The following is a 55,339-nucleotide window of genomic DNA, read 5'->3' as shown; positions in this document are numbered from 1 at the left end:
GATGGCCAAGGGAAGTCCGGTCACGTCCGTGACGATATGCCGCTTTCGACCTTTGATCTTCTTGCCTGCATCGTATCCAGTGAGGCCCCCTTTTCCGTCGTCTTGACCGTCTGACTGTCGATCCTCCCAGCGCTCGGACTCGCGGAACGACCTGTCACTTGCCTCCACATCGTAAACAGTTCTTCGTATAAACGTTCCAGGATTCCCGAGTCGCGTAATCGTCTGAACACGCTCCAGACGGCGGTCCACACGGGAAAGTCCTTGGGGAGTTGTCGCCACTGACACCCCGTGCGGGCAACATAAAAAATGGCATTTAGGATATCTCGTGGCGCATGTACTGGCTTGCGGCCCCGCGGGTCTTTCACCTTCGCCAGGAGTGGCTCCAAGACTTCCCATTCTCGGTCGGTAAGACTTGAGGGATAGCTTGAGCTCGTTGGTTCGCGCCGATGTATATCCCGGTAGCGAGGAGGTGTCTGCGGCGCAGACACAGAAGGGGCCTTCTGTCGTTTCTTTCGGACAAACCCCATCTCCTTGAGAGCCTTACTGATCGTCGTTCCACTGACCCTCTTGTCTTGCGCCTCCAGCAGGCGCACCAATTCGACCATCGGCGTTCCTGGTTGGCGCAGAACCTGGTCACGCAGCAAAGCGTAGTCCTTCTCATCAAGCAAAGGCTTACGCCCTCGCCGCTTCACTTCTTTCTGCTGATTCCCCTGAGACATCGCGACCTCCATATGGATGGCTCCATTGTCGCATGCCTGATGGAAAAGTCAATTATTCGGCCACACCCTCTAAGGTCGTAGAGGGTCATGTCCCTGGACAGAGGGCCTGCCCCGCAGGTCCTTGCGGGGTAGGCAGACCAAGGGCTCAAGACGTTGCCAAAGCTCGTCGGAAATGTCGTGTCGGCTCATGCGGCGATTGTGCCATAAGAGCCGCCAATATATATAGATTTTTTAGAGACAGGCCCTAGTCAGTACAGCGGATAGATTTCCTTGGTCATTTTGGCGGGTTTGGCGGTGGATGGGTCGCTCCGTACACTGATTTTGTTGAAGTCTGGGGTTACGAAGGGCTCTTTTTCCAGTGTTCTCAGGGCGCCATAGATGTTTTCGGCGAAGATCATGTTACATTCCTGATTGGGGTGTTTGTCCAGCGGATGGAAGGTGTACTTTTCAAGCTCGTACTGGTCTTTGCGATAGTTGACTCCGCTGTAGCACCAGTTGAAGCGGTGCTTCATGAAAAAGGAGTGATATTTTTCTGAGTTGGTCAGACAGGCCACGAGCATTTTTGCCCCGTTCCGTTCACAAAGCTCCTTCATCCGCAGCAGTACGTGCTCGTTGGTTCCCCGAACGAATTTGCTGGAGAAGGATTTTCTGAACCTGAAGGCATTGACGGCATATTCCAAAAAAAGCAGCGGGCCAAAAAACTTCGACCCAAGTACCCGAATGTATGCTCTTGGGGAGTATTCCCGCAATTTTCGATTATTGAAAATGCAAACGGGAAACTTGATCGATGTAAAGAACAGATTGTTGTTGTGACATACAGAATACAATGTGTTTCTTTCTTCGATTTCCTCGAAATAGCCGACTACCACGAATTTGGGTTTGTCCGTAGCAATGGAGTCTTGCATAGTAAGAAAGACCTGATACATGGAGTATCCGGACACCCCGTAATTGTAGACCGTATAGTCTGGCAGGAGTTCTCCAACCAGCCAGGGGAAGGTTTCATGGTCGTGCAGGCAGTCGCCGAAAGTCATGGAACAGCCGTAAAACGATATAACCGGCGCCCCGGGGCTGGATGAATTTGGGGGGGCAGCCAGACGCCTGCCTAGGGAGTCGGTTTTTACGCGGAACTCCCTGGCTAGGGATAATTCCTCGCATGACCATTCAAAGCGGATGTCCAGGTTCGGGGCGTTTGAATAGCCGCGCCTTTCGTGCTCATCAAGGGTGTATGCAGCAGGTATTTCCGCTCCAAAAGCTTTGCGAGTTTTTTTAAAACAAAGTTCATACGGATTATTCTTGGCAAACAAAAAATGAAAGCCCCTCATCAACAGATAGGCGAATTGGAAAAGAAGCAAAAACAGCACTGCGAAAAGGGCGATTCCCGGACTTGACAGCCAGAGCGCGGCAAGCGCCGCCGGAAACAGCAAGTAGGCGGCTACGGTTGCGGCCACGCCGTAGTTGTCCCGAATCCGCCATGTAATTCCATGCGTTGGACTCAATAAATATATCTTGATTGGTCTGAGCAGCAACGCCTTGCATATGCAAAGCACCGCGTCCACCACGTTGTCGTGCCAAAAATCGTCCCCGTACAAAATGGCCACGGCGCTTGGCCTGACCTTGGCACAGGCCATTATAAGTCCCAGGTTGGTCTTGTTCAGTTTGCCGGAGAAGAAATATGAATTGCGAACCGCAGGCTCATTAACAAAAGTCCTGCCCTTGGGCAAAAGGTAGTGCAGTTCGTACTTCTCGGCCAATTTATCCAGACGATCGCCTAGGTTCGCTACATTGGTTTGCGAAGTCGAACAGATCACCAAGAGAGGCTTTTTATTCTTACCGGTGGGCATTCCCATCTTTTGCTCCTATGTTTTACAGGACAGCGCACGGACCGCTGCTAGCGTGTCCTTCTTCCAATAGCCAAAAAAAATCCTGGGTAATAGCGCTGTTCCGCCAAAGCCTTTCGGCCGGCTTCGGCCAGATATTTCTCCAGATCGAAAAGCTCCTGCCGGGATGAAAAGTCGGAGAATCTGTTTATTGAGGTAGAGACAAGTTCAACCCCGCACTCGTCAAATAAGCCGGCAACCTCTTCCAGGGTGTGGCAGGTCTCGTGCGGATGCAGCACCTGATCCAGAAACCAGCTTCTGGCCTGGACGACGTCTAAGTGGCGCGAATCCAGTTCCTTGTATTTTTCAAAAAGCTGCTCGACCGTCAGCCCTTCCGCCTTCAATTTGGTGAAATATTCCAGGAACGGCCGCCGGCCGTACGTATGATACAGGCCGATAGCCACGAATCCTTGCTCCTTGGCTAGGCCACACACCTTCCTCACCCCCATCCGGCAATCGTTAGTATGATGCAACACGCCTATGGAGAAGACGAAATCAAACAGCTCGGCGTTGACGTATTCGAACAGATCGGCAACCTGAAAACGAACATCAAGGCCAAGTTCCTTGGTTGTTTCCCGGGCACGATCGATAGCCACCGGATTGAAGTCCACGCCGGTCACCTGGGACTTGTAATAATACGCGATCACATTGGACAACCAACCCGGGCCGCAACCGATATCGGCGACCAGTGATTCGGGCGTAAGCAGCTCGACCAGGGGGGGGGCCAAGTAGGGCAGCGGGTCCTGGGCCAGGATGTTTTGAGCGGCGATTTTCGCAGATTGAGTGTAGTTGAAAGGCATTTGGATATAGAAATCCAAGACGTCTTTGTTGGAGTGCTGGGATAGTTTTACCATCTCTGTAACGCTCCGGAAATGTTTACACACAAGCACGGATTACGTGCAATTAGTCGCCCTTGAAAACACATAGCCAACCGAAATCAAGTAGGCCCAGCCGACCCGAAGCAGCGGTTTTGGCTATCTCAGAATAGGTGCAAATCTAGGCAAAATGACAAGCGAAAAGAATACCTCACCGTTTGAACCCAGAAGTGGTGCCAGTCGCCTGGACAGTTTCGCGGCGATGATAAGGTGGAGTCCGGAATGTCGTATTATGCCACGTCGCCTCTATTCTCTTCCTGGTGTGCCGTTTCCGGAGCTGCTAGGAAAGGGGCATCCTCAGAAATAGTCGACTTGGTTCACCGGAAATGACACCGTCCCATCCAACCACCCCCTGTCAGAATTGGTCCGCTCAGACCAAAACCCTCCCGCTTGCTTCCCTCATGTCTTTCCCGTAATCGTTTCGCATGTCAACCACCTTGACCATCCTCTCAGACAATCTGCCTGGCGACAAACTGCAATCCGAACATGGGTTTGCAGTGCATGTGCAGACGTCGTCTACCAGCGTGCTCTTTGACACGGGACAGGGAGCGGTGTTTTCTGCCAACGCTCGGTCTCTGGGCATTGATCTCGAAAGCCTTGACCTGCTGGTCCTCAGTCATGGCCACTACGACCACACCGGTAATGTGGCGCAGGTCTTGGCGTATAATCCAGGCATCCATGTCCATTGTCATCCCGCCGTGTTGCTGTCCCGGTATGGCGTGCGTCATGGCAAGGCGTTTCCCATAGGCATCCCAGACGCGAGCAGAGCGGCGCTCTTGTCCCTACCGGCAGACCAGCTCCACCGCAGCGCTCAATTTCATAGGCTGACGGAAGGCGTCTACTTTTCCGGCACTATCCCCAGGGTGACTTCATTTGAAGATACCGGCGGCAATTTCTTTCTTGATTCGACATTGTTTCATCAAGACACGTTGCATGATGACATGGCGCTGTACATTGTCCATGGAGATGCCTTGACCGTAGTGACAGGCTGCTGTCATTCCGGAATTGTCAACACGGTCACGCACGCCATGTCATGTTTCCCAAACGTGCGGCTGCATACTGTCCTTGGCGGACTGCATTTGCTCAATGCCTCTCAAGAACGCCTTGAACGGACCATTCACGCACTGGCGCAACTGAACCTAACTGCATTGGTTCTTTGTCATTGCACTGGAAGTGCGCAAGGCAATGCAGTCAAGCGTGCGTTGGGTGATATCGTCAGCCTTGGCCACACCGGATTGCAGCTGGATTTTACTGCATAAAAAGATGGCCTTCAAACGGCAGAAGCGGCTGCGCAATTCTGGACAGTTCTGCGAAGTGGAATCCGCATTGCAATCGCACAAAAAAAGGACGCCGTTGCCGACGTCCTTGTTCTTGTTGGTAGCGAGGGAGGGACTTGAACCCCCGACACTGCGGATATGAGCCGCATGCTCTGACCACCTGAGCTACCTCGCCATGCGCAGGGACAATTGCATGTCCCGCGAAGCACGTCTCTTTACGCCGGCCGCGGTCGGTTGGCAAGCGATTTTTTGGGGTGCCTGAAAATTTTTACGACGGCCAGAACAACAGCACCACCGGCGCCAGGGCCAGACGGTACCAGGCAAAGGGACGCAGGGTCATGGAGCCCAGCAGGCGGATGAAGCCCTTCACCGCCACCCAGGCCGCCACAAAGCTCACCGCAAAGCCCACGGCCAGGAACTGGAACCAGCCGGCGTCCAGGAACGACCAGCTCTTGAGCAGGTCATAGCCTGTGGCGGCAAACATGATGGGCACCGCGGCGATGAAGGAATACTGCGCCGCGGTCTTGCGGTCCGCTCCCAGCAGCATGGCCCCCATGATGGTGGCCGCAGCGCGGGAAAAGCCCGGCCACAGCGCCAGGCACTGGAACAGCCCCACGCCCAGGGCCAGCATGGGCGTCAGGTCGTCCAGGCTGCGGTAGCGTGTGCGCCGTGGCTGCGCCTCCACCAGCAGGATGGCCAGCGCCCCCACCCCCAGCGCCAGGGCCACCGTCCTGGGGCCGAACAAATGTTCCTTGATGAGGCCATGGGTCAGCAACCCCAGCACCACCGCGGGCAGACAGGTGAGGAACAGCAGCCACATGCCCCGCACCCCGCCGAAGGCCTGTCCCGGCTGCGGGGAGAACAGGCCGATGAACCGGTCGCGATACATCACGGCCACGGCCAGAATGGCCCCCAGTTGGATGATGACTTCGAATGTGTCCGCGCGCGGGCCGGTGTAGCCCAGCAGGTGCCCGGTGAGGATGAGGTGTCCGGTGGAGGAGACGGGCAAAAACTCCGTCAGCCCCTCCACAATGCCCAGGACCAGGGCGGTGAAAAACGTCTCCATGCGCCGGCATCCTTCATGGTTCGGTGTTACAGTGGGGAACGGGACGAACCCCTCCTAGCGCAGGCCTGTCGATCTGACAACCGCGCTCCGCGAAAGCGATGCCGCAATGCCGGAGACGGTTGCCAGGGGAGGGGAAGTCATGTAGAATTTGTTAAGAGATAGTGCAGAAGGATTTCATCACCTTGCCCCCAGGCGGCATCATGGCAACCCTTGTTTCCCAAAGCGAACTGGTGCGTCGGGCCATTGCCCATGTGTCCGAGCACCGCGGCGAAGCCCCGGATTCCCTGGCGGGCAAGGAGTTGAGCGCCCTGGTTGAGGATGCCTGTGTCCGCTTCAACCTGAGTCCGCTCGAAAGCGAATTTCTGGTGAAATTTTTCCTGGATCCCTCGCAGGGCGAGGTTCAGGAGGACTGATGCGCCGTCCCGGGGGCTGGCTCTGGCATGGCCGCAGGCACGGATTCCGGCACGCCGGCCGCCTCGCGCAGCTTGCGCCACAGCGCATCGCGCCCCTGCCGGGTGACGCTGGAAAAGAACAGCGGGCCGGTGCGGTCCTGCAGCAGCATGTCCGGCGCAACCTCCCGCCATTCGTGCAGGCGGGCGGTTTTGTCCTTCTGGGAACATTTGTCGGCCTTGGTGCAGACCAGCAGCCAGTCCAGGCCGGCAGCGCGGCAGTAGTCCACCAGGTCCACATCCAGCTGCTGGGGCGGATGGCGGCCATCCACCAGGATGACCACCGTCCGGGGGCGGCGCGCGCCGCTGAGATAGGCTTCCATCAGGGCGGCCCACTTGTCCCGCTCGGATTTGGAACGCCGGGCGTAGCCGTAGCCGGGCAGGTCCACCAGATGGAAGGCGGCATCCTCCCCGGGAAACCGGATGCGGAAAAAGTTCACGCTTTGCGTCTTGCCTGGGGTGGCCGAGGTGCGGGCCAGGTTTTTGCGGTTGCCCAGGCAGTTCAGGCACGAGGACTTGCCCACGTTGGAGCGGCCCGCAAGGGCCACCTGCGGCAGGCTCCAGTCAATTTCCGCCTTGTGCAGTTGGTCAATGGTGTACACGGTGCTCGCAAGCTCCAATTGGGGCTGGGCACGGGACGATTCGGATGATGATGGTCTGGAAGAGGCGTGCATCCCTACAAATTACGACATCATGACGACGGTGACAATGCCCAACACACAGCCCCTTACATTCCTGGTCATGAACGGCCCCAATCTCGGCCACCTGGGCAAGCGCCAGCCGGAGATCTACGGGCACCAGTCCATGGAAGATCTGCCGGATCTGGCCCGGCAGGTGCTCGGTGCGGCCATGGACTCCATCACCCTGGAATTCTACCAGTCCAACTGCGAAGGCGCCATGATCAACCGCCTGGAAAAGGCCTGGAAGACCGGCGTGCACGGCGTGGCCCTGAACGCCGGCGCCTACACGCATACCAGCCTGGCCCTGGCAGACTGCCTGGCCTGGATTAAAATTCCCACTGTGGAAGTGCATCTTTCCAACATCTGGGCCCGGCCGGAGCCCATCCGCCACCAGAGCTTCATCGGGGCCAGGGTCGTCGGGGTGATTGCAGGCTTCGGCCTCTTGAGCTATGCCCTCGCCCTCCAGGCTCTGTACCAACATCTTCACCACCCATCTGCCTGACTCATTCCAGGCTCGAAGAGGAGACCTCATGTATTCGACGACGGATTTCAAGCGCGGCCTCAAGATCGAACTCGACAAGATTCCTTTTGAAATTATTGAGTTCGAGCACTTCAAGCCCGGCAAGGGCGGCGCCATGGTCCGCACCAAGCTGCGCAACCTGCTCAACGGCCGCGTGGTGGACAACACCTTCCGCTCCGGCGAAAAAGTGGGCAAGGCCGATACCGAAACCCGCACCCTGCAGTATTTGTACAAGGATGCGGATGGCTTCGCCTTCATGGATCTGACCACCTACGAGCAGACCCATGTGACCGACGAGCAGACCGGCGGCAAGGGCGGCTACCTCAAGGAAGGCCAGGAAGTGAAGGTCCTGCTGTACAAGGGCCAGCCCATCGACGTGGAACTGCCGACCTCCGTGGTGCTGGAAGTGGTGGAGACCGAAACCGGCCTCAAGGGCGACACCGTGAGCAACACCACCAAACCCGCCACCCTGGAAACCGGGTTGCAGGTGCAGGTGCCCCTGTTCGTGAACCTGGGCGACCGCATCAAGGTGGATACCCGCACTGGCGGCTACCTGGGCCGCGAATAACCTGCGGGACGTCGTTCCATGCCGTTGACCATGCGCCCCGTCGTTTCTGCCGTCCTCTTCAAGGGCAACAGCGCCATCCGTCGCGAAATGCTGGGGCTGGGGTGCCTGCTGCTGGCCTGCGTGCTGCTGCTGGCCCTGAGCACCTTCAGCGCGGAGGATCCCACCTTCAACCAGGCCGTGGCGGACACGCACGAGATCCAGAACGGCGCAGGCAAGCTGGGGGCCTATCTGGCCGGCACGCTGCACGACCTGTTTGGCGCGGGCTCGTTCTTTTTGCCCGTGGTGCTGCTGGTGGCCGGGCTGCGGCTGTTCCTGCGCCAGCTGGCTGCCTCCGGCGCGCCCTGGTGGCCCTGGTGGCGGTGGCTGGGCCTGGGCCTGTTGGCCGCCACCCTCATGGCGGTGGGCGGAGGCGAGTGGGGCGCACGGCACATCGGCCTGGGAGACATGGTCGGCGGCGGCTTCTTCGGCCGAATCCTGGCCCGGTGGGGCGCGTTGCTGCTGACCCCCGTGGGCGCAAACATCCTGTGGACGCTCACCTTCCTGGCCTCCCTGCAGTTGCTGGCCGGGCAGGGATTCTGGCGCATGCTGCCCAGGCTGCAGCGCTGGGGAGAGGACCAGTGGAACAAGCATCTGGAACGCCTCATGCGCCGCGAGGAACGGCGGCGGCGCATGGAAGAGGGCATCGGCACGCCCGAGCGGCAGGAATTCCTGTTCGAGACGCTGCCGTGCATCGCTCCCGTGCCGCCATCATCTCCTTCGCCGGCCCCTGGCTGTGCGTCGTCGGCTGGCGGTTCGTGCGTGCCGCCGCCTCCGCCGCCCCCGCCGCCGGCGATGTTTCCGGCAGGGCAGGCCACCCTTGAAGCCCAGCTGGACGCCGGCCAGGAATTTCTGTGGGAGACCGGCCCGGCAGAACCGGCAGGCGTTCCGCCGCAACCTGCATACGGCGTGCAGCCCGAGTACGGCGTGCAGCCTGGCCCGGCAGACGCGCCGGGGGTCCCTACCCGCAACATCATGGACATGATCTGCGAGGAGGACGAGACCTTCACAGACCCCATCCCCGATCGTGAGCCGGTGCTGCCGGCCAATTTTTCCAGCATCAAGGAAAAATTCCGCCAGGCCCTGGGCGGAGAACTCGCCGCCGGCCCGGATGCCCTGCAGACGAATGCCGGCGCGCCCTGGGATGACGTCCCCCCCCCGGCCCCGGTTCCGGTCCCCCCTGCGGACACGATGCGACCGGCGGTGGTGGTGCGGCCGATGACAGTACGGCCGGTGGCGGCGGCTTCCCCTGTTCCCGTCGTCGAACCGGTTGCACCAGTCGCAATCGAACCAATCGCGCCAATCGAACCGGTTGCACCAGTTGAACCAGTTGAAGCAGTCGCGCCAGTCGCACCAGTCGCACCAGTCGCACCGGTCGAACCTATCGAACCGGTCGCCGAATCCTACACCATGGAAGAGGTGGCAGTTTTTGACCGCGACCTGACCCTGGAAGAGGAGCTGGCCGGCCCGCAGACCCGGCAGGCGCCGGTGGCCCCCGTGCGCGAGGCCGTGTTGACCCGGGCCACCCTGCCGCCCATGCAACTGCTGGCGCCGGTGCCGGCCCAGGCCCACGTGGTGAATCCCGATGAACTGGCGGACCAGGCCCTGCGCCTGACCACCTGTCTGGCGGATTTCAACGTCCAGGGCGACGTGCACCACGTCACCCCCGGGCCCGTGGTGACCATGTTCGAATACAAGCCGGCGCCGGGCATCAAGATCAGCCGCATCGCCAACCTGTCCGACGATCTGGCCCTGGCCCTCAAGGCGCTGGCGGTGCGCATCGAGGCGCCCATCCCCGGCAAGGACATGGTGGGCGTGGAGATTCCCAGCAAGGTCCGCGAGACCGTGTTTTTCCGCGAAATTCTGGAAAGCGACGCCTTCGGCCAGTCCGATTCCCTGCTCACCATCGCCCTGGGCAAGGACATTGCCGGGGCCTCCGCCGTGGCGGATCTCTCCAAGATGCCCCACCTGCTGGTGGCCGGAGCCACGGGCGCGGGCAAGAGCGTGTGCCTGAACTCCATCCTGCTTTCCATTTTGTACAAAGCGCGGCCGGACGAAGTGCGCATGCTGCTCATCGACCCCAAGCGCATCGAGCTGGCCGTGTACTCGGAACTGCCCCATCTGGTGCATCCCGTGGTCACAGAAATGGCCCTGGCCAAGAATGCCCTGGACTGGGCCGTGCACGAGATGGACCAGCGCTACCAGGCCATGGCCCGGGTGGGCGCGCGCAACATCCAGAGCTACAACGAACGCCTGGCCGCCCGTCGCGCCGAGGGGTCTGCCCCCAGCGACTGGGCAGATCTGGACACCATGCCCTATCTGCTCGTCGTCATTGATGAACTGGCCGACCTTATGCTCACCGCGGCCAAGGAAGTGGAAACCAGCGTGGTGCGCCTGGCCCAGCTGGCCCGCGCTGCTGGCATCCACATGATCCTGGCCACCCAGCGGCCCAGTGTGGACGTGGTGACCGGCCTCATCAAGGCCAACTTCCCGTGCCGCATCTCCTTCCAGGTCACCTCCAAGCACGATTCGCGCACCATTCTGGATGCGGTGGGCGCGGAACGCTTGCTGGGCAAGGGCGACATGCTGTACAAGCCTTCCGGCGGCAAGGTGAAACGCCTGCACGGCTGCTTTGTGAGCGACGACGACGTGGTGCGCGTGGTGGACTTCTGGAAGCGCCAGCAGCCGCCCAGTTATCAGCTGGACTTCAGCGAATGGGGCGAGGCCGGCGGCGAGGAAGACGGCGCTGCCGGTGGACCGGGCGATCTGGATACGGACCCCAAGTACCAGGAAGCCAAGGATTTCGTCCTCAGTCAGGGCAAGGCGTCCATCTCCCTCATCCAGCGACGGTTCCGCATCGGCTTCAACCGGGCGGCGCGCTATGTGGAGCAGATGGAGATGGATGGCATCGTGGGTCCGGCAGATGGCGCCAAGCCCCGGCCCGTGTTGAAAAGTTGATCTCCTGCGCAGCCGGTTGCCGCCGGCCTGCGTCAACCAGAGTGCCTCCGCCAGGGAACGCGTCCCGGGAAAGACCATGCAAAAACTGCTCATCGCCTGCGTGCTTGTGGCCGGCATCGCCCTGACCATGGGCTTTTCCATGCAAAGCGCAGCCAGTTCTCCGGAAACCAATGCCCTTCTGGACGCCATCCAGAAGCAATACGAATCGATGCAGACCTTTCGCGCGCATTTTTCCCAGGTGCTGATCAATTCCGCCAGCCGGGAGGCGGAACGCCGCACCGGCCGCGTGTCCATGAAGAAGCCCGGGCTCATCCGCTGGGAGACCCTGGAGCCGGAAAAGGAACTGCTGGTGGCCGCCAAGGACGTGGTGTGGGACTACTTTGAGGCGGAAAAAACCGCGTACAAGTACAAGGCCTCGGAGATCCTGGACTCCAAGACCATGCTGCACTTTCTGGCCGGCACCACCCGGCTGGACAAGGATTTCGAGGTGGTCAACGCCGGACGCGAAGACAGCCTGACGCGCCTGGACCTTACCCCCCGGGAGCCCGAACCCGGCCTGGTGCAGGCCTCCATCTGGGCCGATCCCGCCACGGGCCTCATTCAGCGCATCAGCATGATTGATTTCTACGGGAACGAAAATGTGGTGGCCTTCACGGACATGTCCCTCAATCCGCCCCTGGACGAGGGACTCTTCACCTTCACGCCGCCGGCCGGGGTGGAGGTGTTCGACAACACCGTGGACGCACAGTAACGCAATTTGACCCTTGCGAAGGACTCTCGGGGGAAAACCTTTCTGAAGAAAGGNAACCTTTTGCAAAAAGGTTTCCCCTCTCGCAAGGGTTGTTCCAACAGTAAAAGCCCTTCAGGCTTGCTGCAAGGCCTGTACTTCGTCTTTGGTGAGCCGTCGCCAGCTTCCCTTTTCCAGCGTGCCCAGCTCCAGGGAGCCCAGCCCCACGCGCGTGAGCCGCAGGATGGTCAGGCCCAGGGCTTCGCACATGCGGCGGACCTGTCGGTTCACGCCCTGGTGCAGCACCAGTTCCAGCAGGGTCTTGCCGTCCTTGATGCCCAGGATGCGCGCCGGCACCGTCTGCAACCGGGTGCCTGCGGGCGGATCCCCGGCCTGGGGGGGCAGGGTCATGCCGCTGCGCATGGTCTGCAGCGCTGTTGTGGGCACATCGCCCCGCACCAGCACTTCGTAGCGCTTGGGCACGTGATGGCGGGGATGCATGAGCCGGTTGGCCAGGTCGCCATCGTCGGTGAGCAGCAGCAGCCCTTCGGAAAAGTAGTCAAGCCGTCCCACGGGGTACAGGCGGGTGTTGGCGCGCAGGGCCTGGGGCAGCAGATCCAGCACCGTGCGCCGGCCCTGGGGATCGCGCACGGTGGACACCACCTCCACCGGCTTGTGCAGCAGGATGTAATTGAGGGCATGCCCGGCGGCGAGGTCCTTGCGCGGCATGGGGGCGCCGTCCACCTCGATGCGGTCATCCGGCGTCACGCGCATGCCCGGCGACTCGGCCACCGCGCCATTCACGCGCACCCTGCCGGCAAACACCAGTTCGTCCGCCCCGCGCCGGGAGGCCACGCCGGCCTGGGCCAGCACCTTGTTCAGTCGTATTGCGTCCATCCCCGTACAGTGCCGGGGGGCGGGGACGGTGTCAAGGTTGATGGATTGCACAAAAAACCGGTACGCGCAGGGGTGCTTTTTCGGCCAAAGGGGCGTATCCCGAAATTGGGCCTTGGGACGCCGCATCCTGATCCAACACACGGAGCGAGCCCATGAAATGCGCAACCTGTGACGAAAAGAAATGCTACGCCGGCAAGGTGTGCCATCCCATCCGCACGGAAGTCTTTGAACAGTACCAGCAGAATCCAGAGGTGCTGCGGCTGTTGCAGGTCTCCTCCAGCATCGAGGCGGACCACTACATGAAGATGTGCCGCGTGGAAGAGACGTTGGAATTCGCCCGGCGCATGGAATTCACGCTGCTGGGCGTGGCGTTTTGCGTGGGCTTTGCCAACGAGGCCCGACGCTTTGTCCAGGTGGCGCAGGAGAAGGGTTTTCGCGTCAGCTCGGTGTGCTGCAAGGTTTGCGGCATCGACAAGGACGAGCTGGGCGTGAAAAAACTCTACGGCCCCGAGCGGGAAGTGGAAGCCATCTGCAACCCCGTGGGCCAGGCCGAGATCCTCAACCGGGACGAGACGCAGCTGAATGTGGTGCTGGGCCTGTGCGTGGGGCACGACGCCCTGTTCACCATGCACAGCAAGGCCCCGGCCACCACCCTGGTGGTGAAGGATCGCGTGCTCGGCCACAACCCCGTGGCTGCCCTGTACAGCAATTACTACCGCCGCCGGCTGGATGGCGAAATCTGACCGAAGCCGCACCTCTCCCCAAGAAACGTATGCTGTGATGACAGCATACTCCTACCGTTTTGGAAGGGGAGCGCGCGAGAGGGGAGATCTTTCTTCAACAAGGCTTCCCCTCTCGCACAGAGCATTGCCTATTCCGCTTTCTTCGGCATGTGCAGCTTGCCGGCGTCGAAGGCCCGGCCCAGCGCCGGCCCCATGCCGTGATAGGTGCGCACCTCAGGCATGAAGCCCAGGGGCTTGAGGGCGTCCAGCAGCAGGTGCCCTTTTTCGTCCAGCACGCGGGCATCGGCCTTGATGTCCTGTACTTCCCCCACGAACATGGTATGCAAGCCCAGGTCGTGCACATGCACAATCTTGCATTCCAGCACCAGGGGATATTCCTGAATGATGGGCGCGTCCACCAGCTCGGAGCGCACCGTGGTCAGGCCCAGGGTGCCCAGCTTGTCGCCGTCGCGGCCCGAGGCCATGCCCAGGAAGTCCGAGGCGGTGAGGTGCGGCTCGTCGGTCACGTGCAGGGTGTAGGCCTTGCGGGCCATGAGGCTGGCATACGTGTACGTCGCCTTGCGCAGCGATACGGTGACGCACGGCGGCTTGGAGCAGCAGATGCCGCCCCAGGCTGCGGTCATGGCGTTGGGGCGGCCCTGGTCGTCATAGGTGCCGACCACCAGCACCGGGGTGGGAAACAGCAGGGGCTTGGCCCCCAGGGAACGTTTCATGCGATGCTCCTTTCCTTGCGCCACGCAGTCCTGCCCGAATGTCGGGAACGGGACGACAGATGACTTGCAAATTCCGGAATTCCTTCTTACCACGAAAAAGAAAAGCGCCAGTGCCAACTGGTCCTAGCACAGGGCGGAGGGATTGAAAATGACGTGCCTCTACAAAAGAAAGTTTGATACCGTGGAGGAACTGGACGCCTTCGTGTGCGCCTTCAGGCTCATACGAGGCATTGAATTCAAGTGGAACCGCCTGGAGCGCATCGTCTGGCTGTGGTGCGACAGGCAACTGTACCGCGAGCTGCAGGCCTGCCAGCCGGCCATGGTCTACGAACCGTGCGAGCACGCGCATGCCTGAGGTCAGGAATTGCCTCACCGGCCGCCAGTTCTTCGCCGATGCGCTGCTCTGGACCAGAGGCGACACGGACGGCCTCACGCCCCTGGGGGAATGCCTGCCCGCGGAAGCGCTGGAGCAATACGCCTACCCGGATGCCGGTCTGTATGGCGACCGGCAGCCCTGGGCATTTGATCCCGATGGGGGGGAAGACGGTCTTGGCTGCTTTGTGCCGGTGGAGATCCTCCGCCGGTAAGCCCTGGATGCACTCCGGGCAATGATTGAACAACGAACGGAATCTTCATGAAAATCCAATTTCTTGGCGGCGCCCAGACGGTGACCGGCTCCTGCCACATGATGGAGGCCGCCGGCCGCCGGTTTTGCGTGGATTGCGGCATGCACCAGGGCAGCCGGGACATCGAAGCACGCAACCAGAACACCACGGTGTACAGGCCGGCAGAAATCGACTTCATCTGCATGACGCACGCCCACATCGACCATTCCGGCCTGTTGCCGCGCATGGTGCGGGACGGGTTCAAGGGCGTCATCTACGCCACTGCCCCCACGCGGGATCTCCTGGCCATCATGCTGGAAGACAGCGCCCACATCCAGGAAATGGAAGCCGAGTGGCAGTCCAAAAAACGCCACCGTAAAGGCAAGCGCGATGTGGAACCCCTGTACACCATCCAGGACGCCCACAACACCATGCCCCGGTTCCAGGTGGTGGAATACAACACCCCCTTTTCGCCGGCCCCGGGCATCACGGTCACGTACAAGGAGGCCGGGCACATCCTGGGCTCCGCCTTTCTGGAGTTCGATATTGAGGAGCCGGCTGCCCCTGGCGAGAATGGCGGCAAGGGTGGGACAAACCGCTCGCGGCTGATCTTCTCCGGAGACCTGGGCCGGCCCAATGCCCTGTTTCTGCGCGACCCCGAAGACGCCGCCCCGGCGGATTACCTGTTTGTGGAATCCACCTACGGCGACCGCAATCACAAGGACGAAAACGCCAGCCGCGACGAACTGGCCGAGGCCATTGCCTACAGCTACAAGCAGGGGGAAAAGGTCATCATCCCGGCCTTTGCCGTGGAGCGGACCCAGGAAGTCATCTATTCCCTGTTCCTGCTGCGCGAAGAAGGCCGGCTGCCGGCAGACATGCCCGTGTATGTGGATAGCCCCCTGGCCATCAAGGCAACGGAAATTTTCCGCAAGCACCCGGAATACTTTGATGCCGAAACCCATGCCCTGCTCAAGCAGGGCAAGAATCCGCTTTCCCTGCCCAACCTGCGCTTTACCCAGACGCGGGAGGAATCCCAGGCCATCAACGCCTTGCGCAAGCCGGCCGTGGTCATCTCTGCCAGCGGCATGTGCAACGCCGGGCGCATCAAGCATCACCTGCGGCACAACCTGTGGCGGCCCGGGGCGTCCATCGTCTTTGTGGGCTTCCAGGCCCGGGGCACACCCGGCCGCAAGATTGTGGACGGCATCCAGAATCTGCGCATCCTGGGGGACGAAGTTTCGGTCAAGGCCCGGATCTTCACCATCGGCGGTTTCTCGGCCCATGCCGGCCAAAGCCAGATCCTGACCTGGCTCTCCGCCTTTGCCCGGCCGGGGATGAAGGTCTATTTGGTGCACGGCGAAAATTCCGCCCAGAAGATTCTGGCCGGGCTCATCAGGGAGCGATTCAAGCTGGACGTGCACATCCCGGCGTATCTGGAAGAATGCGTGCTCAGCCCCGGCAAGCCGCCGCTGGAAATCACGCACCCGCAACTGGCCGAGCCGCGCATCGACTGGCCCTGGCTGGTGCAGGATGCCGACGCCAAGCTGGCCGAGCTCAGACGGCGTGTGGAACTGTTGCAGGCCAAGCCGTGGGTGGATCAAACCGAGTTGCGGGATCGGCTGGTGGACATCACCGCCGAGCTTGCATCTCTCATCGCGGAGATGTAAGGGATGCGGGTTGTTTCTGGAATCTATCGTGGTCGGGCCATCCGCACCGTGGACGCCGAAGGCATGCGCCCGGCAACACAGAAGGTGCGGGAGGCCCTGTTCTCCGCCCTGGCGGCCCGCGGGGTGGAGTGGGAAGGGGCCCGGGTGCTGGATCTGTTTGCCGGCTCGGGCAGCCTGGGCCTGGAAGCCCTGAGCCGCGGTGCGGCGGAAGCCGTGTTTGTGGAGCTGCACCGGCCGGCGGCCAAGGGCATTCTGGCCACCTGCAAGGATTTTGGTGTGCCGGCGGGCAGGGCCCAGGTGCTTGCCGAGGACGTGCTGACGTTTCTGACCCGGGGCAACAGCGCGCGCAGGGGGTTCGATGTGTGTTTCATCGATCCCCCGTACCACAAGAACTTGCTGCCGCCGGCTGTGGCTGCCGTGGCTGCCCACGGCTGGGTGCATGAGGACGGCTTTCTTGTGGCGGAAGTGGAAACCCGGGTTGAACTGCCGCACCCGCCCGAATCGCAACACTGGGCGCTGTGCTTCGACCGCGCCTACGGGCAGACCAGGATTTTGATATGGACACACACGCCCCCGCAGCCGACGCCGGACGCAGACGCGTCGCCATCTATCCCGGCACCTTCGATCCCCTGACCTTCGGACACGTCAGTCTCGTCAAGCGCGCCCTGGACGTCTTCGACCACATCCTCGTCGCCCCTGCCGCCGCCACGCCCAAGACACCCATGTTCTCCCTGGAGGAGCGGGTGGAGATCGTCCGCGAAGTCTTCCATGACAATCCGCGGGTGGAGGTGGCGGGCTTTCAGGGCCTGCTGGTGGAATTCGCCCGCCGTCGCGGAGCCTGCGCCATCCTGCGCGGGCTCAGGGCCGTGTCGGACTTCGAGTACGAATTTCAGATGGCCCTCATGAACCGCCGGCTGGAAAAGCACATCCAGACAGTGTTTCTGATGACCGATTACCGCTGGCTGTTCATCAGCTCCACCATCGTCAAGGAAGCGGCCAAGGCCGGGGCAGATGTGCGGAGCATGATTCCGGACCCGGCCTGGTTCCGCCTGCAGGAGCGCTTGGGGCATCCGGTGCCCTGCGAATGACGTCGCCCGTTCCACTGGTCCCGCCCGTTCCACTGGTCTGTCTTGTCGGCCCCACGGGTGTGGGCAAGACCGCGGCCTCCCTGCATCTGGCCAGGGCATTTGACGGGGTGGTCATCAACCTGGATTCGCGGCAGGTGTATGCCGACTTCCCGGTCATCACCGCCCAGCCCACTCCGGAGGAGCAGGCGGCCTGCCCGCATTTTCTGTACGGCTTTCTGCCGGCCGGGGAGAAGATTTCCGCCGGTCGCTTTGCCGAACTGGCCGGCGGCCTTGCCCTGGAGCAGTGGCGCCAGGGCCGGCTGCCCCTGGTGGTGGGCGGCACGGGGCTGTATCTGCGGGCGCTGGTGCAGGGGCTGGCGGAAATTCCGCCGGTGCCCGAGGACATTCAGCGGCAGATCCTTGCGGATTTGGCGCGTCATGGTCCGGAAGTCCTGCATGCCCGGCTGGCGACGGTGGATCCGGCCTCGGCGGCGCGTCTGGCCCCGCGGGATCGTCAGCGCATTGCCCGGGCTCTGGAAGTGCACGTCACTACGGGCCGGTCCCTGACCTGGTGGCACGAGGAGCAGGCCCGCACGGCCCCCACCCGGCCGTTTCGCGCCCTGGTGCTGCATCTGGACCAGCCCAACGAACGGCTGTATCCACGCCTGCGCCTGCGCATTGAGCTGATGGTGGACGCCGGCGCGCGGGACGAGATCGCCCGGGCCTGGAACCGCCTGCCGGATGAGACTGCGCCGGGCTATTCCGGCATCGGCTGTGCCGAGGTGCTGGCCTGGCATCTGGGACGTATGCAGAAGGATGAAGCCCTCGCCCTGTGGGAGCGCAATACCCGGGCCTATGTCAAGCGACAGCGGACGTGGTTTCGCAAGGAGGCCGGCCGGGTGGATCTGGCGCCGGAGGAACTGGAGCGGATGGAAGCGCTGGTGCGGGAGTTTTTGAAAGGATAGGGCACGTTTTTTTTGAAAAGAACTCTCGGGGGAACACCAGATTTCTAAAGAAAGGTTCTTCCCCCGAACCCCCTTTCCAAAGACTTTTATTGTGATTCAAGGTCACTATCAAAGTTTTGGAAGGGGAGAGCGCGAGAGGGAAGAACCTTTTTTAAACGGTTTCCCCTCTCGCAACGCTCTCCCTGTCTCACACCGCCTTATTCGGCGGCTTCTTTCTTCTTTTTCTTGGGCGGGGTGCCCTTCATTTCAATCATCTGCCGCTCGCCGGCCACGGGCCGCCAGGTGCCCTTGTGGTGCAGGCAATGGGTGGGGCAGACTTCCTCGCAGGTACCGCAGTAGACGCAGGCAAAGGGATCGCATTTCCAGATGCCCTGTTCCTTGTCCACGCTGATGCACTGGGACGGGCACTTGCGGGCGCAGGTGCCGCAGAAGATGCACTGCTCGATGTCGCAGTACAGCTCGCCCCGCTGGTCGGGGAACGGCTCGCGCACCACGAACGGGTAGGGGCGCGTGGATTTCTTGTTGATCAGGTTCTTGACGACGGTGGGAACCATGGGACCAAGTCGCATGGGGCGCTCCTTAGCGTTCGGTGCAGCTGATGCAGGGGTCGATGGACAGCACAACCACAGGCACGTCGGCCAGTTCCAGCCCGGGCAGCATGACCACCAGCGGCGGGATGTTGGAGAACGTGGGGGTGCGGATGCGGCAGCGGTCCAGGTTGTTGGTGCCATTGCCCTTGAGGTAGTACAGCAGCTCGCCGCGGGGCTGTTCCACGCGGGTGACGACTTCGCCTTCCGGCTTGCCCTTCACCTTGGTGCTCAGCTCGCCTTCGGGCAGCCGGGCCAGGGCCTGGCGCACGAGGTCGATGGACTGCAGGGTCTCGTCGTAGCGCACGGCGCAGCGGGACCAGCTGTCGCCATTGGGATAGGCGATGGGCTGGAAGTCGATGCGGTCGAAGGCAGCGTACTTAAGCTGGCGGGCATCCTGGAAGACGCCGCTGCCGCGCAGGGTGGGGCCCACGGCGCCAAGCTCCAGGGCCTGGGCACCGGTGAGCACGCCCTTGCCCACGGTGCGCTTTTTCACGGTGTAGTCGTCCAGAATGGTGGAGCGCAGTTCGCGGACCTGCTTTTCCACCACCTTGAGTTCAGCTTCGATCCAGCGGATCTGCTCGGCGGAGAGATCGCGCCGTACGCCGCCCACTTCGTTCACGGAAACGATGACGCGGTTGCCGGTGGTGGCTTCGTTGATGTCCATCACCTTTTCACGAATCTTCCAGAACTGGTAGAACAGCGCTTCGAAGCCGAAGGCGTCGGCAAAGAGGCCGAGCCAGAGCAGGTGGGAGTGCACGCGGTGCAGCTCGCTCCAGACCACGCGCAGGACCTTGGCGCGGTCCGGCACTTGCACGCCCATCATCTCTTCGATGCCCTGGCAGTAGCACATGGCGTGGATTTTGGAGCAGATGCCGCAGACGCGTTCCACAATCTGCACCATCTGGTTGTAATCACGGATATCGCAGAGTTTTTCCAGGCCGCGGTGGACGTAGCCGAGTGCGGGCAGCGCATCGACGACGATTTCATCCTCCACGGTGAGCTTCAGATGGATGGGTTCGGGCAACACGGGGTGCTGCGGGCCGAAAGGCAGAATAGTCTGAGCCATGGATGCGTCCTTCCTTTCGACTGATGGTTACTCGGCCGCGGCAGTCTTGCGCACCACGCCGAACTTGCAGAAGGGCGTGGTGGCGACCTCGTCGTCGAGATACAGATGGTTGGCGAAGTTCAGGGCAAGGCCGTCAAAGCACAGGCCGAACTGGTCCTGAATTTCGTTTTCCACAAGGAACGCGGCCAGGTACACGCCGGAGAGGGAAGGCACGGGCTCGGTTTTGGGAACCGTGAGCCGCAGGTGCTCCATCGTCAGGTCTTTGTCGAAGTGGTAGAGGATGTCGAACTCATTTTCGTTCAAGTCCACGCAGGTGGCCGTGACGAAGCGCCAGCCGGCGCTTTTGTACTGGGCGACCTCCGCAACCAGGGTCTCTTTGGTGACTTGCTTGGCGGGGATGGGCATGGCTCAATCCTTAGGCAAGGGATTTTTCGGCGAATTTCTGCAAACCGAGCACCACGCCGTCAATGATGGCTTCGGGCTTGGGCGGACAACCGGGGACGTACGCATCCACCGGGATGACCTTGTCGATGCCGCCCACCACATTGGGGGCCTCGCGGAACACGCCGCCGGAGAGGCCGCATGCGCCGATGGCCACCACCACTTTGGGGTGGGGCATTTGTTCATACAGGTTGGCCAGCACCTTCTTGTTGCGGTGGTTCACCGTGCCGCTGACGATGAGGATATCCGCATGCTTGGGGTTGCCCACGTTGACGATGCCGAAGCGTTCCACGTCGTAGATGGGGGTCAGGCAGGCCAGGGTTTCAATGTCGCAGCCGTTGCAGGAGCCGCAGTCAAAGTGCATCAGCCAGGGGGATTTGATCCGTGAGGATTTGATGAAGTCGAGAATGGCTTGCATGGGTGCGCCTCGCTACATGGTCAGGCTGAGCAGGTTGATGAGGGTGAGGGTCAGCCCCACAGCCCAGGCGGAAGACACCATCCAGCGCCAGGTCATGCGCGAGGAGACGTTGTCTACCAGAATTTCCGCCAGATACGTCAGGGCCACCAGGACCAGCATGCCCACGAAGCTGGTGGACCAGAACAGGCTCACCAGACCCAGGATGAGGACCATTTCGTAGAAATGGGCGATTTCCAGGATGGCGAGGTAGGGGCCGGAGAATTCCGTGTACACCCCGCGCACGATTTCCTGGTGGGCATGGGCGCTGGCGGAGATGTCGAAGGGCGACTTGCGCAGCTTGATAGTCAGGGCATACCCCAGCACCAGGAAGAGCAGGGGCAGCTTGAACAGCATGGGGTCTTCAAGGGCGTAGATACCGCTGATCTTGAAGGTGCCCGTGTGCACGTAAATGCCGGCCAGCACCAGCACCAGCAGCGGTTCGTAGGTGAGCACCTGAATCAGTTCGCGCTGCGCGCCGATCTGGCTGTACGGCGAAGGCACGCTCATGGCCCCGATGACCAGGAACACCGCGCCCACAGCCTGCACGAAGAAGATCAGCAGCAGGTCGGACTGCAGGAAGAACAGCACCACGCTGGTGGCCGCGGCCACCAGATACACATACGCGCAGAAGGCCTGCCAGCTGTTGTTCAGGAGCTTTTCCTTCCCCAGCAGCTTGGCCACGTCGTAAAAGGGCTGCAGGATGGGCGGACCCAGGCGGGACTGCAACCGCGCCGTGATCCGACGGTCCACGCCGGTGATGAGGCCCCCGAGGATGGGCGCCACGAACACGCCGACAACAAGGGCAAGCAGGAATCCGAGAATGCTCATCATGGCTACAGACCTCCCACCACCAGCAGCAGCGCCAGCAGCACCGCAGCCGTATTCACCCAGCAGGTCACTTTCTCTTCAGGAAGCAGCCTGGTGAGGTAGTAGTTTGCGTTTACAACCTTCACCGGCTGGTTCGCGGGCCCCACGAAGCTGTCGGGTGTCTGGTCGGTGCGGCTCTGCGCGCCAGCCAGATAGATGGAGGCTTCCCGGGCGCTCTGGGCGTTCTTGAGCACGCGCACGCCCAGGTACATGCCTGCGATGAGGAGGATGAACAGCGGCACCACGGGGAAGACGCCGGAATCCGCCCCCAGAATGCCCTTGGCGCTCAGGTAGGGCGCCGCGAACGAGGCCTGGGGATTCACGGCATTGGCTGCGTTCAGCATGGGCACGATGAGTGCCGAGTAAATCCAGGGAGAGAGCAGGGAGAGCACCACCGCGCCGCCGCACAGGGCCACCAGGGGGTACTTGGTGAGCATGGGCTGCACTTCGGGGGTCACGCCGCCCTTGAGCGGATGGCTCATGAGCAGACCGGCCCAGCGCGCCCAGTACAAAAGCGTGATGGCGCTGCCCAGGGCCAGCATCATGATGACCGGCACGTTGGCCGCAGCGGATTCGATGGCCATCCACTTGCCCATGAGCATGCCGAAGGGCGGCAGGATCATGGTCAGCACGCCGATCACCGCCAGGGTGGCCGTCACCGGCATGCGCACAAACAGGCCTTGCATGTCTTCGATGTCCCGGCTTTCGATGCGCTGCTCAATGGTGCCCACGCACAGGAACAGCAGGGCCTTGGACACGGCGTGGAAGATGATGAGGAACAGCGCCGCCGCCATGGCCGCCGGCGTGTTGATGCCGGCGCAGGCGATGATCAGCCCCAGGTTGCTCACCGTGGAGTAGGCCAGGATGCGCTTGGCGTTGGATTGACTCACCGCCAGCACGGCCGTGGCCAGGAAGGTGAACGCGCCGAACAGGGCCACGTACGTGGAAAGCGACGTGCCCACAAAGCCCGGAGCCATGCGCAGCACCAGATACACCCCGGCCTTGACCATGGTGGAGCTGTGAAGCAGGGCCGAGGTGGGCGTGGGAGCCACCATGGCGCCCAGCAACCAGCTCTGGAACGGCGCCTGGGCGCTCTTGGCAAAGGCAGCGATGCACACCAGGGCCATGGGAAGCATGGCGTATGCGGCGTTGGGGGAAAGCCGCAAAATTTCCTGGATGTTCAGTGTGCCAAGCATGATCTGGAAGAAGCCGACGCCCAGCAGCAATGCCAGACCGCCGATGCTGTTCAGATACAAGGCATGCAGGCTGTTTTTGGTGGCCAGCTCGTTGCCGTCGTGCCCGATGAGCATGAAGGAACACAGCGTGGTGACTTCAAAGAAAAAGTAGAACGTCAACAGGTCGTTGGTCAGCACCAGGGCGTTCATTGCACCCAAAAAGAGCACCAGCCAGGCGAAGAACCGGGGCTGCCTGGAGATGGTCAGGCGCAGATGATGCTCATGATTCTCCATGTACGGAATGGCATGGATACAGATGACGGAACCCACGATGCTGATGATGAGCACCAGTGTCAGCGAGAGCGGGTCGGCGAAAAACGCCATGTTCGCTGCGTGATGATCCATCACGAACGCTTCCAGGACAAACAGGCCCACAAGCTGCGCGATGGCCAGGGCCTTGATGCCCTGGTGCTTATGCTTCCAGCCGAAATACAGAATGACGCCCAGCAGCGCAAAGTCTGCCAGTTGCGTCAGGCTGGCGAGAGGCAGGCCGGCCATGGAGGTAAAAGACGTTTCAAATGGAACCTTGCCGATGAGCAGCAAGGAAGCCACAGCCAGAAGCGCTCCAGTGGCCACGACGACAGCCGAGCGCACCTGCTTCACCGGGACGATCGCACAAACGATCGCCGCCAGAAATGGCAGGATGATCAAGATGAACATCAACGTTGAATGCATACCGGCCCCTTTTGCGGACAAGCGTAAGGTTGGTTGCACACAAAATGACCGCGGAGCAGCCTCCGCGGCAGCCTCGCCAACACCCCTGTTTTTGTTGCGGCAAAGTTACCGTTCTCGCCGCTTGTGTCAAATGGTTTTTCCACAGACTCGCGCACATGCGTGGTACATGGCCACATGAGCGCGCTAGATTGATTAATCAATCATTTTGCGAAATTTGCCTTCTTTTTCTTGTGAGGAAAAGAACAATCTGCCTCCACATGAGGGCCTTGTTTTCCACAGCGCACAACGCATTTTTCAATGGCAAAGACCGGGTGTGGAAAACGTTGCGCGCATGCGCCTTGACAGCCCGCAGCCTTGGGGGCATCCCCTCTCGCTGGAGGTGGTTCCATGGTTTGTTTGCAATGGGATATTCGTTTGGCAGCATGCTTGGCCGTGCTGACGTTGTGCGTTACGCTGGCTGCTCCGGCGCCTCGGGCGGATGCCGCCCAGGCTGGTGCGGTACGGCAGGTGTCGTTCGGCACTGGCGCGTTGCAGTATGCGGACGCAGGCCAGGGCGGTCTGCCTGTGGTGCTGGTGCATGGCTGGGCCTGCTCCGGCGAGTTCTGGAAGGAGCAGCTTGGCCCTGTGTCGGCCGGGCGTCGTGTGCTGGTCGTGGATTTGCCAGGCCATGGCGGCAGTGCCTCTGCCGGGCCGTTCACCCAGGAGGCGATGGCCAAGGCCGTGCTGGCCGTCATGGACGATGCCGGCGTGGAACGCGCCGTGCTGGTGGGCCACAGCATGGGCGCGTCGGTGATTCGCCGTGTCGCCGTGCTCGCCCCGCAGCGTGCGGCCGGGCTGGTGCTGGTGGATGGAGCCATCCTGTTTCCGCCGGCGGATGCTGCGGCCAGCGCCTCCTGGCGCGAGGAGATGGAGCGCTTTGCCGCGGAATTCGAGGGCGAACAGGCCGACGCCACCACCGCATCCTTTATTAACGCCATGCATGCCCCGGCCACGCCGCAGGCCCTCAAGGACTGGGTGCTGGCGCGCATGCTGGCCACACCCGTGGTCGTTCGCCACGGGGCCATGCAGGGCTTTGTGCAGGCAGCCCTGGACCCCCTGCCGGCTGTGACAGCCCCCACCCTGGCCGTGTACGCCGCGTCCGAGGACACGCCGCCAAATCTGGAGCCCTTGCTTCGGCAGCTGTTCCCGGCGTTGGAGTATCACCTGCTGTCCGGCCCCGGACATTTTCTGATGCTGGAGGACCCGGCCCGCTTCAACACCATGCTGCAGGCCTGGCTGGAGAATGCCGTGCGCTGAGGTGCTGTTGGGCGTTGGACGCGGACGCTTCCAGACCGGCGTCTTTCACCGTATACTTTTCCCGGTGGAGGGGGTGTGGGGGGACTCAGTTCCCCCACCTCTTTCTCTCCTCTTCCTCTTCCTTCCTCCCTTTTTCCCCCACGGCGGCGGTATGTTCGAGTATCTCAAGCGCCATTCCAGCAAGGCCGGCAAACCCCCGGGCACGGTGGAGTATGTGGGCGAGAAGGCTGAGGAGCAGGTCAAAATCACCGTCTTCGCCTATTCGGAACACGACGTCACCGTGACGACGCCCGCCCGTCTGGAGGACTGCGGCCGCCTGCGCGCGCCGGGCACGGTCTTCTGGGTGAACCTGGACGGCGTGCACCGCACCGGCTTTGTGGAAGACGCCGGCCGCGTGTTCGGGCTGCATCCCCTGGTGCTGGAAGACATCGTCCACACCGAGCAGCGGCCGAAAATGGAGGACCAGGGCGAGTATCTCTTCCTGGTCGTCAAGATGCTGCGCTGGGACGAGGCGGAAGGCCGCGTCGTCGATGAGCAGGTCAGCCTTGTGCTGGGTGATGGCTTCGTGCTCTCGTTTCAGGAGGAAGAACATGGCGACGTGTTCGAGGACATCCGGGCCCGCATCCGGGCCGGCAAGGGCCGCATCCGCAAGTGCGGGCCGGACTACCTGCTGTATTCCCTGCTCGACGCCGTGGTGGACAACTACTTTGTGGTCCTGGAAAAAGTGGGAGACGCCATCGAGGACATGGAAGAGGCGCTGCTGGAGTCTGCCGGCAACACCCAGCTGGAGGAACTGCACGTCCTGCGACGGGAGGCGCTCTTCCTGCGCAAATACGTCTGGCCCCTCAGGGAAATCGTGGCCCGGCTGGAGCGGCAGGAATCCGAACTCATCCGGGATGGCGCCAAGATCTACCTGCGCGACCTCTACGACCATGTGATCCAGGTGATGGACACCATCGAGACCTTCCGCGAAGTGCTCTCGGGCATGGCCGACCTGCATTTGTCCAAGATCAGCCTCAAACTGAATGAGATCATGAAGGTCCTGACGGTGATCTCCACCTTCTTCATTCCCCTGACCTTCATCGCCGGCGTGTATGGCATGAACTTCCGCTACATGCCGGAACTGGAATGGCGGTGGGGCTACTTTGCCGTGCTGGGGACCATGGGGATTGTGGCGGCCGGCATGTGGGCCTTCTTCAAGAAACGCAACCTGCTGTAAGCGGGGAGGATGATATGATGCTGGATATCGGCTTCGGAGTTGTCATTCCCCAGGATGAGCTGCAGTTCAGCACGGCCCGGGCCTCGGGGCCGGGCGGGCAGCACGTGAACACCACAGATTCCAAGGTGTTGTTGCGATTCAACATTAGCGAATCGCGCCAGCTTTCGCCGGCCCGCAAGGCCCAGCTCCTGGAGGCCCTGGCGCATCGCCTGGACAGCGAAGGCGCGGTGCTGATCACGGCGCAGGAATCCCGCAGTCAGCACGTCAACAAGGAACTGGCCCTGGCCAAGCTCGCGGCGCTGCTGCGCAAGGCCCTCACGCCGCGAGCGCCGCGCCGGCCCACACGGCCCACGCTGGCTTCCAAGGAACGTCGGCTGGCCGGAAAAAAACTGACCGCTGCCCGCAAGCAGGCGCGCGGCCGGGTGCCCAAGGCAGACGACTGAGGCGCGGCGGGGAGGGCGGCCGCAATCAGGACGCCCCCACCCGGAGAAATTCTTCAAAGCTGGTCATGCCTTCAAGGACTTTCCTGGCCGCGTCCATGCGCAGGGTGCGCAGGGTGCCGGCCTCCAGGCAGGCTTTCTTGATTTCGCCGGAAGACGCCCCGCGCAGGATGAGCTGCTGCACCTGCGGGTCCACCTCCAGCACCTCGTACACGCCCACCCGGCCTTTGTAGCCGGAATCGCTGCAGGCCGGACAGCCCTTGGCCCGGTAGAAGTGCGGGTCCGGGCGCGTGAGCCGCACGCCCAGCACCTTGAGCAGTTGCGGGTCGGCCACGTATGCTTCCTTGCAGTCCGGGCAGATGCGCCGCATCAGCCGCTGGGCCACGGCCAGCAGCAGGGTGGAGGCGATGAGATACGGCTCCACCCCCATTTCCGCAAAGCGGGTCACGGCGCCGGGGGCGTCGTTGGTGTGCAGGGTGGAGAGGACCTTGTGGCCGGTGAGGGCGGATTCGATGGCGATCTGCGCGGTTTCCTGATCGCGGATCTCGCCCACCATGATCACGTCCGGGTCCTGGCGCAGGATGGCCCGCAGGCCGGAGGCAAAGGTCATGCCCGCCCGGCGGTTGAGCTGCACCTGCGCCACGCCGGCGAGCTGATATTCCACGGGATCTTCCAGGGTCACCACATTGATGTCCCGGGTGGCCACCTGCTGCAGCAGGGAGTAGAGCAGGGTGGTCTTGCCGCTGCCCGTGGGGCCCGTGGCCAGGAGCATGCCCCAGGACTTCTGCAGGCTGCGGTCTATCTTGGTTTTTTCCGCGCTGCGCAGGCCCAGTTCCTCCATGGTCAGGGCCTTGGCCGTCTGGTCCAGGATCCGCAGCACGAGTTTTTCGCCGTGGATGGTGGGCAGGGCGCTGGCGCGAACGCTTATTTCGCGTTCCTTGGTATGGAAGGAGAAGCGGCCATCCTGGGGGATGCGGGAGACGGAAATATCCATGTTTGAGAGGAGCTTGAGCCGGGACACCAGCGCAAGGTGCATGCTTTTGGGCGGCGGCGCCATTTCGTGCAGCACGCCGTCGATGCGGAATCGCAGGGAGATGCGTTGCTTTTCCGGCATGATGTGCACGTCGCTGGCCTTGGCGTGCATGGCGGCGGCCAGGATGCGGTTCACCAGCTGCACCACCGGCGCCTGGGCGGCCATGCCGGCCTGGGCGTCCACGGACAGGCGGGATTCCTCGGCCTCGCGCTCGGCCTCGGCGTCCTGAAAGGTTTCGTCCTCCAGGCCGTCCATGACCGAGAGGCCCAGGGGCGATGGCAGCGCGGCTTCGCGGTCGGTGCCGTACAGGGCCTTGTGCAGGGTATTGAGCTCTTCCCGGGTGCAGATGACCGGTTCCACGTCCTGGCGGGTGGTCTCGGTCACGTTGTCCAGGGCCACCAGATCCGAGGGATCCAGGCAGCCCACCCAGAGCACATGGCCGCGCTTGCGCAGGGGCACGCATTCATGGACGCGGGCGGCGTCCTCGGAAAAGGCATCCTTCAGGGAGGGATCCAGCGGGTATTTTTCCGAATGATACCGCTCCACATTCAACTGTTCGCTGAGCAGCTGGATGAGCTGGGGTTCCTGCACGTACCCGCGGGAGATGAGGAACACGCCCAGGCGCATGGGTGGCGAGGTCTGCCGCAGTTCCTGCAGGGCCGTCTCCAGTTGCTGCTGGGAGAGCATCCCGGCCTCCACCAGCATTTCGCCCAGGCGGCGCCGGGGCTTTTTGGGGCGTCGGGATTCGCGGTGCGGCGTCTGGCTGCGGGCCTGCTGCCCGGCAGGGGGGTGCACGCCCAGACGCAGGGACAAGCCTTCCGGAGCGGGACGGCCCTCGGGCTGGAGACGGGCGGGCGGCACAAAGGGCGATTTGGCCATGGGACGACTCCTGCTGCAACAGCGGGGAACAAAGTGGCCGCGCATGATACAATCAGGCGCGATGCGGAGCAAGGGGATAGAGCCTTTTAATTTTTGAGAAAGAACGTTGCGAGAGGGGAAACCTTTTTGCAAAAGATTCTCCCCTTTCGCGCGCTCCCCTTCCAAAAATTGGATAGTATTTTGTAATTATAGCAAAAGTCTTTGGGGAGGGGGGGGGCTGGGGGAACCCCTTTCTACNCCTTTCTACAGAAAGGGGTTCCCCCAGGAACTCTTCTCAAAGATAACATGCTCTAGTGGAGGGTGCCGCGGCCTCAGGTCTGAAACAGATGTGCAAACAGCGCCGGCGCGTCCGGCGCCACCAGATGCGCCCCGGCCTCGGCCAGGGTCTGCATGCTCACCCGGCCGGAGGCCACGCCCGCCGCCCGGGTGCCGGCGCGCAGGGCGGTGGTCACGTCCATGGGATGATCGCCCACCATCAGCGCATCGCCGGGCGGGCACCGCAGCAGCTCCAGGGCCTGCAGCAGATGTTGCGGATGCGGCTTCACATGGCGGACGCTGTTGCGAGGGAGAAAGGCGTCGCAGCAGGCGTCCAGATCTGGAAACACCTGCCGCACTGCGGCGTCGCAGTTGCGGGTAATCACCCCCACACGCGTGCCGGCCTGGCGCAGCCGGACCAGCAGGGGGCGCGCACCCTCGAACAGCCGGCCCACCAGGGCGGCTTCCAGCTCCATGGCCGTCACCGCGGCATGGGCCTGGAAAAAGAAGTGCACGCCGGCATCGTGGCCACAGCGGCCGTCTATCTCTGCGCGCATGGCGTCGATCCACTCCAGCACCGGCGTGGGACCGGGGACGGGCGCAGGCAGCAAAAACTCCGCGGCAATCCAGGCCACACGGCGCTTCATCTCGTCGAAGTCGAGGACCAGCTCGGCCAGGGTGCCGTCGAAGTCGAAGACCACGGCGCAGGGCAGGGACTGCAGCGCGGCGGCAGGGGGTGGTGCGTCCATGGGGGGAATCAATCCTCGACGATGACGGATTGTCCCACCACGCTGGCCTTGCGCAGGGGGGCGATGGCCCGGTAGGCCGGGGAATCGAAGCAGGCCTTCAATGTGGCCACATCCTTGAACCTGATCATCACCACCCGCAGGGGGGACCAGTCCCCGGAATAGGGGTGCACGGTCTTGCCGACGAGGAGATATTCTCCGCCCGCCGCCTCGATGAGGGGCCGGGCCTGGGCGCGGTATTGGTCGTAGGTGTCCGGATCGGTGATGGACAGGGTCTGGATGACGAGATAGGCGGCCATGGGCGTGCTCCGGCAACAAGGCGTGTTTCGGGTCGGGTGGCCCTGGCAGTACCAGGGGTGACCGAGGGCTGGCAAGGGGCGCTACGGCGTTGCGTTTCTGGTGGCTGGGGCCGCGGCCGGAGCTGTCGCCGGGGGGATGGACTGGGGGACCCCGGTTTCGTTGCGCAACAGTTCCTGCAGCGCGGGCGGGATCTCTTCCGGGAAGCTCCGGGCGGCTTCCGCTTCCAGTTCCGGCGTCCAGTTGTACAACTTGGTTTCCGGAAAAAAGGCGTACCATGCAAACCACATGGACTCGTAACGGGGCAGTTGCAGCAGGCGGCGGCCGGCCAGGGGGCCTTGCAGTCCCTCGCCCGTGGGGCTCCAGAGGGTATGGGTGGCGCTGTCGAAAAAGCCCTGGGGCAGTTTGGCGAAGCGCAGGTTCTGCCCCTCCACCCGACGGTCGAAGAGCCGCGGCGCCTGCAGGCCGTCGTCCCAGAACGAGACGATGGGAAACGCGCCGGCGTCGAAATTGGCGGCCCCGGCGTGGCGCAGGGATTTCTTGACCACCGCCACGATCATTTCCGGCAGAATCAGCCCCAGCACCTTTTCCTTGGGATGCTGGCGGGTGTCCGTACCGGTCACGGGGTGTACGATGACGGCGTTGTCATAATACGTGCCGTTGCGGGCGTAGGAGCCGTAGGGATCCTTGGAATAGCTGCGCCGATGGCCTGTGGCGCGGGAGAGGACGAGGGCTTCGGGATATCGCGCCGCGGCACGGCCGAAGGTGGTCCAGACCAGGGGCACGGGCTGCAGCCGCTTGCCCTTGAGCGTGCCCTTGATGCACAGGCCGCCAAGCTGGGTCCAGAGGGAGCCGGTGGCGCGGTCGTAGAGCAGGGTGTTGTTGTTCAGCAGGCTGCCGTCGGTGCCGAAGGTGGTGGTCACATCGTCTATGGTGCCGGAATAGGCCGCCACAGTGCCGGTGAGGGGGCAGTACGTGACGGAGCGGTACGTCTTTTGCGCGTCCGGGCCTTCCACCTCGTTCACCACGCTGTGCCATACCAGGGTTGTTTGCGGATAGATGCGCGGCGGCGTGGTGGATTCCAGCACAAACACATGGTCGCCGGGATCCATGCTCAGGCTGGCGTCCATCACGGAGATGAAGACCGGCTTGTCGATGGGGGGGATGGAGTCCCGCATCACCCCGGTTTCATGTACGGCCTTGGCCATGGAATCCAGCCGCACATCAGTGAACACTCCGGGCGGAGGCGGCAGCACCAGTTTGGCCTTTTCGTAGGCCGGCAGCGGGGCTGGGCGTCCCAGCACCAACAGCGCGAGGGCCAGCAGCAGCGCCCATCCCCTGCGGTCAACAAAGCGCTTGTCAAGCCGTCGGAAGGTACGTAAAAGCGGCATCCTTACGGTACCATTCCATTGGAGGACGAAATGTCTGCAACGCTGCTGGTTCCTTCCCGCCCGATGCATGTGCTGGTGACAGGCGGATGCGGATATATCGGTTCGCATATGGTCAGGCTCCTGACACAGCGCGGCCACCGCGTGACCGTGCTGGACAATCTTTCCACCGGGCATCGCCAGGCCTGCGGCAACGCCGAACTGGTGGTGGCGGACATCCGGGACGCCGCAGCCGTGCAGCGTCTCTTCGCCGCCCGGGCGTTTGATGTGGTGATGCATTTTGCAGGCCTCATCGTGGTCAGCGAGTCTGTCATCATGCCCGGCGCGTATTACGACGTCAATGTCGCCGGCACGTTGACGCTGCTGGAAGCCATGCGCCAGACCGGGGTGCAGCGGTTTGTCTTCTCCTCCACCGCCGCGGTGTACGGCGAGCCCCAGGGCGACGGCCTGCACCGGCCCCTGCGAGAGGACGACCCCACCCGGCCCATCAATCCCTACGGCCACGGCAAGCGCATGGTGGAACAGATGCTGGCGGACTACCACACCGCCCACGGGTTGTCTTCCGTGGTGTTTCGCTATTTCAACGCCGCCGGGGCCGACCCGTCCGGGGAGATCGGCGAGGCCCACCATCCCGAAACGCACCTCATCCCCAACGTGCTCAAGGCCGCCCTGGGCGAAGGGCCGGGGCTGACCGTCTACGGGGACGATTATCCCACCCCGGACGGCACCTGCCTGCGGGACTACATTCATATCAACGACCTGGCCGACGCCCATCTGGCGGCGGCAGCATTCATGGAGCAGCAGCCCGGCGCGCATCTGTTCAACCTGGGCAACGGCCGCGGCTTCAGCGTGCTGGAGGTGATCGAAGCCGCCCGCCGCGTCACCGGGCGCGATATCCGCCACGTCGTGGCGCCCAGACGCGCCGGCGATGCCCCGGCCCTGGTGGCCGACGGGGCAAGAGCCCGCCAGGCCCTGGGCTGGACGCCCGCGTATCCCGAGGTGGAAGGCATCATCGAGACGGCCTGGCGCTGGACCCAGGCGCGTCGGTATTGAGATGGAACGCCGACAAAAAGAAACGCGCCGGCAAAAACCGGCGCGTGGAAAGTCTGGTCGGGATGGCGCGATTCGAACGCGCGGTCTCCGAGTCCCGAACCCGGCGCTCTACCAAGCTGAGCCACATCCCGAATGAGAAGAAGAGTACCTACACGCCCCCGGCGTGTTTGACAAGTCTTTTTCCTTGCCTCTCGTTTTTTTTCCAGGCAAGGACACGACGCCGCATGGACAAGAAGGCCCGGCTGTGCCACCATGTAGCGGACCAGAAATGGCTGTTTGAGGACCAACAGTGAGGAGCGCTTGTGATTGTATCCCGTGAACGAGGGGCTGCGCGCGGCATCAGCGTGGTCGTAGTGGACGACTCCGCCTTCATGCGCAAGGCCATTCAGACCATGCTGGAGAAGGATCCGGAAATCCGCGTCGTCGCCACCGGCAAGAACGGAGCGGAAGGGCTGGAGCTCATTCGGCAGCACAATCCTGACGTCATCACCCTGGATATTGAAATGCCGCAGATGGACGGGCTCACCGCCCTGAAGCGGATCATGATGGAGAACCCCAAGCCGGTGCTGATGATCAGCTCCCTGACCACCGAGGGGGCGGAAGCCACCCTCAAGGCCATGGAGCTTGGCGCCGTGGACTTCATCCCCAAGCAGTTGTCCAAGGTGTCTTTGGACATCATCAAGATAGAAGAGCAGCTGCGGGCCAAGGTCAAGGAGATCGCCCGCCGCCGGTTCCGGCCCCCGGTGCCTGCGCGTGGCGCGGTGGCCCGGCTCAGCGTGGCGTCCTATGCCGGCTCCGCGGCGGTGCCGGCCCCGGAGGCTGCGCCTGTGGTGCGCCCTGCCGGCAGCCCCGTGCGGGATGTGGTGGCCATTGGCGTATCCACGGGCGGACCGCCCGCGGTGCAGAAGGTGCTATCTGCCCTGCCCAAGGATTTTCCCGCGGCCATCCTCATCGCCCAGCACATGCCGGCGGCCTTCACAGGCCCCTTTGCCAAGCGGCTGGACGGCGTGTGCGACATCACGGTCAAGGAGGCCGAGGACGGCGAGCGGCTCACCCCCGGCGTGGCATATGTCTCCCCTGGGGGGAAACACCTAGGCATCGACCAGAAAGTGTCCCGTATCAATGTGCGTGTGATGACGGAACCGGCGGATGCACTGTACAAACCCTCGGCGAATGTGCTTATGTCGTCCGTGGGGGAAGGCGTGGGCCGCCGGGCGTTGGGGGTCATCCTTACCGGGATGGGGAGCGACGGCATGGAGGGCATGAAGATCCTCAAGGCCAGGGGGGGCAGGGCGCTGGCGCAGAACGATCAGTCCTGCGTGGTGTACGGCATGCCCAAAGCCGTTGTGGATGCCGGCTTGGCGGATGAAGTGTTGGACATTGACGACATGGCTGGGGCCATCCTGGCCAACCTCTATAAGCGGTAGCAACAACACGCTGCCGGTTGCCGGGTGGGGGGTATGTCATTGTATTGCGGGGGGAACGCATCCATGCGGGCGGGCGACGTGCCGGAACAGCCGTCGCGTGCCTGTCACCATCCCTCGTGTATGTACCGCCTTCCGGGAACATTTTTCAGGGAGAAACCATGACAGTCTGTCCTGAAACCATGACGTTGCTGCAAAGCGACGATGTGGACCAGATTCGTGAGGGGTGCTTTGCGGCGGGGGAATCGAAGTGCCTGGAGGCGCTCCCGTTCCTGGTGCAGCATTTGCAAAGTGGCAACCTTGGCGTACAGGAGGCGGCGGACGAGGCGTTGCGCCGGATCCCTTCTCCCGAGGCAGTGCGGGCCATGACGCCGCTGTTGTCCTCGGACGATGCCCCCTTGCGCAACCTGGCCATGGACATCCTTCGGGAGATTGGCGAGGAGGATCTGGATACCTGCATCGCCTTGATCAAAAGCCCGGATAGCGACCTGCGTATCTTTATGGCCGATATCCTGGGCTCCTCCAACTCTCCCATGGCGGTGGGCCCCCTGTGCGAGGCCCTGCTCAAGGATCCGGATGTGAACGTCCGCTATCAGGCTGCCGTGAGCCTGGGATCCCTGGGCTTCACCGAGGCCGCGCCCTGCCTGGCCAAGGCCATGCAGCAGGACGAGGAATGGGTGCAGTTTTCGGTCATCGAGGCCATCACCAAAATTCGTGACGATTCCGCCGTGGAGGCCCTGGCCAAATCCCTGGATAACGCCACGGATCTGGTCGCTTCCATGATTGTGGAGGCCCTGGGGGAAATGGGGTCCATGAAGGCGGCCGTGCTGCTCATGCGCCGCATGGACGCCGCCGCCCCGGCCCTGCGCAACAAGATCGTCAAGGCGGTCATCAACATCCTGGGCGCAAAAAGCATGGCCATGCTCTCCGCGGCAGACCGCGAGCGCATCCACAACTACAGCCTGGCAGCCCTGGACGACGAAGACGAAGACATCCAGGACGCCGCCATCCAGGCCCTTTCGTACCTGGGGGGCGATCAGGCGGCCAAGGCCATTATGCAGCTCGGCAAGGAGCTGGACCCGGTTTCGGACCAGGAACGCCTGGAGCGCATCGCTCATGCCCTGGCCGGCATCGGGTTCATGCCGTGCATGGAAGATGTGGTCCGCAACGGCCCCTGGAAGGAAGGCATGCTGGCTGTGGAAGCCATCAAGCGCATCCAGGACTCTGCCGCCGCCACTCTGCTTGTCAGTGTGTTCTGGGACAAGGACCAGGACATGCAGCGCAACATCATGGGCGCGCTGGAAACCCTGGACCCCGCGGCGGGCCTGGGCCGGGACTCGCTGGCAGACTTTATGCTGGAAGTGGTGGAACGCCATGAGGACGCCACCGTGGTCAAGGGCGCCATCCACATCCTGGGGCCGGTCCTGCGCCATGAACCGGCCGTGGACGCCATGTTCACCTTCCTCCATCACCCCTTTGACGATGTGAAGGACGCCGCCCTGGATGCCTGCGTGGCCATAGACGGCCCCAAGGTGCTGGCGCGGTTCCGGGAATTGTTCCGCAGCAGCACCATGCTGGACCGGCTCATGGCCGTCTATGTATTCGGCAAGCTGAACGTCCATGAATGCCTGGAAGAGCTGCGCGAGGCCCTGGAAGATCCTGCCCCCGAAATCCGCAAGCTGGCCCTGGACGGGCTGCGCGGGGTCTGCGACTCCGCGGAAAGCGTCCTGCCCGCCGTGCTCGCCCGGCTGTCCGACGAGAACCGCGACGTGCGGCTGGCAGTGGTGGAAGTGCTGGGCCAGTGCTGTGTGGACGTGATGCCATACATGGAGCAAGCCTTGCTCGATGAGGACGATTGGGTCAAGGTTCGCGCCCTGGAGGCCCTGGCCCAACGGCGCGAAGCGGAAAGCGTACGGCTGGTGGCCCCCTTGCTGCAGCACGAAAATACCCTGGTGGCTATCAAGGCAGTGGAAGCCCTGGGGGATATTGGCGGCGAAGCAGCCTTCCGGCTGTTGCTGGAGGCGCTGACCAGCGACAACCCCGATGTGGCTGCGGCAGCCGAGGCTGCGGTGGATCGGTTCAAGAGCGCAGAAGAGGGGGAACTCTGATGGCTGCCCTGTTTTCCAGTGGCGTGGCCGAGCGCAAGGAAATAAAGATCGGCGATTCGGAATTCACTCAGTTGCGAGATTACATCTACGAGCTGAGCGGCATCTACATCGCCGACAACCGGAAATACCTGCTCGAAAACCGGCTCTCCGGCCGGCTCAAGACCCTGAATCTCAAAGATTTCGGTGAGTATTTCTACTTTTTGCGCTTCGATCCCAACAAACGCACCGAGCTGACCAAGCTCTATGAGGTCATCACCACCAACGAGACCAGCTTTTACCGCAACCCGCCGCAGCTCAAGGTCTTTCAAGACAAGGTGCTGGCGGATGTGCTGGACGAACAGCGCAAGAACAGATCCAAGCGGCTGCACATCTGGTCTGCCGGGTGCTCCACGGGCGAGGAGCCCTACACCCTGGCCATGATTATCCATGAGGTGCTGGGCAGCGAGCTGCCCACCTGGAGCATCAAAATTACGGCCAACGACCTTTCCGAAGCCGTGCTGCGCTCCGCCCGCGAAGGTGTGTACACAGACTATGCCCTGCGCACCACGCCCAAGGAAATCATCGCCAAGTACTTCACCCAGGAAGGGCAGAAGTTCCGCGTCAAGCCCGAGGTCAAGCGGCTGGTCTCCTTCGGGCATATCAACCTCAACGACCGCATGGCGGTCAAACGGGTGGAGCGCTCGCAGATCGTTTTTTGCAGAAACGTGATCATCTACTTTGATGACGCCATGAAAAAACGTGTCATTTCTTCTTTTTATGACAATCTCCTCCCCGGCGGGTACCTGCTCATCGGTCACTCGGAGTCGTTGCACAACATCACCCGTGCCTTCAAGCCGGTGCACCACCCCGGGGCCATCATTTACATGAAGGAATGACGGCAGGAACTTTGACGTTGGGGAACAAGCATTGCAACCGGTCGCAGTCGCATGGTGCGTTCGCCCCGCAGGAGCAACTCTGTGGCGGCTAGGGTGCTGGCGGTAGCCAACCAGAAAGGTGGCGTGGGAAAAACCACCACGGCGCTGACGCTTTCCTCTGCCCTGGGCAATTATGGCAAGCGGACCCTGGCGGTGGATCTGGACCCGCATGTGAGCGCTTCCATCCACCTGCGGTGCTACCCGGAGGAAATGGAGGCGACGGTTTTTGATCTGTTCGTGCACAGCGGGCCGGAACTGGCAGCCGTGTGGTCGCGCGTTCGACTATGGGAACCGGGCAAGCGGTTTGAGTTTGCGCCGGGGCACAAGCGGCTCTCCGATCTCGAGGTGGATTTGAGCGGTCGCAAGGGCAAAGGATTGTTGCTGAAACGAGCGCTTGAAAGTGTGCTGGACGAGTACGACTATATTGTGTTGGACTGTCCTCCACACCTGGGTGTGCTGCTGGTGAACGCGTTGGTGGCGGCGGATTTGCTCGTCGTGCCGCTGCAGACGGACTTCATGGCTGTGCATGGGCTCAAATTGTTGTTTGAAACTGTGGGAACGCTGAACAAGCTGCGCCCCACACCGCTGCGTTACAAGGTGCTCCCCACCATGTTCGACGCGCGCGCCAGCGCCTGCCGCCGGGTGCTGCAGCTGCTCAGGGAAAAGCTCGGGGAAAACATGTTTTCCACCATCGTCCACATGGACACCAAATTTCGCGAGGCGAGCGCCCAGGGTCGCACGGTGAGCGATGCGTATCCCGAAAGCCGCGGCGCCCTGGAATACCAGCAACTCGCCAAAGAGATTATCAGCCATGAGCAAAAGTCCTGAAGAGTATTTCCAGCGGCACGATTTTGCGACGCAATCCAAGGAAGCCCGTCTCTCCGAAGGGGAGCAGGTGTTTCTGGAAAAATATGTGGGCGTCAAACCAGAGGACGTGCTGGACAAGCTGGGCCTGGACGCCCCGATGGAGCCCCGGGCCGTGGCCCTCTCCCAGGCTGTGGACGCCGCCACCGGCCACGCCGTGGAGCCTGCCGAGGTGGAGGAAACCTCGGCCGACCTCGCCCTGGTGCGCGACTTTGAAGGCGCCCTGCGCAAGCTGCCGGACTTGCAACTGGTGAGCTTTTTTCTGGGGAGTCAGGAATTCACCATCCCCATCCAGGCGGTGCAGGAGGTCATCCGGTACGTGGAGCCCACCAAGCTGCCGGAATCGCCGCCGTATCTCGCCGGCATGGTAAACCTGCGCGGCACGATTACAGCCTGCATCAAACTCGCCACCCTGATGGGCATGGGCGAGGCTGAAACAAGCGACCACGCCACCCCCCGTTCCCGGTTCATCATCGTCTGCCGCCGCCAAGGTTTGCAGGTGGGGTTGCTGGTGGAACAGGTGGCCACCATGTACCGTGTGTCCCAGGACCAGATTGAATGGAATATCGAGCAACGCATGGGCGGCATGGTGGAAATCGTCACCGCCCTGATGCGGCGCGGCGAGGAACTCCTGGGCATCATCTCCATCGACAAGATAGTGGAAAAGGTCCTCAAACAGTGAGGAAGGGGTATCGCAGTGGCCAAAAACAATATCCTTATTGTGGACGACTCCAAAACCGTGCGCAACCTCGTGGCCTTCATTCTCAAGAAGGAAGGCTACAAGGTCACTGCTGCGGAAAACGGGCTGGATGGTCTGGAAAAGCTGTACTCCATGGAGCAGGTGGATCTGATCATTTCCGACATCAACATGCCCAAAATGGACGGCTTCACCTTCATCAGACACGTGCGGGAACAAGTGTTGTATCGCGACCTGCCCATCGTGGTGCTGTCCACGGAAGGGCAGGAAAAGGATATTCAGCAGGGCCTGCAACTCGGCGCAAACCTGTATATGGTCAAGCCGGCGCAGCCTGAAAAATTGTTGCGTAACGTCAAGATGCTGCTGGGCTAACGCCCAAGCCCTCCATGGTGGACGCCCAGGGCCGGATGCACAGGACAGGGAGCAGGGGATGAGTCAGGAATTCATGGATCAGGAAATCATTGCCGATTTCATCATCGAGGCGCGCGAGCACCTGGAAACCATCGAGCCCAACCTGCTCGAACTGGAAAAAAGTCCAGGCAATCTGGCGTTGCTCAACGAGATCTTCCGCCCCATGCACTCCCTTAAGGGCGCGTCGGGATTCCTCGGCTTTGCACAGATGAACCGCCTGGCCCACAAGGCCGAAAACATCCTGGACGAACTGCGCCAGGGCGCCATGCCCGTGACCCCGGAGATGATGGATGTCATCCTCCAGGCTACGGATGCCCTGCGCCAGATGATCGAAAATCTGGAACGCCAGGGGCGCGAAGGCGATGTGGCCGTGGATCCCATCATCGCCATCATCGAAGCCCTGCTCGCCGGGGAGCATGTGGCGTCCGCCCCGCCCGCGCCCGCGCCGGCGGAAACGTCGGCCAGCGCACCAGCGCCAGCAACCAAGGCCGCGCAGCTCGTGTCCATCCCGCCGTATCAGCTCACGGCGTTTGGCGAGGGGCATCTCAACGACTTTCTGGAAGAAGCTGCGGAAATGGTGGAGAATCTCAATGCCGGACTGCTGGTGCTGGAGCAGCAGCACGGCGGTGAAATCGTTAACGACCTGTTCCGCTACTTCCACAATTTCAAGGGCAATTCCGGCATCATCGGCTTTGCTGAACTCAACGGCTTGACCCACGAGGCCGAAACCCTGCTCAACCGCGTCCGCAAAGGGGAAATGGACTGCTCCCGTCAGCTCATTGATCTGCTGCTGGCCGTGGTGGACCGCATCGAAATCCTGGTGGCCGGCGTGGATCCAAAAACCGGCATTGCTTCGCCAGTGTCCATCGACGATCTGGTGCAGCTGCTCAGCAAGGCTTCGGAGACGGGCGAAGTGGCCCCCCTGCCGGGCCGCGAGGAACCGGCCCCCGAACCCTCCGCGCACCATGACGCCGAGCCTGCGCCAGCCGCTGCCCCCACCGCGGCGGATGCGGATGCGGCAATGGATGCGGATGAGGCAATGGACGAGGACGAGCTGCAACGAGCCTTTTTGGCCGACGCCCAGGCCCAGGAGACCAAGACCACTCCGGCCCAGCCGGCAAGGCCTGCCTACGATCCCGAAGATGTGAGCATCTTTGAGGATACGGTCAAGCAGCAACTCGGCTCCATCGACGTGGCCATGACCGAGCTGGCCAGGGACGGCACCCGCACCGAATATGTCGATGCCCTGTTCCGCTCCCTCACCACCTTGCAGAACTCCAGCGCCTACATGGGCCTGGACGAAGTGCGCCAGTACGCCGAGCGCACCGCCGGGCTGGTGGATCAGGCCCGCAAGGCCAGCCTGCCCTTCGACGCCCTGGCCGACATCATGCGCCAGGAAACGTCCATCCTGGCAGACATGCTCCACCGCGCCGTGGCGGACATGAAGGGCGAGACGGAGCCTGCGCCCGCACCCGCACCCGCGCCCGCACCCAAGCCGGAGCCCGCGCCCGCACCCAAGCCGGAGCCTGCGCCCGCGCCCGCGCCCAAGCCGGAACCCAAGCCGGAACCTGCGCCCGCACCCAAGCCTGCGCCCAAGCCGGAACCTGCGCCCGCACCCAAGCCTGCGCCCAAGCCTGCGCCCAAGCCTGCGCCCAAGCCTGCGCCTGCCGCGCCTGCCCCGCCTGCCGCCCCCCGGACTCCGGCGGACAATGACGACGACCGCACCACCGGCAAGCCCAAGGTTTCCTCCACCATCCGCGTGGATCATGAAAAGCTCGACCACCTGATGAACCTCATCGGCGAGCTCATCATCAACCGCAACCGTTTCGCCTTGCTGGCCAAGCAGCTGGAAGACAAGAGCGGGGCCATCGATCTTTCGGAAATGGCCCAGCACATGACCGAAACCACCTACGCCATGGCCCGTATCTCCGACGACCTGCAAGACACCATCATGAAGGTGCGCATGGTCCCGGTGCAGACGGTCTTTTCCCGCTTCCCCCGCCTGGTGCGCGACCTCTCCCGCAAGTCCGGCAAGCAGGTGCAACTGCTCACCGAAGGCGAGGAAACGGAACTGGACAAGAGCGTGGTGGAAGTGATCGGCGATCCCCTGGTCCACCTTATCCGCAACTCCGTGGACCACGGCATCGAATCCGAGGACGTGCGCCGCGAGGCCGGCAAGCCTGCCCTGGGCACCGTCTCCCTGCGGGCCTACCACCGCGGCAACTCCGTGGCCATTGAGGTGGAAGACGACGGCAAGGGCATCGATCCCAACAAGATGCGTCAGGTGGCCGTGCGCAAGGGCATCATCTCGGAAGAGGAAGCCAAGGCCCTGGACGACCGCGAGGCCATGGAGCTCATCTTCGCCCCGGGCTTCTCATCCGCCGAAACCATCACGGACATTTCCGGCCGCGGCGTGGGCATGGATGTGGTGCGCACCAACATCAAGAATCTCAAGGGCACGGTGTCCATCCAGTCCACCGTGGGCAAGGGCACCAAGTTCATCCTCACCTTGCCCCTTACCCTGGCCATCATCGACGCCCTCATGGTCCAGGTGGCCGGCGAGACCTACGCCATTCCCCTGGACGCCGTCTCCGAAACCACCAAGCTGGAGGCCCGCCGCCTGACGGATGTGAACAACCGCAAGGCCGTCACCCTGCGCGGCGAGGTGTTGGGCATCGTCAATCTGCGGGAAATGCTGGAACTGCCCGCCAGTGGCAAGAAGGAACACATCCTCTCCGTGGTGGTGCTGCAGGACAACGACCGCCGCCTGGGTGTGGTGGTGGACAAGCTCTTGGAGCGGCAGGAAATCGTCATCAAGCCGCTGTCCGAGTTCCTGGGCGATCTGCGCGGCATCTCCGGGGCCACCATCATGGGCGACGGCTCGGTGGTGCTCATCCTTGATCCGCATGAACTCTACCTGATGGCCACGTCCAAGGCGTTGTGATGAACTGGATGCGAGCGTTTTTTGCGTGGCCAGTGCTTGCCCTGGCCCTGGCCGTCAGCGTCCCTGCCGCCTCTGACGCCGAAACCGTCACCGGCAATGTCACCAAAACGGTCGTCGGGGAGGCCGGTCAGGAGACGGCGCCGGAACAGGCATCCGCCATCGACGGCGCCTTCGGCTATGTGCTGGGTCAGCGCTGGGAGGGCGCCGCTGCGCCAGTGGAGCCGGGCTTGCTCAAGGCAGAGGTGTCACCACTGGTCGATTCCGGGCTGTTCGACTTCCATTCCCTGTGGCTGGATCCGCAATCCCGCGCCATTGTGCAGATTTCTGCCAGCAGGGCCTACCCGAACCCCCGCGAGGCGGAACAGGCGCACCTGACCCTGGTGGGTCTGCTCACCGGCAAGTACGGCTCGCCACGCACGGAACAGTTGCGGCAGGTGTTCGGCTCGCAAGGACGCAGCGTGCACGTGCTCATGTCCCTGGAAGGGGAGGTGGCCATTCTGGGGGTGGTGTATCAGGACGATCGCGCCGTGGCCGACGTCATCACCCGGCCCCGGTTCGAGCTCAATCTGCCGGAGATTCCGGGCGTCAGCGATTCGGGAAACGCCTCGGGACTGTGAAGGTCTCGTTGGAATGAAAAGAACTCTCGGGGGAAAACCTTTCTGAAGTTTCCAAAGGGGGGAGCGTTGGTCCTTTTTCAAAATTAAAATGTCCTAAAACAACGTGTACAGGTACATGACCGGATAGCCCATGGCCAGCGCCGCCGTGAGCAGCAGGAGCGCGCCCAGGTAGTTGGTGCTCTTGCGGCGCAGGGGGGTGGCGCTGCCGGCCACGCTCAGCAGGCACAGCGCCAGCAGGAGCATGATGCCTGCCGCAGCCAGGCCGGATTGGGCGGGCAGTGCCTGCCAGGCGTCGGGAAAGCGGGCATGCACCAGAACCATGTATCCCCCCGCCGCTGCACCCGCCAGGGCGCTGCCGAAGGCGCCCCACCAGGAGGCCGCCTTGAGGGCAAAGGCATAGTAGTCCCGCCCGTAGTCTTCCTTGTCCCGCCGCGAAAGACAGTACACCGCGCCCAGGGTTCCCGCGCCGGCCAAGCCGCCGAACACCGCCACGCCCAGGAATGGCCACAGCGAAGACAACAGCGGGATGGTGCGGATGGCGGAGACGTAAGACGACAGCGAGGGGTCCACGGCAAAGGCGTCCGGATAGGCGTTCATGGTCCGTTTGAGGGTGAGCAGCCCCACGCCGGCGGTCGTCAGGGCCAGCCAGCCGCCCCAGGCAAACAACGACTGCAGGAATCGCCTCCCCTTCCAACGGCTCCAGTTCGCCGCGTGAATGGTGCACAGCGCCAGCCCCAGAATATAGAGGCCAAACGGCAGCAAGGCAGGCGGTGCAAGCAGCGGGTGCGACAGTGCCGGAATGCTGGCGACAGGATGCTGCATGTACAGTACGGCCCACACGCCTGCAGTGAAGGGCAGGGTGCACAGGCCGAGCACAAGGCCCATCTGGGCAATCTGCTTTGCGAACTTGTCGTAAAAGATGCGTTCGCGCACCTTGGCCAGATGCTGGCTTGTCGCAGCAACCAAAGGCGCTGCACCCACAGTGAGCAAAAGCATGGCCACAATGCTGGTGGAAGCCAATCGCACCCAGACCAGCACCTCGTTCAGCCCAATATCCATGATGGTTCCCGCATGGCCTCCGGCAGTAGTATTGTGCGGAGGGGTATTGTGTTTCGGACAAATTGTCTGTACCACTATTCCATATTGTAATGCAATGCATCAGCATGGCACTGTTGCGACGCGGCGTCCCTTCGCCAGCCCGGATGAGGCTGCTGCCGTCGTGGTGCTGCTGGTGTGTTCCGCGGCCTGACGCCTGTCGGGAGCGTCTTGTTCCGGCGCGGAACGGGGTGCCCGCCCGCGGCGTGCCGGCCAATTCCGCGTGCGTCCGCCAAGGAGGTCACGAGATGAGTCGCACCGCTGCTCCCGCCGCTCCCCGGACGTTCCGGACATGCCCGCGCTCCAGGGGCAGACGTGCAGGCCGTGCCGTGCCCGTCCTGTTGCTGGTGTCCTTGCTCTGCGGCGTCATGCTGTGCGGCTGTGCCTCCCGGCAGCAGGTGGAGGAGCTGGAAGAGCGCCTGGACTCCATGGGCGGCACGGTGGAGCAACTGGCAGTCGGGCAGGATATCGCACGGGCGGAAACCTCGACTCGTCTTGGGCTCATCGAAGACAGCCTCCTGGCGGATGGCAAGGAAAAAACGCGCCTGCTGCAGGAAATCAAGGCCGGACGCCAACTGCGCGCTGCTGCTGCCCGGGCTGCGCAGATTCCCCAGGCTCCGCCGGCTCCCGCTGCTCCAGCGGACTGGGCCCCCCCTGCGACGCAGGAACCTGCCCCAAAAATCGTCGCCGAGCAACAGCCTTCAACGCTCCACCCGGAACCGGCCACGCCTGCGCCCCTGGTGACGCAACCCGTGCCCGTCCAGCCCCCATCCGAAAAATCCCCGGCAGCAGATCCGGTCCTTTCCGTGTTCGTTCCCAATCTTCCGGAGCCACCCGCTGCACCGGAAGTCGTCAAGCGTCCCGTCTCCAAGCCCTCGCCGGGCATTCCTGGCTACGGGGGAGGATCGGCCGCCGCTGAGGGCGAGGACCCCGCCGTCGCGGCCGGGCTGGATCCCTATCGCATTGTCTCCAGGCCCATCGTTCAGGAAAACACCCCCGGAGCCGCCCCGACACCCCCCGCCACGCCGACACCCCCCGCCGCCGGCGCCAAGCCCGCCGCCGCGAGCCCCGCGAGTGTGGAGGAGGCCGTCAAGCTGGTGCAGGCCGGCAAGGTCGAACGCGGCCGGCAGATGCTCACGGCCTACATTCAGGAAAACCCCAAGGGCGGCATGCTGCCCAATGCCTATTACTGGCTGGGCGAGACGTATTTCCAGGACAAGCGCTACGCGCAGGCCATCCTCGCCTTCAAGGATGTGACGACCCGCTATCCCAAACACGACAGAGCCTCCGCGGCCCTGCTCAAGATCGGGCTTGCCTACGAGCAGTTGGGGGACAAGCCCAATGCCCGCTTCTATCTGGGAACCCTCGTCAAAGAGTATCCACGCTCCAGCGCTGCCAAAACAGCCACAGACGCGCTGCAGGGCAGGCTCAAGTAGAGGGCATGCAGTACGGGCGGCACTCCATGCACTCGCGCCACACGCGTCACGGCATGCCTGTCCCAGGTTTTTTGCGGCCCCCCGGCTTGGCCGGCGTGGCGGAAGCTCCCGAGGAATACGGGGCATACGGCAAGCCGGTAGATCCGCGATATGAGTTCTGGGCCTGTCTGGCCCTCAAGCACACCCCCGGCATTGGCCCCCGCACCTGGAAGCGCCTGCTGGAGGCGCATGGCAGCGCGTGGCAGGCGGTTTCCCAGGTGCAGACCTGGGAGGAACGGCGGCTGGCGACGGCGCGCGTGGTCCAGGGATTTCGCGACGCCCTCTGGCGGCCGCAGGCCGAGGAGGAATGGCGGCAGGCGGCAGAAGGCGGACGTCATGTGCTGCTGTGGTCGCATCCCAGATATCCCCAACGGCTGCGCCAGATTGCGGACCCGCCGCTGTTTCTGTACTACGTCGGCGATTTGACGCTGCTGGACAGCATCTGCGTGGCAGTGGTGGGCGCGCGAAAATGTTCTGACTACGGACGCAGCATGGCCGTGCGGCTGGCCGGCGGGCTGGCCCGCTGTGGCGTGGCGGTGGTCTCCGGCATGGCGTACGGCATCGACCGGCATGCCCATCTGGCGGCCCTGCAGGAGGTGGGCTCCTCCATCGCCGTGCTGGGGGCAGGGTTGGATTCCGGATACCCGGCCGGCAACACGGATGTTCGCCAGCAGTTGGAAGTGCGGGGGCTGGTGCTCTCGGAACTGGCGCCCCGGGCCGTGCCGGAGCCGCACCAGTTCCCGTTGCGCAACCGCATTGTCAGCGGATTGTCACTGGCGGTGGTGGTGGCCGAGGCCAGCGAGCGCAGCGGCGGACTCATCACCGCGGCCCGGGCCCTGGAGCAGAACCGCGAGGTGATGGCCGTGCCCGGTCAGGCGGACTGGCCTTCCTATGTCGGCTGCCTGCGGCTCATCAACGACGGCGCCCGCGCCGTGGCCACGGCCGAGGACGTCTTGCGGGAGCTGGCGCCGCACCTCACGGAGCAGGTGGCGCATGCGGCCCGCGTTGCGACTGCATTCGTGCCGGCATCTGTGTCTGCGTCTGCACCTGCATCTGTGTCTGCGTCGTCTGCTTCTGGCCGGCCTCGCGTACCCTCCCTGCCTGCTCCAACGACTGCCCCAGCGCCTGTTCCAGCGACTGCTCCAGTACCTGGCCTGGCGCTGCCTCCGGATCTGGAAGATGACGAGCGAAACGTCTGGGAGGTCTTGCCGGAGCAGGGAACTCGGCATATCGATGATGTGTGCCAGCTGCTGGGCTGGGAGGCAGGCCGTGTGAGCCGGGCCCTGGTGGGCCTGGAACTGGCCGGCGCTGCCCGGCAACTGCCGGGCATGCGGTATGTGCGGGGCGACGGGAGCTGAGGGGAATACGTGCAAAAGATACCAATGAGATTGGCCGAACCGGGAATGATTCTTGCTAAGTCCATCCTACGGGAGAACGGGCAGGTGCTGGTGGGCGAAGGCGCGGAGTTGACGGACGCCTTGGTGGACCGGCTCCTGCGCATGCGGGTGGAGACCATCACCGTGCAGGGCCATCCCGTGAACCTGGGCAGCCTGGGCGGCAGCAGCAGCTATGCCCGGCGCATTGGGCGGCTGGACCACCTGTTCCGCAAGCACCAGGCCGACCCGTGGATGTGCAAGGTGAAGGAGCATCTGGAAGAATTTTTCCGCATGAAGGCCGCGGCCGAGGAGGCGGCGGTCCAGGCTGCCGCCAGCCAGAAGGCGGGGGCTGCCGCCGCGTCGCTGGAAGCAGGGGAGCCGGGGGTACCGGGAGAGCCGGGGGAACCGGGCGGCCCTGCCGTGCTCGTTACGCCAGGGGCGCGAAAAGGCGGGTTCCTGTCCCGATTGTTCAAGAGGGGGGACCGTGGCTGATGATCTTCGTCTCGCGCACAGAAACCGCATCCTCGCCGTCAAGGATCTGCCCACCCTGCCGAAGGTGCTGGAGGAGGTCACCCGGCTGGTGGCGGACCCCAACTCGTCCACGGATCAGGTAGCCAAGCTCATCGCCTACGATCAGGTCTTGTCGGCCAAGGTGCTCAAGATGGTCAACTCGCCCATCTACGGCTTTCCCGGCCGCATCGGCTCCATCCAGCATGCCCTGGTGCTGCTGGGGTTGAACGTCATCAAGGGCGTCATCATTTCCACGTCGGTGTTCGACTTCATGATTTCCACCATGAACGGCCTGTGGGAGCACAGCCTGGGCTGTGCCCTGGCTTGTACGGAAATCGCCAAGGTGGCTGGCCTGGAGGAGCCGGAGGAATATTCCGTCCCCGGCCTGCTGCACGATCTGGGCAAGGTGGTCACCGCCGTGCAATTGCCGGACATCCGGCAGGAGCTGGACGCCACAGTCAAGGAGCGCGATTGCACCTACCGCGAGGCCGAGGCCCTGGTGATCGGCTTTACCCACGAGGCCGTCAACGGCTGGCTGGCCCAGCACTGGCGGCTGCCCCTGAAGATCCGCGAGGGCATGGCCTGGCACCACGCCCCCACCCGGGCGGAGCATTACCCGGCGGCGGCGTGCGTGGTGCATCTTGCCGATTTCCTGGTGAAAGCCTATGAGTACGGCTTCAGCGGGGACGATCAGGTCCCGTATCTGGACCCCAACGCCCTCAAGATTCTTAAACTCGATGGCGATGCCCTGGACACGGTCATGGATGCCCTGGCGGAAAAATTTCTCGAAGTGGCGGATATTTCCTTCAGTTAGAGCAAGTTATCTTTGAAAGGTTTTCCCCCGCAATGTCCTTTTTCAACATTAAAATGCTCTAACCCACTGTGCGGCACCCCATGGCAGACATGCTGGACACCAGCCCTGCATTTGATCCGAGCTGCTGCCGGCAGCGCGGCATGGTCATCACGGCCGATCCGGCCCTGACCGCCATGCTCGACGCCCTGTGGCCGGCGCAGGACGTCTGCTGGCAGGCCTTCGAGCGCGCCTCCCGGGCCATGGAGGAGCTGTATGCCGAGCCGCCGGACCTGCTGCTGGTGGACGAGTGCCTGCCGGACATGTCCGGCCTGGAACTGGCCATGGCCGTGAAGAGCGAAAACGTCTACCGCCAGATGCCCGTGGTGCTGGTGTTGCGTGGCCCCGAGGCCCTGGACTCGCTGGACTGGTCCGCCATGGAGGTGGACGAGTTCCTGCTGCGCCCGTTTTCGCCCGTGGAAATCCGCTCCCGGCTGGCGCTGGCCCTGGCCCGCGCCACCCGCACCCTGGACGCCAACCCCCTGAGCAAGCTGCCGGGCAATACCAGCATCATCCAACGGGTTCAGCACCTGGTGGAGGCCGGGGCGGAATTCGGCCTGGCCTATGTGGATCTGGACAATTTCAAATCCTTCAACGACAAATACGGCTTTTCCCGCGGGGACGAGGCCCTGATGATGACGGCCCGGCTGCTGGTCAACGTGGTGCGCGAGCATCCCCAGCAGGCCCCGGCCATGCATTTTGTGGGGCATGTGGGCGGGGACGATTTCGTCTTCATCCTGCCCGCCACGCAGGTGGAAGCCGCCTGCCGGGCCGTGTGCGCCCGCTTTGACGCCATTGTGCCCAGTTTCTATGACGAGGACGACCGCCGCCGCGGCGGCATCCGCAGTACGGACCGGCAAGGCAATGCGCAGGATTTCCCCTTGATGAGCCTGTCCATTGCCGTGGTCCTGAACCACAACGCCAAGCTGACCCACGCCGGGGAGGCGGCCTCCATGGCCGCGGCCCTCAAGAAAAAGGCCAAGGCCATCAGTGGAAGCTCCTATGTCATGGACCAGCGACAACGCTGAGCCGGCCGCCGCGCCCGGGCTGTTGCAGCGCTTTCTGGACCATCTGACAGTGGAAAAGAACCGCTCCCCGGCCACGGTGGCGGCATATGGCGCGGATCTGCTCCAGTTTCAGGCCTTCCTGGCCACCCGCACCCCGCCGCGCAGCCTGGACGTCCCGGACGGGCTGGACCGCCTGACCGTGCAGGCCTTCGTGGCCGAATTGCACCGCCAGGGCCAGGCCAAAAGCTCCATGGGACGCAAGCTCTCCTCCCTGCGGGCCTTTTTCGCCTTCCTCCTGCGCAAGAAGCTGGCCGCCGCCGACCCCACCGCGGGCATCGCCAACCCCAAGGCCGAAAAGCGGACCCCCAGGACCCTGAATGTGGATGCCATGCAGGTCATGCTGGACAACCCCCGCGACCCGCTGCCGTCTGCCCTGGCCCCGCCCGCTGAACATGCTGCCGGGCAGGCCGCCGGGCAGTCTGCCGGGCATCCCGCCGGGCATCCCGAAGACTCCCCCCACGCCGCCGTCCTGGCCCTGCGGGATGTGACCCTGGCCGAGCTGCTCTACGGCAGCGGCCTGCGCATCAGCGAGGCCCTGTCCCTGGACGTGGCGGACGTGATCGGCCCGCGCATGACGGTCAAGGTGCTGGGCAAGGGCGGCAAGGAGCGGCTGGCCCACCTGACGCCGCCATCGCGCGCCCTGCTGGATGTCTGGATCGACGCCCGCGGCAGGCTGCAGCCCCCCGCGGAGGAGCCGGCGCTGTTCCTGGGGCGGCGCGGCAGACGCCTGCACCGCAGCGAGGCCGCCCGGCGCATCGCCGTCCTGGCCCGGGATGCCGACCTGCCCCAGCACGTGCACCCGCACATGCTGCGCCACAGTTTCGCCTCCCACCTGCTGCAAAGCGGGGCCGACCTGCGCGCCGTGCAGGAGCTGCTGGGCCACGCCCGCCTGGCCACCACCCAGCGCTACACGCACCTGTCCCTGCAGCAGCTCACCACCATCTACGACGCCGCCCACCCCCGCGCCGGGGGGAAATAAGATGTGCAACAAGGGGGTGCGAGAGGGGAACCCTTTTGCAAAAGGTTNAGGGGGCCAGTGCCTGGAAGACGGAAGACCCTTTCTGCAGAAAGGTTTTCCCCCCGAGAATTCCTTTCTAAAGATGTCGTGCGCTAGGGGCAATGCGCCTGACGGCGGCCGAGGTTGACGGGCAATGCGCAGTTGGGGCATGCTCTGAACCATGCTGACCTATGAGCAAGTCAAGGCCATGGAAGCCGCCCTTGGACCGGAGAAGGCCGCGCCGTTCATCGAGGCCTTTCAGCCTGCCGACGCCCGCGTCATGACCGCGTTGTTGGCGGAGGTCGCCACCAAGAAGGATTTGGTGGCGCTGGAATTGCGCATGTCTGAGCGCATGTCCAGGCTGGCAGGCCGCTTCGACCGCATGGAAGTGCTGCTCAAGGTGCTCATCGGCCTGGCTGCCATGGCCGTGGCCTTCTTTGCGCCAGTGGCCGGGAAGCTGCTCGGCCTGCTCTGACGCATCGTTTCCTTGCACCCTGCACTTATGCAGAATCTTCGTCCTCAAGTTCTTTCGGGCATGGCGCGATGACGGCGGGCGTTTCGATGGAGACGACTTGCTGCGTGTCTGGATCCCAGCGGCAATAGTTTGCGGGACAGCGCATGCCGGGGGGCAGGGTGGGGGGATCGACGCCGTCCCAGCAGGCGAGGTCAAGTTGGTCTTGGCCGAGATTTTCGGCGTCGGTGAAATCTGCCCCAGAGATGTTTGTCCCGATGAAGGTTGCCAGCCACAACTCCGCCCCGCTGAGGTCCGCCATGAGGAGGTCCGCGCTGTTGAGGACCGCCCCGCTGAGGTTCGCGCTGCTGAGGTCCGCGCTGCTGAGGTCCGCGCTGCTGAGGTCCGCGCTGCTGAGGTCCGCGCTGCTGAGGTCCGCGCTGCTGAGGTCCGCGCTGCTGAGGACCGCCCTGGTGAGTTTCGCCGCGCTGAGGTCCGTCCCGCGGAGGTCCGCCCTGGTGAGTTTCGCCGCGCTGAGGTTCGCGCTGCGGAGGTCCGCCCTGGTGAGTTTCGCCCCGCTGAGGTTTGCCCCGCTAAGGACCGCCTCCTTGAGGTCCGCGCTGCTGAGGACCGCGTTGCTGAGGTCCGCCCTGGTGAGTTTCGCCCCGCTGAGGTCCGCGCTGCTGAGGTCCGCGCTGTTGAGGACCGTCTCGCTGAGGTTCGCGCCGCTGAGGTCCGCGCTGCTGAGGTTTGCCCCGCTGAGGTTCGCCTCCCCGAGCCTCGCCTCGCTGAGATCCACGCTGCTGAGGTCCGCCCCGCGGAGTGCCGCCCCGCTGAACTTCGCCTTGCGGAGGTCTGCTCCGCGCAGATTCACATGGGACATTTTGAATCCAGTCCAGTCGCTCTTTGCCAACTGCGCCCCATGCAGGTCGAACACATAGCCGCATTTGTCCTGCCGAAACTGCAGTTCCTGCAGTCGGGTGCCCATGTAGGTCAGGGCTGTCTGTACGTCTGCCGGGCCGTAGAGTGGGGCCTTGCCTTTGCCGGGCGTGGACTTGACTGGCGGCTGGTAGCTGCGGATGAAGGCGCAGAGCACGTCCAGCACGGCGCGCTTGTCGTCCTGCTTGGGGCTGTCCACGGCAATGCGCCACAGGGAGTTGATGGCCGCCACCCGCACGGTGATGTGCTCACTGCCCAGCTGCTTCGAGGCCTGTATGAAGCGGTCCGTGATGTGGCCTTCTTCCTTGACCTTTGTCTCCTGGCTGTAGCGCCGCATCCGCCAGAAGGCCAGGCACAGCCCCAGGAAGCCGGCAATGGTCAGGCCCAGATTGTGGGAGATTTGGGTGTTGGGCGTGGTTATGTCCATGTCCACCTTCAGCTTCTCGGTGGCATTGCGGGAGGCCTCGGTGGCATTATGGGAGGCTTCGGTGGCATTGCGGGAGGCTTCGGTGGCATTATGAGAGGCTTCGGAGGCATTGTGGGACTCGCGCATGAACCCGGCCACAGCATCCCAGTTGGACCTCAGGCGCGGCCGGACAATGTCCCAGGGCTGCCACACCCCGTCGATGATGCACAATCCCACAAGCACCGGCAGCAGCAGGGAGACGATGCGGGAGACCGCAGGCCTGACGCGCGGCCACAGGGCATCGTGGGCATCGTCCAGAGCCTGCAGCCATTGGTGGAACAGGATCGGTGGGGGGGCATGGCGTTTGGGTGGCCAGGGGGCGTGCACACGCAGGCTTTCCACAACAATCCACACCACCACCACATGGCAGAGAATGACGGCGAGGGCATCATAAATATTCTTGGTCTGCCATAGGGGGGCGATCATCAGCGCGAGCACGGGGCCAGAGTAGGCCAGGGCAGTTCGTTTGCGCGCCTGGGAATCGTCCTGTTCCCATTGCGTTTGGCGAAGAACCCATCCACGCCACAATGCAACCATGCAGAGCAGTGGCGCGAGAACCAACACAGAAATAACGTACAACCCCACCCACACCGAAATGAGCACGCCAGCCTCCTGCGCCAGGAAGGGAGTAACCAACAAGGAATACATGCAGACCCTCGATTACTGTGATGCCGATTGCTGTACGGGAAACACGCGGGGGCGTCCAGTGGCTGGCAGTGGAGGGCGGGGGCAGGGCGCAGCAGGCCAACGAAGTGAACACCGGCAAGGTGGTGACGTTGCGCAAGGCTGGCAGCGAATACGGCGCGGATCAATAGCAGCTGGCCTTGACCAGCCTCGCAATCCATATTGGTATATATTACACACAGCAGGGAAATCATTCGCCGGCTTGAGGCAGACGGCTGGGAGGTTGTCCAGACATCGGGCAGCCACTGGCAGTTCAAGCACCCAGAAAAGCCGGGCCGGGTGACTGTGCCGCACCCAAAGAGGGACGTTCCCGCCGGCACCCTGCGTTCCATTGAGCGGCAAGCAGGCCTGCGCCTGCGGTAGGAGGAAGAGGTCATGCCAAGCTACATCGGGATTATCCACAAGGACACGGGCAGCGACTACGGCGTCAGCTTCCCGGATTTTCCGGGCTGCATCACCGTGGGCAGCACGCTGGACGAAGCCGGGCGCATGGCCCAAGAAGCGCTGGCCCTGCACGTGACCGGCATGCGCGAAGATGGCGAGGCCATTCCCGCCCCCATGCCCCTGGACGAAGCCCGCGCCCACGAGTTCGCCCAGGACGCCGCCGCCTTCATCGTGGTGGCCCTCCCGGACGAAGCGCCAAAGTACGTGCGCATCTCCATCACCGTGCCGGAAGACGCCCTGGCCAGGATCGACAGCTACAGCAAGGCCCATGGCATCCCACGCAGCACCTTCCTTGTCCAGGCCGCGACCAGGGCTATGCAGGCAGGGGCGTGATGGAGCACGGCAAGCGGCCAATTGGGACGCAGAGTGCCCGCAACCTGGCGGAGGTGCTGCAGGTCCCATCCAAGGTGGTTTTGTAGTCACCCGTCCTGGACAAGTGGAACCAATCTGGTTACAGTATGATCAAGAGCTTCGCCCACAAGGGCCTTGAGGTGTTCTTTCTGACCGGCAACACCAAAGGGATACAGGCCAAGCACGCGGACAGGCTGGCCCGCATCCTTGACCGCCTGGACGCCGCCGTCACGGTGCAGGACATGGACGCGCCCGGTCTGGCGCTGCATGCGCTCAAAGGCGGCCTGGTGGGACACTGGGCGGTCAAGGTTTCCGGCAACTGGCGAGTGACCTTCCGCGTTGAACAGGGTGAAGCGCATATCGTGAACTATCAGGATTACCATTGAGGTGGTATTATGGACACCATGGCCCGCAAGCCCACGCATCCCGGCGCAATTTTGCGCTTTGACTACCTGGAGCCGCTGGCCTTGACCGTCACCGGACTGGCGGTGCACCTGGGCGTATCCCGCAAGCACCTGTCTGCCGTGGTCAACGAACGCGCCGGCGTGTCTGTTGATCTGGCCCTGCGGCTGGCGCGGGCCTTCGGCACAAGCCCGGACCTGTGGTTGAACCTGCAGCGCAAGCGCGACCTCTGGGAAGCCCAGCACGCGCCCACGGGCTGGCAGGATGTTGCGCTCGTACCAAATTGTGCAGGCCGCACTGTATAGACGTTGACAGTTACGCGGAGTAATGCTATAGGACTAGATAACAAATTGGCGAAGAAGGTTTCCCTTACCCACTGCGCCCGCGACTCGGACACCGGAAGGCCCTGATAAAGGACACCAGAAGGCCCGTGTGACGTTCACCACGTCATGACGGGCCTATTTCTTTTTCAGGAGCCAAATCGATGACACTCGCAGAAAAGTTGATCTCCCGGTGGCCCTCGGCACTCGTGGCACGTCGTGATTTTTCAAAATTTTCTGGTGGCCTATACAGCGCAAAGACGCTGGCGAACGCGGATTGCTCCGGGACTGGCCCGCACGGTGCTGTGCGCGTGGGCGCGCAGGTGGCCTATCCAGTTGAGGCCGCAGCTTCGTGGATCATCAGCCGCATCGGCGTCACACAGAATGCGCCTCGCCGCCGTGAGGTGGCAGCATGAACACCGCTAAAAGGATCTGGCTCTGGGCGAACAGCAGCGTCGAGCTGTACACGCTGACAATAATCTTGGCATGGGAGGCGCTAAAATGAAAACGCCTCTCCAATCACTCCGCACCCACTGTCTTGCCTGTGTCCTGGGATCGTCCGCCCAACTGGTCTTGAAAAGGGCCGGGCAGGTCAAGCGACAGTAGCGCGCTGTTGTTGTCATACATGGGATCATTCGTTAATCATGTCTGTTCCATGTTGAACCGATCTAGATTTTGCCGATCTATTTTTTTTCGTGGGCAGACAACGTAATTTTTTTATCAATGTCCAATCGTCTTTGCCTCCAGCTAATACGGCTTCGGCCTGCGCAAGCATAAAATCAACCCCAGCATAGTGGGCCAATAGCGCAACCTCTGATGGCGAAGGCTCCTGCCCCTTGTCGCTTTCATTGATTCGTTTTGCCCACTTCATGATCCGCGCCCATCGGTCAACACAAGAGCGGCCATGTTGTCGGGAGTCTTGATACGCTACACGCGCAAATTCAGACTGGTTGCCGTCAAATTTTTCATGCGCGGCCAGGGCGATAATGGCCACCATCGTTCTGGAGTAAAGGTCAGTATTCATGTCAATCCAGAGCCTGTTCCACAAACATGTTCAAGACAAATTCTTACCGGGATCCATATCGCCATGGGCCTCCAACGTGGCTACCAAGTCAAACCTTAAGTCTATATCGTTCATGTTGGCGATGGTCTCACATGGGGCAGACATTCGAGAGATGGGGCAACGGGTACCAAAGATCTGTTGCTGGGGCAACGTATTGTGGCGGAGTTGGGGCGCGATGTGGGGTGGTCTGATTTGGAATCGCAGTTGCCGCAATGCGAACTGGTGACGCGGCAACCATCGCTGGTGTTGCCGCCGGTGCGTCTGCCTTGGTGGCAGTTGAGGACATCCATCATCCCCTGCGACCTAAGTTCAACTGAGGTCATCCTCAGTGTGGGAGCCCTTGTAAATTCGCGCGCGATTTGGCACAAATTAGCGGAGGATTTGGCACAACTTCGCGTAGCGACATATTTCTTGTAACGATATAGGCGGCAGCGAATTTTGATATAACGCCGCCGCCCAGGTGTACGCCAGCGTTTGCTTTTATCACAACCTGCTCGTGCTTTTATCACAACCTGCTCGTG

At 62.8% G+C, this 55,339-nt stretch carries 57 protein-coding genes and 2 tRNA genes (1 of these 59 cut by a window edge); 37 read left to right on the top strand and 22 right to left on the bottom strand.

Going from position 1 to position 55,339, the window contains the following annotated elements:
* The 3 genes from DGI_RS17660 to DGI_RS00270 all read right to left on the bottom strand — a co-directional run.
* Positions 1–452 (bottom strand): IS5 family transposase gene (locus DGI_RS17660; RefSeq protein WP_144284226.1). Its coding sequence is split into 2 segments (ribosomal slippage): positions 1–92 and positions 92–452, totalling 849 coding nucleotides (it extends 396 nt beyond the left edge of the window); the frame shifts between segments, so codons are not numbered across the junction.
* A gap of 515 nt (positions 453–967) precedes the next feature.
* Complete coding sequence (locus tag DGI_RS00275; protein ID WP_027193284.1) at positions 968–2,566, bottom strand: hypothetical protein; 1,599 nt, start codon at positions 2,564–2,566, stop codon at positions 968–970.
* 41 nt (positions 2,567–2,607) lie between these two features.
* Positions 2,608–3,450 carry a class I SAM-dependent methyltransferase gene (locus DGI_RS00270; protein WP_027193285.1) on the bottom strand — a complete coding sequence of 281 codons (843 nt, stop codon included), beginning with the start codon at positions 3,448–3,450 and terminating at the stop codon, positions 2,608–2,610.
* 446 nt (positions 3,451–3,896) lie between these two features.
* Between DGI_RS00270 and DGI_RS17655 the strand changes: the two genes are divergently transcribed.
* Positions 3,897–4,730, top strand: a complete 834-nt coding sequence (locus DGI_RS17655) for an MBL fold metallo-hydrolase (RefSeq protein ID WP_081696932.1) — start codon at positions 3,897–3,899, stop codon at positions 4,728–4,730.
* Positions 4,731–4,846: 116 nt separating this feature from the next.
* On the opposite strand, the gene DGI_RS00260 is transcribed toward DGI_RS17655, so the two are convergent.
* Both DGI_RS00260 and DGI_RS00255 read right to left on the bottom strand, forming a co-directional pair.
* A tRNA-Met gene (locus DGI_RS00260) sits at positions 4,847–4,923 on the bottom strand.
* 93 nt (positions 4,924–5,016) lie between these two features.
* Complete coding sequence (locus DGI_RS00255) at positions 5,017–5,814, bottom strand: undecaprenyl-diphosphate phosphatase (RefSeq protein ID WP_021758550.1); 798 nt, start codon at positions 5,812–5,814, stop codon at positions 5,017–5,019.
* A gap of 200 nt (positions 5,815–6,014) precedes the next feature.
* On the opposite strand from DGI_RS00255, the gene DGI_RS00250 reads away from it, so the two are divergent.
* Complete coding sequence (locus DGI_RS00250; RefSeq protein WP_021758549.1) at positions 6,015–6,227, top strand: hypothetical protein; 213 nt, start codon at positions 6,015–6,017, stop codon at positions 6,225–6,227.
* On the opposite strand, the gene yihA is transcribed toward DGI_RS00250, so the two are convergent.
* The gene (yihA, locus tag DGI_RS00245; protein ID WP_235619970.1) at positions 6,215–6,865 is read right to left on the bottom strand and encodes a ribosome biogenesis GTP-binding protein YihA/YsxC; all 651 of its coding nucleotides are present in this window, start codon (positions 6,863–6,865) and stop codon (positions 6,215–6,217) included. The two genes, DGI_RS00250 and yihA, sit on opposite strands and share 13 nt — an antisense overlap.
* A gap of 106 nt (positions 6,866–6,971) precedes the next feature.
* Here yihA and DGI_RS00240 point away from each other — a divergent pair, with 106 nt between their 5' ends.
* From DGI_RS00240 to DGI_RS00225, 4 genes are all read left to right on the top strand, one after another.
* Positions 6,972–7,445, top strand: a complete 474-nt coding sequence (locus tag DGI_RS00240) for a type II 3-dehydroquinate dehydratase (RefSeq protein WP_027193287.1) — start codon at positions 6,972–6,974, stop codon at positions 7,443–7,445.
* Positions 7,446–7,473: 28 nt separating this feature from the next.
* A complete protein-coding gene (efp, locus tag DGI_RS00235; RefSeq protein WP_021758546.1) occupies positions 7,474–8,031 on the top strand; it encodes an elongation factor P in 558 nt (185 codons plus the stop codon).
* Between the two features lie 18 nt (positions 8,032–8,049).
* Entirely contained in the window at positions 8,050–11,025 is a 2,976-nt protein-coding gene (locus tag DGI_RS17650; RefSeq protein WP_021758545.1) for a DNA translocase FtsK, read from the top strand.
* A gap of 76 nt (positions 11,026–11,101) precedes the next feature.
* Positions 11,102–11,776 carry a LolA family protein gene (locus DGI_RS00225; RefSeq protein ID WP_034607963.1) on the top strand — a complete coding sequence of 225 codons (675 nt, stop codon included), beginning with the start codon at positions 11,102–11,104 and terminating at the stop codon, positions 11,774–11,776.
* A 111-nt stretch (positions 11,777–11,887) separates the two neighbouring features.
* Here the strand turns inward: DGI_RS00225 and DGI_RS00220 are convergent, their stop codons facing one another.
* Positions 11,888–12,649, bottom strand: a complete 762-nt coding sequence (locus tag DGI_RS00220) for a pseudouridine synthase (protein ID WP_021758543.1) — start codon at positions 12,647–12,649, stop codon at positions 11,888–11,890.
* Positions 12,650–12,801: 152 nt separating this feature from the next.
* Here DGI_RS00220 and DGI_RS00215 point away from each other — a divergent pair, with 152 nt between their 5' ends.
* Entirely contained in the window at positions 12,802–13,392 is a 591-nt protein-coding gene (locus DGI_RS00215; RefSeq protein ID WP_021758542.1) for a DUF1847 domain-containing protein, read from the top strand.
* 128 nt (positions 13,393–13,520) lie between these two features.
* Here the strand turns inward: DGI_RS00215 and DGI_RS00210 are convergent, their stop codons facing one another.
* Positions 13,521–14,105 carry a flavin reductase family protein gene (locus DGI_RS00210; RefSeq protein ID WP_021758541.1) on the bottom strand — a complete coding sequence of 195 codons (585 nt, stop codon included), beginning with the start codon at positions 14,103–14,105 and terminating at the stop codon, positions 13,521–13,523.
* 148 nt (positions 14,106–14,253) lie between these two features.
* Here DGI_RS00210 and DGI_RS00205 point away from each other — a divergent pair, with 148 nt between their 5' ends.
* From DGI_RS00205 to miaA, 6 genes are read left to right on the top strand one after another with little or no spacing between them, the layout of a single operon-like run.
* Entirely contained in the window at positions 14,254–14,460 is a 207-nt protein-coding gene (locus DGI_RS00205) for a hypothetical protein (RefSeq protein ID WP_021758540.1), read from the top strand.
* Complete coding sequence (locus DGI_RS00200; protein ID WP_021758539.1) at positions 14,453–14,692, top strand: hypothetical protein; 240 nt, start codon at positions 14,453–14,455, stop codon at positions 14,690–14,692. The genes DGI_RS00205 and DGI_RS00200 overlap by 8 nt, the downstream gene beginning before the upstream one ends.
* Before the next feature lie 47 nt (positions 14,693–14,739).
* Positions 14,740–16,380 (top strand): MBL fold metallo-hydrolase RNA specificity domain-containing protein, encoded by a 1,641-nt coding sequence (locus tag DGI_RS00195; RefSeq protein ID WP_021758538.1) that lies wholly within the window; start codon positions 14,740–14,742, stop codon positions 16,378–16,380.
* Between the two features lie 3 nt (positions 16,381–16,383).
* Positions 16,384–17,013 carry a 16S rRNA (guanine(966)-N(2))-methyltransferase RsmD gene (rsmD, locus tag DGI_RS00190; RefSeq protein WP_021758537.1) on the top strand — a complete coding sequence of 210 codons (630 nt, stop codon included), beginning with the start codon at positions 16,384–16,386 and terminating at the stop codon, positions 17,011–17,013.
* A complete protein-coding gene (gene coaD, locus DGI_RS00185) occupies positions 16,938–17,468 on the top strand; it encodes a pantetheine-phosphate adenylyltransferase (protein WP_021758536.1) in 531 nt (176 codons plus the stop codon). Before rsmD ends, coaD begins: the two co-directional genes overlap by 76 nt.
* A complete protein-coding gene (gene miaA / locus DGI_RS00180; RefSeq protein ID WP_027193252.1) occupies positions 17,465–18,412 on the top strand; it encodes a tRNA (adenosine(37)-N6)-dimethylallyltransferase MiaA in 948 nt (315 codons plus the stop codon). The genes coaD and miaA overlap by 4 nt, the downstream gene beginning before the upstream one ends.
* A gap of 197 nt (positions 18,413–18,609) precedes the next feature.
* On the opposite strand, the gene DGI_RS00175 is transcribed toward miaA, so the two are convergent.
* The 6 genes from DGI_RS00175 to DGI_RS00150 are packed head-to-tail and all read right to left on the bottom strand — an operon-like array spanning position 18,610 to position 23,743.
* Positions 18,610–18,981, bottom strand: a complete 372-nt coding sequence (locus DGI_RS00175; protein WP_021758534.1) for a 4Fe-4S binding protein — start codon at positions 18,979–18,981, stop codon at positions 18,610–18,612.
* Positions 18,982–18,991: 10 nt separating this feature from the next.
* Positions 18,992–20,068 (bottom strand): hydrogenase large subunit, encoded by a 1,077-nt coding sequence (locus DGI_RS00170; protein ID WP_021758533.1) that lies wholly within the window; start codon positions 20,066–20,068, stop codon positions 18,992–18,994.
* Between the two features lie 27 nt (positions 20,069–20,095).
* On the bottom strand, positions 20,096–20,473 hold the full coding sequence (locus tag DGI_RS00165) for an NADH-quinone oxidoreductase subunit C (protein ID WP_021758532.1): 378 nt from the start codon (positions 20,471–20,473) through the stop codon (positions 20,096–20,098).
* A gap of 10 nt (positions 20,474–20,483) precedes the next feature.
* Positions 20,484–20,927, bottom strand: a complete 444-nt coding sequence (locus tag DGI_RS00160) for an NADH-quinone oxidoreductase subunit B family protein (RefSeq protein WP_021758531.1) — start codon at positions 20,925–20,927, stop codon at positions 20,484–20,486.
* Between the two features lie 12 nt (positions 20,928–20,939).
* Positions 20,940–21,797, bottom strand: a complete 858-nt coding sequence (locus DGI_RS00155) for a respiratory chain complex I subunit 1 family protein (RefSeq protein WP_027193253.1) — start codon at positions 21,795–21,797, stop codon at positions 20,940–20,942.
* Positions 21,798–21,799: 2 nt separating this feature from the next.
* On the bottom strand, positions 21,800–23,743 hold the full coding sequence (locus DGI_RS00150) for an NADH-quinone oxidoreductase subunit 5 family protein (RefSeq protein WP_021758529.1): 1,944 nt from the start codon (positions 23,741–23,743) through the stop codon (positions 21,800–21,802).
* Between the two features lie 414 nt (positions 23,744–24,157).
* Between DGI_RS00150 and DGI_RS16685 the strand changes: the two genes are divergently transcribed.
* From DGI_RS16685 to arfB, 3 genes are all read left to right on the top strand, one after another.
* The gene (locus DGI_RS16685; protein ID WP_158407263.1) at positions 24,158–25,039 is read left to right on the top strand and encodes an alpha/beta fold hydrolase; all 882 of its coding nucleotides are present in this window, start codon (positions 24,158–24,160) and stop codon (positions 25,037–25,039) included.
* A 151-nt stretch (positions 25,040–25,190) separates the two neighbouring features.
* Positions 25,191–26,258 carry a magnesium/cobalt transporter CorA gene (gene corA, locus DGI_RS00140; protein WP_021758526.1) on the top strand — a complete coding sequence of 356 codons (1,068 nt, stop codon included), beginning with the start codon at positions 25,191–25,193 and terminating at the stop codon, positions 26,256–26,258.
* Positions 26,259–26,272: 14 nt separating this feature from the next.
* Positions 26,273–26,701 carry an alternative ribosome rescue aminoacyl-tRNA hydrolase ArfB gene (gene arfB, locus DGI_RS00135; protein WP_034607902.1) on the top strand — a complete coding sequence of 143 codons (429 nt, stop codon included), beginning with the start codon at positions 26,273–26,275 and terminating at the stop codon, positions 26,699–26,701.
* 25 nt (positions 26,702–26,726) lie between these two features.
* On the opposite strand, the gene DGI_RS00130 is transcribed toward arfB, so the two are convergent.
* The 4 genes from DGI_RS00130 to DGI_RS00115 form a co-directional block, all read right to left on the bottom strand.
* A complete protein-coding gene (locus tag DGI_RS00130) occupies positions 26,727–28,610 on the bottom strand; it encodes a GspE/PulE family protein (RefSeq protein WP_051286629.1) in 1,884 nt (627 codons plus the stop codon).
* 311 nt (positions 28,611–28,921) lie between these two features.
* Positions 28,922–29,614 carry an HAD family hydrolase gene (locus tag DGI_RS00125; protein WP_051286630.1) on the bottom strand — a complete coding sequence of 231 codons (693 nt, stop codon included), beginning with the start codon at positions 29,612–29,614 and terminating at the stop codon, positions 28,922–28,924.
* An 8-nt stretch (positions 29,615–29,622) separates the two neighbouring features.
* Complete coding sequence (locus DGI_RS00120) at positions 29,623–29,910, bottom strand: DUF1330 domain-containing protein (RefSeq protein WP_021758518.1); 288 nt, start codon at positions 29,908–29,910, stop codon at positions 29,623–29,625.
* An 81-nt stretch (positions 29,911–29,991) separates the two neighbouring features.
* Positions 29,992–31,299 carry a DUF3179 domain-containing protein gene (locus DGI_RS00115; protein ID WP_051286631.1) on the bottom strand — a complete coding sequence of 436 codons (1,308 nt, stop codon included), beginning with the start codon at positions 31,297–31,299 and terminating at the stop codon, positions 29,992–29,994.
* 63 nt (positions 31,300–31,362) lie between these two features.
* Here DGI_RS00115 and galE point away from each other — a divergent pair, with 63 nt between their 5' ends.
* Positions 31,363–32,349 carry a UDP-glucose 4-epimerase GalE gene (galE, locus tag DGI_RS00110; protein WP_021758514.1) on the top strand — a complete coding sequence of 329 codons (987 nt, stop codon included), beginning with the start codon at positions 31,363–31,365 and terminating at the stop codon, positions 32,347–32,349.
* A 54-nt stretch (positions 32,350–32,403) separates the two neighbouring features.
* Here the strand turns inward: galE and DGI_RS00105 are convergent.
* Positions 32,404–32,480, bottom strand: a tRNA-Pro gene (locus DGI_RS00105).
* Between the two features lie 240 nt (positions 32,481–32,720).
* Here DGI_RS00105 and DGI_RS00100 point away from each other — a divergent pair.
* The 8 genes from DGI_RS00100 (at position 32,721) to DGI_RS00065 (ending at position 42,328) form a co-directional block, all read left to right on the top strand.
* Positions 32,721–33,776 (top strand): protein-glutamate methylesterase/protein-glutamine glutaminase, encoded by a 1,056-nt coding sequence (locus tag DGI_RS00100; protein ID WP_051286635.1) that lies wholly within the window; start codon positions 32,721–32,723, stop codon positions 33,774–33,776.
* A 158-nt stretch (positions 33,777–33,934) separates the two neighbouring features.
* The gene (locus tag DGI_RS00095; RefSeq protein WP_021758510.1) at positions 33,935–35,881 is read left to right on the top strand and encodes a HEAT repeat domain-containing protein; all 1,947 of its coding nucleotides are present in this window, start codon (positions 33,935–33,937) and stop codon (positions 35,879–35,881) included.
* A complete protein-coding gene (locus tag DGI_RS00090) occupies positions 35,881–36,756 on the top strand; it encodes a CheR family methyltransferase (protein ID WP_021758508.1) in 876 nt (291 codons plus the stop codon). The genes DGI_RS00095 and DGI_RS00090 overlap by 1 nt, the downstream gene beginning before the upstream one ends.
* 81 nt (positions 36,757–36,837) lie before the next feature.
* Entirely contained in the window at positions 36,838–37,623 is a 786-nt protein-coding gene (locus tag DGI_RS00085) for a ParA family protein (RefSeq protein WP_021758506.1), read from the top strand.
* Positions 37,607–38,341, top strand: a complete 735-nt coding sequence (locus tag DGI_RS00080) for a chemotaxis protein CheW (protein ID WP_021758505.1) — start codon at positions 37,607–37,609, stop codon at positions 38,339–38,341. The genes DGI_RS00085 and DGI_RS00080 overlap by 17 nt, the downstream gene beginning before the upstream one ends.
* 15 nt (positions 38,342–38,356) lie before the next feature.
* Positions 38,357–38,728 carry a response regulator gene (locus DGI_RS00075; RefSeq protein ID WP_021758504.1) on the top strand — a complete coding sequence of 124 codons (372 nt, stop codon included), beginning with the start codon at positions 38,357–38,359 and terminating at the stop codon, positions 38,726–38,728.
* Between the two features lie 58 nt (positions 38,729–38,786).
* Positions 38,787–41,711: a chemotaxis protein CheA gene (locus tag DGI_RS00070; protein WP_021758503.1), complete on the top strand. Its 2,925-nt coding sequence runs from the start codon at positions 38,787–38,789 to the stop codon at positions 41,709–41,711.
* Positions 41,711–42,328: a hypothetical protein gene (locus tag DGI_RS00065; protein ID WP_027193258.1), complete on the top strand. Its 618-nt coding sequence runs from the start codon at positions 41,711–41,713 to the stop codon at positions 42,326–42,328. Before DGI_RS00070 ends, DGI_RS00065 begins: the two co-directional genes overlap by 1 nt.
* 93 nt (positions 42,329–42,421) lie before the next feature.
* Here DGI_RS00065 and DGI_RS00060 read toward each other — a convergent pair whose 3' ends face one another.
* A complete protein-coding gene (locus tag DGI_RS00060; RefSeq protein ID WP_021758501.1) occupies positions 42,422–43,387 on the bottom strand; it encodes a hypothetical protein in 966 nt (321 codons plus the stop codon).
* A 365-nt stretch (positions 43,388–43,752) separates the two neighbouring features.
* Here DGI_RS00060 and ybgF point away from each other — a divergent pair, with 365 nt between their 5' ends.
* The 7 genes from ybgF to DGI_RS00025 all read left to right on the top strand — a co-directional run bounded on the left by ybgF (position 43,753) and on the right by DGI_RS00025 (position 50,173).
* Positions 43,753–44,859, top strand: coding sequence for a tol-pal system protein YbgF (ybgF, locus tag DGI_RS16680; RefSeq protein WP_051286632.1), 1,107 nt, complete (start codon positions 43,753–43,755; stop codon positions 44,857–44,859).
* A 53-nt stretch (positions 44,860–44,912) separates the two neighbouring features.
* Positions 44,913–46,256, top strand: a complete 1,344-nt coding sequence (dprA, locus tag DGI_RS00050) for a DNA-processing protein DprA (protein ID WP_158407262.1) — start codon at positions 44,913–44,915, stop codon at positions 46,254–46,256.
* A 45-nt stretch (positions 46,257–46,301) separates the two neighbouring features.
* The gene (locus tag DGI_RS00045; protein ID WP_235619965.1) at positions 46,302–46,766 is read left to right on the top strand and encodes a hypothetical protein; all 465 of its coding nucleotides are present in this window, start codon (positions 46,302–46,304) and stop codon (positions 46,764–46,766) included.
* Positions 46,759–47,598, top strand: a complete 840-nt coding sequence (locus DGI_RS00040; RefSeq protein ID WP_021758497.1) for an HDOD domain-containing protein — start codon at positions 46,759–46,761, stop codon at positions 47,596–47,598. The genes DGI_RS00045 and DGI_RS00040 overlap by 8 nt, the downstream gene beginning before the upstream one ends.
* Positions 47,599–47,678: 80 nt before the next feature.
* On the top strand, positions 47,679–48,662 hold the full coding sequence (locus tag DGI_RS00035) for a GGDEF domain-containing protein (protein ID WP_027193260.1): 984 nt from the start codon (positions 47,679–47,681) through the stop codon (positions 48,660–48,662).
* Positions 48,637–49,680, top strand: coding sequence for a tyrosine recombinase XerC (locus DGI_RS00030; protein ID WP_021758495.1), 1,044 nt, complete (start codon positions 48,637–48,639; stop codon positions 49,678–49,680). Before DGI_RS00035 ends, DGI_RS00030 begins: the two co-directional genes overlap by 26 nt.
* A gap of 199 nt (positions 49,681–49,879) precedes the next feature.
* Complete coding sequence (locus DGI_RS00025) at positions 49,880–50,173, top strand: hypothetical protein (protein WP_021758494.1); 294 nt, start codon at positions 49,880–49,882, stop codon at positions 50,171–50,173.
* Between the two features lie 25 nt (positions 50,174–50,198).
* On the opposite strand, the gene DGI_RS16675 is transcribed toward DGI_RS00025, so the two are convergent.
* Positions 50,199–52,202: a pentapeptide repeat-containing protein gene (locus DGI_RS16675; RefSeq protein ID WP_051286634.1), complete on the bottom strand. Its 2,004-nt coding sequence runs from the start codon at positions 52,200–52,202 to the stop codon at positions 50,199–50,201.
* 20 nt (positions 52,203–52,222) lie between these two features.
* Here DGI_RS16675 and DGI_RS18600 point away from each other — a divergent pair, with 20 nt between their 5' ends.
* From DGI_RS18600 to DGI_RS00005, 5 genes are all read left to right on the top strand, one after another.
* Positions 52,223–52,369, top strand: coding sequence for a hypothetical protein (locus DGI_RS18600; protein WP_021758492.1), 147 nt, complete (start codon positions 52,223–52,225; stop codon positions 52,367–52,369).
* A gap of 31 nt (positions 52,370–52,400) precedes the next feature.
* Complete coding sequence (locus DGI_RS17645; protein WP_327023551.1) at positions 52,401–52,601, top strand: type II toxin-antitoxin system HicA family toxin; 201 nt, start codon at positions 52,401–52,403, stop codon at positions 52,599–52,601.
* 12 nt (positions 52,602–52,613) lie between these two features.
* A complete protein-coding gene (locus DGI_RS00015; RefSeq protein WP_021758491.1) occupies positions 52,614–53,015 on the top strand; it encodes a type II toxin-antitoxin system HicB family antitoxin in 402 nt (133 codons plus the stop codon).
* 125 nt (positions 53,016–53,140) lie between these two features.
* Positions 53,141–53,419, top strand: coding sequence for a type II toxin-antitoxin system RelE/ParE family toxin (locus DGI_RS00010; RefSeq protein ID WP_021758490.1), 279 nt, complete (start codon positions 53,141–53,143; stop codon positions 53,417–53,419).
* Between the two features lie 9 nt (positions 53,420–53,428).
* The gene (locus DGI_RS00005) at positions 53,429–53,740 is read left to right on the top strand and encodes a HigA family addiction module antitoxin (protein ID WP_021758489.1); all 312 of its coding nucleotides are present in this window, start codon (positions 53,429–53,431) and stop codon (positions 53,738–53,740) included.
* 646 nt (positions 53,741–54,386) lie between these two features.
* Here the strand turns inward: DGI_RS00005 and DGI_RS18170 are convergent.
* Complete coding sequence (locus DGI_RS18170) at positions 54,387–54,779, bottom strand: hypothetical protein (RefSeq protein WP_144284062.1); 393 nt, start codon at positions 54,777–54,779, stop codon at positions 54,387–54,389.
* Positions 54,780–55,339: the final 560 nt, after the last annotated feature.

Source organism: Megalodesulfovibrio gigas DSM 1382 = ATCC 19364 (assembly GCF_000468495.1).
Taxonomy (GTDB): domain Bacteria; phylum Desulfobacterota; class Desulfovibrionia; order Desulfovibrionales; family Desulfovibrionaceae; genus Megalodesulfovibrio; species Megalodesulfovibrio gigas.
The sequence above is the reverse complement of the archived record's forward strand: the minus strand, read 5'-3'. Positions and strand labels throughout refer to the sequence as shown.

Bases quoted from the DNA above. Each gene is read 5' to 3' on its own strand.
- DGI_RS00275 (WP_027193284.1), bottom strand. From the start codon at position 2,566: ATGGGAATGCCCACCGGTAAGAATAAAAAGCCTCTCTTGGTGATCTGT.
- DGI_RS00270 (WP_027193285.1), bottom strand. From the start codon at position 3,450: ATGGTAAAACTATCCCAGCACTCCAACAAAGACGTCTTGGATTTCTAT.
- DGI_RS17655 (WP_081696932.1), top strand. From the start codon at position 3,897: ATGTCAACCACCTTGACCATCCTCTCAGACAATCTGCCTGGCGACAAA.
- DGI_RS00255 (WP_021758550.1), bottom strand. From the start codon at position 5,814: ATGGAGACGTTTTTCACCGCCCTGGTCCTGGGCATTGTGGAGGGGCTG.
- DGI_RS00250 (WP_021758549.1), top strand. From the start codon at position 6,015: ATGGCAACCCTTGTTTCCCAAAGCGAACTGGTGCGTCGGGCCATTGCC.
- DGI_RS00240 (WP_027193287.1), top strand. From the start codon at position 6,972: ATGCCCAACACACAGCCCCTTACATTCCTGGTCATGAACGGCCCCAAT.
- efp (WP_021758546.1), top strand. From the start codon at position 7,474: ATGTATTCGACGACGGATTTCAAGCGCGGCCTCAAGATCGAACTCGAC.
- DGI_RS17650 (WP_021758545.1), top strand. From the start codon at position 8,050: ATGCCGTTGACCATGCGCCCCGTCGTTTCTGCCGTCCTCTTCAAGGGC.
- DGI_RS00225 (WP_034607963.1), top strand. From the start codon at position 11,102: ATGCAAAAACTGCTCATCGCCTGCGTGCTTGTGGCCGGCATCGCCCTG.
- DGI_RS00220 (WP_021758543.1), bottom strand. From the start codon at position 12,649: ATGGACGCAATACGACTGAACAAGGTGCTGGCCCAGGCCGGCGTGGCC.
- DGI_RS00215 (WP_021758542.1), top strand. From the start codon at position 12,802: ATGAAATGCGCAACCTGTGACGAAAAGAAATGCTACGCCGGCAAGGTG.
- DGI_RS00210 (WP_021758541.1), bottom strand. From the start codon at position 14,105: ATGAAACGTTCCCTGGGGGCCAAGCCCCTGCTGTTTCCCACCCCGGTG.
- DGI_RS00205 (WP_021758540.1), top strand. From the start codon at position 14,254: ATGACGTGCCTCTACAAAAGAAAGTTTGATACCGTGGAGGAACTGGAC.
- DGI_RS00200 (WP_021758539.1), top strand. From the start codon at position 14,453: ATGCCTGAGGTCAGGAATTGCCTCACCGGCCGCCAGTTCTTCGCCGAT.
- DGI_RS00195 (WP_021758538.1), top strand. From the start codon at position 14,740: ATGAAAATCCAATTTCTTGGCGGCGCCCAGACGGTGACCGGCTCCTGC.
- rsmD (WP_021758537.1), top strand. From the start codon at position 16,384: ATGCGGGTTGTTTCTGGAATCTATCGTGGTCGGGCCATCCGCACCGTG.
- coaD (WP_021758536.1), top strand. From the start codon at position 16,938: ATGGACACACACGCCCCCGCAGCCGACGCCGGACGCAGACGCGTCGCC.
- miaA (WP_027193252.1), top strand. From the start codon at position 17,465: ATGACGTCGCCCGTTCCACTGGTCCCGCCCGTTCCACTGGTCTGTCTT.
- DGI_RS00175 (WP_021758534.1), bottom strand. From the start codon at position 18,981: ATGCGACTTGGTCCCATGGTTCCCACCGTCGTCAAGAACCTGATCAAC.
- DGI_RS00170 (WP_021758533.1), bottom strand. From the start codon at position 20,068: ATGGCTCAGACTATTCTGCCTTTCGGCCCGCAGCACCCCGTGTTGCCC.
- DGI_RS00165 (WP_021758532.1), bottom strand. From the start codon at position 20,473: ATGCCCATCCCCGCCAAGCAAGTCACCAAAGAGACCCTGGTTGCGGAG.
- DGI_RS00160 (WP_021758531.1), bottom strand. From the start codon at position 20,927: ATGCAAGCCATTCTCGACTTCATCAAATCCTCACGGATCAAATCCCCC.
- DGI_RS00155 (WP_027193253.1), bottom strand. From the start codon at position 21,797: ATGATGAGCATTCTCGGATTCCTGCTTGCCCTTGTTGTCGGCGTGTTC.
- DGI_RS00150 (WP_021758529.1), bottom strand. From the start codon at position 23,743: ATGCATTCAACGTTGATGTTCATCTTGATCATCCTGCCATTTCTGGCG.
- corA (WP_021758526.1), top strand. From the start codon at position 25,191: ATGTTCGAGTATCTCAAGCGCCATTCCAGCAAGGCCGGCAAACCCCCG.
- arfB (WP_034607902.1), top strand. From the start codon at position 26,273: ATGATGCTGGATATCGGCTTCGGAGTTGTCATTCCCCAGGATGAGCTG.
- DGI_RS00130 (WP_051286629.1), bottom strand. From the start codon at position 28,610: ATGGCCAAATCGCCCTTTGTGCCGCCCGCCCGTCTCCAGCCCGAGGGC.
- DGI_RS00125 (WP_051286630.1), bottom strand. From the start codon at position 29,614: ATGGACGCACCACCCCCTGCCGCCGCGCTGCAGTCCCTGCCCTGCGCC.
- DGI_RS00120 (WP_021758518.1), bottom strand. From the start codon at position 29,910: ATGGCCGCCTATCTCGTCATCCAGACCCTGTCCATCACCGATCCGGAC.
- DGI_RS00115 (WP_051286631.1), bottom strand. From the start codon at position 31,299: ATGCCGCTTTTACGTACCTTCCGACGGCTTGACAAGCGCTTTGTTGAC.
- galE (WP_021758514.1), top strand. From the start codon at position 31,363: ATGCATGTGCTGGTGACAGGCGGATGCGGATATATCGGTTCGCATATG.
- DGI_RS00100 (WP_051286635.1), top strand. From the start codon at position 32,721: ATGCGCAAGGCCATTCAGACCATGCTGGAGAAGGATCCGGAAATCCGC.
- DGI_RS00095 (WP_021758510.1), top strand. From the start codon at position 33,935: ATGACAGTCTGTCCTGAAACCATGACGTTGCTGCAAAGCGACGATGTG.
- DGI_RS00090 (WP_021758508.1), top strand. From the start codon at position 35,881: ATGGCTGCCCTGTTTTCCAGTGGCGTGGCCGAGCGCAAGGAAATAAAG.
- DGI_RS00080 (WP_021758505.1), top strand. From the start codon at position 37,607: ATGAGCAAAAGTCCTGAAGAGTATTTCCAGCGGCACGATTTTGCGACG.
- DGI_RS00070 (WP_021758503.1), top strand. From the start codon at position 38,787: ATGAGTCAGGAATTCATGGATCAGGAAATCATTGCCGATTTCATCATC.
- DGI_RS00065 (WP_027193258.1), top strand. From the start codon at position 41,711: ATGAACTGGATGCGAGCGTTTTTTGCGTGGCCAGTGCTTGCCCTGGCC.
- DGI_RS00060 (WP_021758501.1), bottom strand. From the start codon at position 43,387: ATGGATATTGGGCTGAACGAGGTGCTGGTCTGGGTGCGATTGGCTTCC.
- dprA (WP_158407262.1), top strand. From the start codon at position 44,913: ATGCCTGTCCCAGGTTTTTTGCGGCCCCCCGGCTTGGCCGGCGTGGCG.
- DGI_RS00045 (WP_235619965.1), top strand. From the start codon at position 46,302: ATGATTCTTGCTAAGTCCATCCTACGGGAGAACGGGCAGGTGCTGGTG.
- DGI_RS00035 (WP_027193260.1), top strand. From the start codon at position 47,679: ATGGCAGACATGCTGGACACCAGCCCTGCATTTGATCCGAGCTGCTGC.
- DGI_RS00030 (WP_021758495.1), top strand. From the start codon at position 48,637: ATGTCATGGACCAGCGACAACGCTGAGCCGGCCGCCGCGCCCGGGCTG.
- DGI_RS00025 (WP_021758494.1), top strand. From the start codon at position 49,880: ATGCTGACCTATGAGCAAGTCAAGGCCATGGAAGCCGCCCTTGGACCG.
- DGI_RS16675 (WP_051286634.1), bottom strand. From the start codon at position 52,202: ATGTATTCCTTGTTGGTTACTCCCTTCCTGGCGCAGGAGGCTGGCGTG.
- DGI_RS18600 (WP_021758492.1), top strand. From the start codon at position 52,223: ATGCCGATTGCTGTACGGGAAACACGCGGGGGCGTCCAGTGGCTGGCA.
- DGI_RS00015 (WP_021758491.1), top strand. From the start codon at position 52,614: ATGCCAAGCTACATCGGGATTATCCACAAGGACACGGGCAGCGACTAC.
- DGI_RS00010 (WP_021758490.1), top strand. From the start codon at position 53,141: ATGATCAAGAGCTTCGCCCACAAGGGCCTTGAGGTGTTCTTTCTGACC.
- DGI_RS00005 (WP_021758489.1), top strand. From the start codon at position 53,429: ATGGACACCATGGCCCGCAAGCCCACGCATCCCGGCGCAATTTTGCGC.
- DGI_RS18170 (WP_144284062.1), bottom strand. From the start codon at position 54,779: ATGAATACTGACCTTTACTCCAGAACGATGGTGGCCATTATCGCCCTG.